Origin of the sequence: Clostridium chromiireducens (assembly GCF_002029255.1) — a bacterium.
In the GTDB taxonomy this organism is placed as follows: Bacteria; Bacillota; Clostridia; order Clostridiales; family Clostridiaceae; genus Clostridium; species Clostridium chromiireducens.
This window is the reverse complement of record NZ_MZGT01000030.1, coordinates 1-57,671: the sequence shown is the minus strand read 5'-3', so window position 1 is coordinate 57,671 and position 57,671 is coordinate 1. Positions and strand designations below refer to the sequence as shown.

Sequence of the window (57,671 nt, the reverse complement as noted above, 5' to 3'; positions counted from 1 at the left end):
TATCAATGCAACTGATTTATGTTGTATTGATAGATTACAAGGGAGTTTTATGTGGCTATAATTATGAGCAAATTTATTTAATATTAAGTTTATTTGGATTTTAAAAATCAAACATTTACTTAGTATAGTTCTTAAAATCATAAATAGCTATTAGTTAATTTCCTTGAAATATTAATAGAATTATAAAGTTTGAGAGTGGGTGAAAAGTAGTGAAAAAATATAACGCCTCTGAATCAAAAGAAGAATGAAATTTATAACAATAGGTCATGTGGAAACTATCAAATGTATGGAATGAAAATCAAAAGCAAATTAACTTAATATATTAAATATTAAGTTGAATAATATTGTTATTTTGAAAAGGAGAGAGTGTTATGACAATTTTTTTCGCAGAGTTAGTGGGGACATTATTACTTATTCTTTTAGGAGATGGTGTTGTCGCAAATGTTGTACTAAAGAATTCAAAGGGGTTTGGTTCAGGATGGATGGTAATAACAACAGGATGGGCATTTGCAGTTGCAGTTCCCGCTCTAATTTTTGGAAGTTATAGTGGAGCTCACTTTAATCCAGCATTAACTATTGCTCTTGCAGCTATAGGTAAAGTTGCTTGGGGACAGGTGCCAATTTATTTGGCGGGACAATTTATAGGTGGCTTTTTAGGAGCAGCATTAGTATTGATTTTTAACTATGATCAATTTAAATCAACAGATAACAAGGGGGACAAGCTAGCAGTATTTTGTACTGGACCAGCTGTAAGAAATAATTCATTAAATTTTATTTGTGAGGTTATAGGAACATTTGTATTAGTATTTGGAATCTTAGGAATTGGAGCGCAAAATTTAACAAATGGAATTGGAACATTATTTGTAGGATTCTTAATTTGGGCAATTGGTTTAAGTTTAGGAGGAACAACTGGGTATGCAATTAATCCAGCTAGAGATTTGGCGCCAAGAATTGCACATGCATTACTACCTGTACCTGACAAAGGGGATTCAGATTGGTCGTATGCATGGATTCCTGTTGTTGCACCAATAGTAGGAGCTGTTCTAGGAGCGGTATTTTACACAGTGTTTATGTAATTAAGCAAAGTGGTTTTTAAACTTATTTATTAGATTACTAAGTGAAAATATAAATATAAATAGTAAATAATTATATAATTTAAGTGTGACAAATTTTGAAAAAAACAAAAAAAATATCCAGAAAGTTTAGAGAATTTGATTTATTATTTTAGTCAATTAGATTTGACACTAAAAGATAAATATGTAATACTTAAAATAAAAAAAGAAAACAATTACATGGGAGTATGCATGAATATTAAAGAATTATTAGAAGAAAATCCGATCATAGCAGCAGTAAAAAATGAAGAACAGTTAGAACTAGCAATAAATTCAGATGCTCAAATTATATTTGTTTTATTTGGAGATATAATGAACATCAAAAATATCAGTGAAATTATATCATCTAAGAATAAAATAGGAATAATCCACATCGATTTAGTTGAAGGCCTTACTAACAAGGAAGTTGTTATAAAATATATAAAGGATGAAACAAAATTTAGTGGCATTATTAGTACAAAACCTCAAGTTGTAAAACTCGCTAAAAAATATAATTTATTAGGAGTTCAACGAGTATTTATTTTCGATACACTTTCATTAAATAATGTAAAAAATCATATGATTTCTGAATGTGATGCAATAGAAGTATTACCAGGAATAATTCCTAAAGTACTTGGAATTATTTCGAAACATTCTAATAAACCAGTTGTTGCTGGCGGATTAATTGAAACCAAAGAAGATGTAATGCAAGCATTGAATTCAGGAGCAACATGTGTATCTACTACTAAAAAAGAAATTTGGGACATGTAGGCTAAAGAGAATTAGAGAATGAAGCCACATAAAACTAAATTTACTTAGATTAATATTATTTACCTAAGTAAATTTTAAATTTATACTATGCAGCAAGATATAATAAGCATTGTAAGTATAAATGAATGTTTTATGTGGCTATAATTATGAGCAAATTACTGCGTAAAGTAACATTTAAATTCTAAAATGATTAATAAATATCAATCAATAAGATTTATTGCAAAATTTAGTATTTAAAATTAAAATTTACAAATATAGAAAGCAGGTGCATTGTATGAAAAAATATATAATAGCGTTAGACCAAGGAACTACAAGCTCAAGGGCGATAGTTTTTGATAAGGAGCAAAATATTTTTGGAGTAAGTCAAAAAGAATTTACACAAATCTATCCAAACCAAGGATGGGTTGAGCATAATCCGTTAGAGATATGGGCAAGCCAATACGGAGTTTTACAAGAAGTAATTGCAAAAACAAATATAACTCAAGAAGAAGTTGCAGCTATTGGAATTACAAATCAAAGGGAAACAACTATAGTTTGGGATAAAAATACTGGCGAACCTGTATATAACGCAATAGTATGGCAATGTAGAAGAACTGCAGCTATAATAGAAGAGCTTAAGGAAGACAATGAATTTGGAGAATACGTAAAAGAAAATACAGGATTATTATTGGATGCTTATTTTTCAGGAACAAAGATTAAATGGATTTTAGATAATGTAGAAGGTGCTAGAGAAAGAGCAGAAAAAGGTGAGTTATTATTTGGTACAGTCGATACTTGGCTTGTATGGAAACTTACTAATGGAAAGGTTCATGTAACTGATTATACAAATGCATCAAGAACAATGCTTTATAATATAAAGGATTTAAAGTGGGATGAAAAGATTTTAGAAAAACTTAACATTCCAAAATCAATGCTTCCAGAAGTTAAGAATTCCTCAGAAGTTTATGGATATACAAACCTTGGAGGTACTGGAGGAGTTAGAGTACCAATAGCTGGTATGGCTGGGGATCAACAATGCGCTTTATTTGGTCAAACTTGCTTTGAAGAAGGCAGTGTTAAAAATACTTACGGAACAGGTTGTTTTTTACTTATGAATACTGGAGAAAAATTAATTCATAGTAAAAATGGATTGGTAAGCACAATTGCAGTGGGTATAGACGGAAAGGTTCAATATGCATTAGAAGGATCAGTATTTGTAGGTGGAGCTGTTATCCAATGGATTAGAGATGAACTTAAATTAGTTAATGATGCAGCTGATACAGAATACTTTGCTAAAAAAGTAGAAGATAACGGTGGTGTATATGTTGTTCCTGCATTTACTGGACTTGGAGCTCCATATTGGGATATGTATGCAAGAGGTGCTATATTTGGGCTTACAAGAGGTGCTAATAGAAATCATATAATTAGAGCTGCTCTTGAATCTATTGCATATCAATCCAAAGATCTTATTGATGCAATGCAGGAAGATGCTGGATGTAAACTTACAAGACTTAAGGTTGATGGAGGAGCTAGTAGAAACAATTTATTAATGCAATTCCAAGCTGATATTACAGGTGCAGAGGTTGTAAGACCTATAATAACAGAAACAACAGCACTTGGAGCAGCATACTTAGCAGGACTTGCTGTAGGTTTCTGGAAATCAAAAGAAGAAATTGCTGAAAAGTGGGCTGTAAGTCAGGCTTATACTCCAAATCTATCTGAGGATAAAAAGGAAAAGTTATATAGAGGATGGAAAAAGGCTGTTAAAAGGGCAGAAGCTTGGGAAGAAGAATAGAATAAAATGTAATGGATAAATAAAGTGAAAAGTTTTAAAAAAGTTTAATATTTATACTGGACAAGTATACCTTTACAGGATATAATATAAATGTAATTGAATATAAATGCTGAGAGAATATAGAGTCAGGCATAAAACTAGGATGATTTTTCATCGTGTTTTTTGCTTGACTTTTTTTATGTCTTATAATAAGGAGGATGTTTTATGTATGATGTGGCGATAATTGGAGCAGGAGTTATAGGGAGCTCTATATTTAGAGAATTAACTAAGTATAATTTAAAAGTAGTTGTTTTAGAAAAAGAGAAAGACGTATCAATGGGTACAAGTAAAGCAAATTCAGCAATTGTCCATGCTGGTTATGATCCTAAAGAAGGCACTTTAATGGCAAAGTACAATGTGACAGGAAATGAAATGTTTGAAGATTTATGCAAAGAATTAAGTGTTCCTTTTAAAAGAAATGGATCACTAATTCTAGCTTTTGATGATGAAGATTTAAATACGTTAAAAGCTCTTTATGAAAATGGAAATAAGATAGGAGTAAAAGATTTAAAAATATTAAATAAGGGTGAGGTTCTGGAAATGGAACCAAACATTAATGAAGAAATAAAAGGGGCATTATATGCACCAACTGGTGGTATAGTAGGACCGTTTGAATATACAATTGCGCTCGCTGAAAATGCAGTTCAAAATGGTGGAGAACTTAAACTACAAAAAGAAGTTGTCTCTATAGATAAAAAGGATTTGTTTAGAATTTCAACTCAAGATGGAGAACTTGTTGAAGCTAAATTTGTAATTAATGCGGCCGGACTTTATGCAGATAAGATTCATAATCTAATCTGTAAAGAGAGCTTTAAAATAATTCCAAGAAGCGGTGAGTATTATATTATGGACAAGAGTCAGGGGAATATAGTGAATAGTACAATATTTCAATGCCCATCAAAATTAGGAAAAGGGGTTTTAGTAACTCCTACTGTTCATGGAAACTTAATGGTGGGGCCAGATGCTAGGGATATAGAGGATAAAGAGGATTTAGGAACAGCTGCAGAAGGGTTAGAAGCTATAAGAGAAGCTTCAATGCGATCTACAAAAAAAGTTAATTTTAGAGAAAGTATAAGGAACTTTGCAGGTCTTAGAGCTAATCCAGATACAGGTGACTTTATAGTTGAAGAAAATGATGAGGTTAAGGGATTTATTGATGTGGCAGGGATGAAGTCGCCTGGATTAACATCAGCTCCTGCTATTGCTTTAGGAGTTGTAGATATATTAGCTGAGGCAGGGTGCAAATTAGAGAAAAAAGAAAACTTTGTAGCTAGCAGAGAGCAAATTCATTTCATGGAGTTGTCACCTAAGGAGAAGGCAGAATTAATTAAGAAAAATCCACAGTATGGAAGAATAGTGTGTAGGTGTGAGAGTATAACAGAAGGTGAGATTGTAGATGCAATAAAGAGAAGTTTTGGAGTTCTTTCCTTAGATGGTGTTAAAAGAAGATGCAGACCGGGAATGGGAAGATGCCAAGGTGGATTCTGTGGACCAAGAGTTCAAGAAATAATTGCAAGGGAATATAGTGTTCCACTTGAAAGTGTTGTTTTAGAAAAGGATAATTCTTATATTCTAGTGGGTAAAAGTAAGTAGAAGGGCGAGGTAGTGTTATGAGTTATGAGTTAATAGTAGTAGGTGGAGGGCCAGCAGGCCTTGCAGCAGCATATGAAGCATATAATAATGGGATAAAAAAGATATTAATCTTAGAAAGAGATAAAGAATTAGGAGGTATATTAAATCAATGTATTCATAATGGTTTTGGGCTTCATACCTTTAAAGAAGAACTTACTGGGCCTGAATATGCCGGAAGATTTATAGAAATGATTGAAGATACAGATGTTGAGATAAAGCTTGATACAATGGTTTTAGAGATAGGAAAAGATAAAACAGTTTATGCAATAAACACAGAAGAAGGATTCATGGAACTTAAGGCAAAAGCTATAATTCTTGCTATGGGATGTAGAGAAAGAACCAGAGGGGCGATTAATATACCAGGTGATAGACCAGCAGGAGTATTTAGTGCTGGAGCAGCTCAAAGATATATTAATGTAGAAGGATATATGCCGGGAAAAGAAGTTCTTATTTTAGGGTCAGGAGATATTGGGCTTATAATGGCAAGAAGAATGACTCTTGAAGGAGCAAAAGTTAAAGCGGTTGTTGAATTATGTCCATATTCAAATGGATTAAATAGAAACATAGTTCAATGCTTAAATGATTATGATATTCCACTATATCTTTCTCACACAGTGGTAGATATTGTAGGAAAAGATAGGCTTGAAAAAGTTATAATAGCTGAAGTTGACGAGAATAAACGACCTATTAAAGGAACTGAAAAAGAATTTGAAGTAGATACTTTGTTATTGTCAGTTGGATTAATTCCTGAAAATGAATTATCATTTAATGCTGGAATTGAGGGAGATAGAAGAACTAATGGTTTAATGGTTAATGAAAGTATGGAGACATCAGTAGATGGTATATTTGCATGTGGGAATGTAGTACATGTTCATGATTTAGTAGACTTTGTAAGTCAAGAATCAAAACATGCTGGTTTTTCAGCTGCAAAATATATTAAAGGAGAGCTTAATAAAAATAAATATATAAATATTATAAATGGGTCAAATGTGAATTATACAGTTCCTCAAAGACTTAATGTAGATGCAGTTGATGATAAATTGACTATATTTATGAGAGTAAATAATATATATCACGATAAAGCATTAGTTGTAAGATGTAATGATGAAGTTATAGCTAAATTTAAAAGAGCTCATTTAGCACCATCAGAAATGGAAAAAGTAGTTTTAGGTAAGGTGCTATTAGATAAGGTTAAAGGTGATATAACAATATCATTAGAGGATGGTGAATAAAATGGAAAAAGAATTAATTTGTATATGTTGTCCTAAGGGATGTCATTTAAAAGTAGATGCAGAAAATAATAGTGTACAAGGAAATGGTTGCAATAGAGGTATTGAATATGGGATAAATGAAGTTACAAACCCAGTAAGAGTAATAACTTCAACTGTTAAAGTAGAAAATGGAGAATTGGCAGTGGTGCCTGTAAAAACAAAAAATCCAATTCCTAAAGATCTTAATTTTAAATGCATGGAGGAGATCAACAAAATTACAGTAAATGCACCTATCAAAATTGGCGATATAATAATTAAAAATATTCTTGGAACTAATGTAGATATAGTAGCAACAAGAAATGTGAAAAAAATCTAAGCAAAAACTTTAAAAAATATAGTATGATGATATATTTTCTTACGTTTCTTAAGAATTTTCTGGAAATGTTGAATATATATAAAATGTTTGTTATCATGTAAATATGTTTTATAGATTAGAGATAATGAGGTCTCACAATTGTAAAGTTTGGCCTTCTTATCTCTTTTTTGACTTTGTAAATAAATAATCATAAAGTAAAAATAAGGAATAAGATAAATATCTTTTACAATTAAGTTGTAAGGAAATTTTAATTAAAGAATATTTTAAAGAAAAAATACTATTATACTTTGCCCCCAAAAGGAATATTTCTTAAATGTGAAGAATGCTTTGCCATTGCATATCTACACATTTTTATAATATAGTTTCCACATATTAATAGCTATATTATTTTAGAAATTTTACCTTTTAATAATATATGAGCTCCTGTATTTATATAGCTTCATAAATACAGGAGTATTTTTATATGCTATAATAATCTATACAAAAAATATAAATATATTGGAGGAGAAACATGAATAATAGAAATTTCATTAGATATCTTAAAATTTTATTTAGTGCGTATTTGATTATTGGATTGATTTTATTATTTTCAAGTAGTTTAATTTTAGATATTAGTCTTAGTGCAGGTACTATAGTTGGAATATTCGTAATTTGTACTTTAGCATATGGGATTTTGCTTAGAAGAAAAGAATATATAATTACAGCATCATCGGTTGCTGCATTATATATTGCCATATTTATCTTTTATAGTCCGCTAATTAGCTATAATGCTCACAGAAATTTGATTGGGAGTATAGATGAAGTAGATTTTTCAAGCCAAATAGAATATATGGATATAAATCAATTACCTACAATAGATAAAGAACTTGCATATAAACTTGCAGATAAAAAACTCGGTGAAATTACAAGCCTTGGGAGTCAAGTTACTATTGGTGAATTAAATCTACAAAGTGTAAATGGTCAACTATGTTATGTGGCTCCACTTGAGCATTCATCTTTTCTTAAATGGTTTACCAATAGAGAAGGGACAATTGGATATATTAAAGTAAGTGCTACAAATCAGAATGATGTGGAATTGGTTACTAAACTTGATGGTAATGATATTAAACTCAAATATTTAAATTCTGCATATTTTTTTAGTGATTTAAGCAGGGCAGCTTACTTTAAGGATATGAAAGCTGGACATACAGATTATACATTTGAGTTGGATGATACTGGAAGACCTTATTGGGTAATAACAAGATATGATACCGGAGTAGGTATTATAGAAGCTAAAGCTATCGGGGCATTAGTAATGGATGCGCAGACTGGAAACTCAGTTATCTATGATATTAATAATTTACCAAGTTGGGTCGATAGAATACAGCCTAAGCAGTATATAAATAGATATATTAATAAATGGGGAGAATTAGTTCATGGGGTTTTAAACTTTACTGACAAAGATAAGCTAAAATCAACAAATGGTATGAATATAATTTATAATAAAGGGACCTGTTACTATTATACAGGCATTACTTCAGTAGGAAGCGATGAATCACTTGTAGGGTTTACACTAACTAATACGAGGAATGGAGAAACAAAACTGTATAAAACTGCTGGTGCTACAGAGGAAGCAGGTATGAGATCAGCGGAGGGGAAGGTTCAACAGTATGGATATAAAGCAACTTTTCCTTACTTAATTAATATTCAGAATGAGCCAACATATTTTATGACTTTAAAAGATTCTAATGGTTTAGTTAAGCAATATTCTATGGTAAATGTTAAGAATTATAATACTGTGGGGGTTGGAGATACACTTCAAGCAACGTTGAACAAATATCTTGAAGGTTTGACTAATACTAATATTTCACTGGAAAGTGGGAATCAGGAAGAAGTAGTAGAAGGAGAAGTTGAAAGAATAGGGCTTGTTATAAAAGAAGGTGAAAGTATTTATGATGTTAAAATAAAGAATAATCCAAATATATTCTCAGTTTCAACAGAAACTTCTAGAGAAGTTGCTTTAACTAAGGTTGGAGATAGTGTCAAAATGAAATTCATTCGAGTTGGAGATAATAAATACATTATCACAAATTCATTTGTAAATATTTCATCTGGAGTAACAGAGAATAATTAAAAAATAGTATTGTATTTTTAAAAATAGTATGGTATACTTAAGAAGTTCGATGAGAACAAAATATATAAAAGATTTAATTATATTATAATTTCTCCTTATGAGAAAATATTGGTTAACTAAGTCTTTAAATTTGGAGGAATTGTAAATGGAAGATAAAACATTAGTATGTAAAGATTGTGGAAAAGAATTTATATTCACAGTTGGAGAACAAGAATTCTACAAAGAAAAAGGTTTCGAAAATGAACCAGTAAGATGTGCTGATTGTAGAAGAGCTAGAAAGCAACAAAACAACAGAAGATAGTTTCTGTTTGAAGCAATAAGCTATAAGAGTTTACTCTTATAGCTTTTTTAGTTAATAAAGTTATATCTATAAATTCTTGATTAAGTTTTTATAGATATAACTTTATTATTTTTATGTAGAGGTTTGTATAATAAATAATCAACAAAATAAAAATTAAATATTATATCATCCCAAATTCAAATCTAAAAAATTTTCAGCCTCCACTTCAGTAATATTTTTAATCAATGAAACTTCTTGAACTAATAATTTGTGGGCAGTATTGAAGAGCTGCTTTTCACTTGTGTTTAGTGATTTTTCTTTCCTTATAATCATCAAATCGTAAACAACTTCAGCACTATCCTTGAGCAAACCAGATTTCACTTTATTTGAATTAATTTGATATCTTTCTTTAGCAGACATAACTTGAGAATTATTCTCTTGATTATTAATATTAAATAATACATTCTCGAGAGTAGAATTGTCGCTAATTTTACGTAAATTTGAATTAGCTAGTTTATCACTTGGAATCATTATTTCTAAGTGATTTGATAGAATTTTTATTATTGTATACTCTTTATTTTTGCCGCTGAAAACTTTATTTTCTATTCTTTCTATGGTACCTATGCCTTGCATGGGGTAAACAACTTTATCTCCTATGGAAAACAAAAAATCCACCTCCTTTTTCTTTATTTTTATAGTATAACATATTTGTGAAAAAAATAAAACTTTTAATATATCACATGAGTGTAATTGTGTCAATAGGTTGATTTTGAGATTGATAAGATAAATGGAAATAAAGTAATTGGTCAATTTGTTATAAATCATGAGAAAGTTAATTTAATGAGAGGTGATTAAAGAATTTTTTGTTAAAAATAGACATGGTAGTGTAAAAAAGGCTAGAGAAATAAAGAAAAATACAAGGAAAAAAGAAAAATAAGAGTAAAACATAGAAATATTTAAATTATGGAAGAGCTTGATAATAAATAATATGTGATGTAAAATTAAGGAAAACATTACAATAAGAGGAGGTAGCTGATATGAGAGGACGTAAAAGAAAAGAATCAAGGAGAATTATTAAAAGTGATAGAAAGATTAATCAAAAAAATAAGAACTTGATGATAGAGAAGATTCTATCCTATAATCCTGCACTTGTGGAAGGAATCGAGATATATAAAGATGCCAATAGGAATTTTATGCTGCTAATTTTTCTTGGAGCTCTACTAATTAACTTCCCATTAATTTCAGTACCTTGTTGTGTGTTGTCTATGTTTTTTATTATAAAAATGCTACAGTTTATACGTTATAAAAGTATAAATAATATAGTAAAAGAGCTAGCAAAAGATATATCTTTCAAAGGAATATATGATAGAGGTAAAGTTGAGGATATGCTTGATGATTTTAGAACTAAGTATGGTGAAGATGTTATTGAGTATAGTGAACTAGTAGAAATGATTGAAAAATACGAAAATTTTGTAATTAAGATAGAGTGCATTTTGAAGAATATAAATATTCATGAAAAACAAAATGTTTATAACAAAGCTGGAATAAATAGTAAGAAAAAAGCTTATTTAAGAAGAGAAGATAGATTTACTTATGGTGAAACGGAAGAAAATCAGAATAAAACATTAGAACAAGATTATTATTTTGATGAAACCTTATCCGTGCTATATAAGAAAGAAAATGGTGAAATTAAAAAAATTAATAAAGCAATTGAACTTTTTGATATAGAAAGTATTGAAAATAATAGTGAAAATGCAATAATATTAAGGAATGTCAATAAAGAGAATAAGAATCTCACTGTATACTTATATAAGAAATCATCAGTGCTCCAAAAAAATGCATTATAGAATTCACTAATTTGATAAGAAAAGCATTACAGCAATGCTCTTGTTAGGCCCTAATAGAGATAATTAAGGTTTGATAAGAGTTGTCTTTTTTTTTATTTTGTAATAAAATCTAAAAGGTATGATAATATAAGTTTAATTTAGAATATATATATAATACTATGGAGGAAGATATGCAAGATGTAATGATAATAGGTATAGCTGGTGGTAGTGGATCAGGTAAAACTACGCTAGCTGAGAAAATAAGGGAAGTCTTCGAGGAGCAAGTTATTATACTTTGTCATGATTATTATTATAAATCTAATGAAGAAATTTCATTAGAAGAAAGAAAGAAGCTAAATTATGACCATCCAAATTCATTTGATACTGATCTTTTAATAGATCATCTTAAGCAGTTAAAGGAAGGAAATACAGTATACCATCCGGTTTATTCATTTGTTGAACACACTAGGCTAAATGATAAGGTTGAAGTTAAGCCAACTAAGGTTATTATATTAGAAGGAATATTGATATTTGAAAATAAGGAACTTTGTGATTTGATGGACATAAAAGTTTTTGTAGATACTGATGGTGATGTAAGGATAATAAGAAGATTGTTAAGAGATGTAAAAGAGCGAGGTAGAGATTTAGACTCTGTAATAAATCAATACTTAGGAACTGTGAAACCTATGCATGAGGAGTTTGTAGATCCAAGCAAAAGAAGGGCAGATATAATAATTCCAGAGGGTGGAGCAAATACTGTAGCGTTAAGTATGTTACTTGAAAGAATACGGAATTTTATATATAAATAATAATTGTACATATTTTAATAATAAACTGCTCTTATCAATTGATTTAGAGCAGTTTATTGTAGTTAGTATTTAATATTATTTGAATGTAGAGCAAGAACAATAATATTAACAGATGCTGGCAAACTTCTTTATAAGAGGGCTAAACATATAATAGAAATTACTAATTCGGCTGCTAGAGAAGTAGGGAATCTGAACCGATGGTGGTTGTGATGAGTCAATATTATAAGTTTATGAATGAATGTGCGGAAATTGATCTAAATGATTTAAAGGATGTACTACTTATTATTAAGAGATACTTTAAAGATTCAAATTACAGCGATTTGGATTAAGGAGAGATATTTATGGGGTGCAGCAAAGAGATTTTTGGAATTGTTTTATTAGTTGGAAAGTTTGAAGTAAAATGTTAAGATATAAAAAGTACGCAATATTTTTAATTGGAGAAGAGGAGAAAACGTATGAAAAAAATAGATGCAATAATTTTTGATATGGATGGAGTATTAATTGATTCAGAAAGAATATCATTTCAATGCTATAAGGAAGTTCTTAAAGAATATAAATATGAAATAGCTGAAGAGTTTTATGTAAAGTTTATTGGGAGAAATGTTGATGGCATAAAGTTAGTTATGTTGGAGGAATATGGAAGTGATTTCCCGTTTGATGAGATATATAAGAAGAAATCTGAATTAGCACATAAAACAACAAATGAAAATGGTGTTAAAATTAAAGCGGGAGTTCATGAATTACTAGATTATTTAAATAAAGAAAAATTTAAAATAGCTGTTGCAACTTCAACAAGGAGACAAAGAGCACTAGAACTATTGGAAGAAGCAAAGATAAAAGAGAAAGTTAATTCTATAGTTTGCGGTGATCAAGTGAAAAATTCCAAACCAGATCCGGAAATTTTCCTAAAGGCAGCAGAAGAATTAGATGTGGACCCTAAAAATTGTTTGGTTATAGAAGATTCAGACGCTGGGATAATGGCGGCTCATTCAGCAGGAATGACTGGTATACATGTTCCGGATATGAAAGTATTAGAGGAAGAGACAAAAAAATTAGCATTTAAAATATGTGAACGGTTAATTGATGTAAAAGAATTGATTAAAAATAATAAATTGAATTAGTATTTTTAATCAATTAATATAACTTTAAAGTACTGGTATGTAGAAGAATATATTATTAAAAGTAGGACAAGTTGTAGTTTTTAAGTGTAATGGCGCTGGTAAGGTGCTAAAATAAAAGACCTAAATATATTATAAATAGAAATGATCTACTAAAAGTTTTTTGTAGATCATTTTTCGTAAGTTTAATTATTGGTAAATCATTTTAGGGTTTATAACTTTTGGATCATAACCATTATTCCTAAGGGCTTTTATAATGGCTTCTTTATGTTCATGCCCAAAGGTTTCCATAGTTATATCAAGTTCAACCGCACTGTTACGATTAATGCTAACAAATTGATTATGATCTAGTTTGATTATATTACCTTGAGCTTCTGCAATTACCTTAGATACATTTGTTAATTCACCAGGTTTATCTGGAAGCAAAACAGAAACTGTACAAATACGTTCTCTTTCAATTAAACCATGTTGTACTAAGGATGCAAAAGTAATCACGTCCATGTTGCCACCACTTATAATAGATACAATTTTTTTATCCTTTACATCTAAGTGTTTTAATGCTGCTACAGTTAATAAACCTGAGTTTTCAGCAAGCATTTTGTGATTTTCAAGCATATCTAGGAATGCTCCTATAAGCTCGTGATCTTCAATAGTTATGATTTCGTCAAGATTTTGTTTTATATATGGAAAAATCTTAGAGCCAGGAGTTTTAACGGCAGTACCATCAGCTATAGTATCCACTGAAGGAAGAGTGATTACTTCTCCGTTTTTTAATGAAACCTGCATGCAGTTTGCACCAGCGGGCTCAACACCAATAACTTTTATGTTAGGGTTAAGAAGTTTAACGAGTGTAGAAACTCCTGTAGCGAGTCCACCGCCGCCTATTGGTACTAAGATTATATCAACGGTTGGTAATTCTTTTATGATCTCCATCGCTATTGAGCCTTGACCGGTTGCTACATCTAAGTCATCAAAAGGATGAATGAAAGTATAGCCTTTTTCTTCGGCAAGTTTTAAAGCGTAATTACAAGCTTCATCATAAACATCTCCATGTAAAATAACTTCTGCTCCATAGGCTTTAGTACGATTAACCTTCATTAGTGGAGTGGTAGTTGGCATTACAATTATTGCTTTTGTATTATAGGATTTTGCAGCGTAAGCTACTCCTTGAGCGTGGTTGCCAGCAGAAGCTGTTACAAGACCTTTGTTTCTATCTTCTTCTGAAAGCGTGCTGATTTTATAGTATGCCCCTCTTATTTTATAAGCACCCGTTTTTTGCATATTTTCAGGCTTGAAGTAGACTTTATTTCCTGTAATATCTGAATAATAATCACTAAACACTAATTTAGTTTTTAAAATTACTCTCTGTACGATTTCGTATGCTTCTTCAAATTTATCTAGTGTCATCATTTTTGTAATATCCCCTTTATATGTATATTGCTTTTAGCTAATAGTTTTATGATAACATGTTAGCATTTTATGTCAAGTAAGAGTTTTTAAGACAGTGAACTTTGTGAGATAAAATAAAAAAGTATATTTAAATTATAAAGAAGAACAAAAAATAACAAGTTAATATAATGCTGCAATATCATAAAAAAATAAATATCATTTATCAAAATGATATTTATTTGTGTTTAAGACATTAGTAGCATTTTTAACTTGTTATTTTCGAGCATTTTAGATAGTTACAAAATGAAGTATAATAGTTAAAAAAGAAGAGATTTATAGAGGACTTTTACTGTTAATGTCCTTTATGCTTTTCTAGCTTTTTCTTTTTTCTTAACTCAAACTTTTTTTGCTCTTCTTGCTCCTTTTGCTCTTTTGATTTTTGTTTGCGTATTATTTTGCTTTGTTCATGCTGTAATTGCATAGCTATTTGAGCTTTAGTTCCTATGCCTTTAGCATTAACCTCTTTTCTAATACTTCTCTGAAGCCTTTTAGGATTGTGTTTCCTTTCTACTGATTTAAATTCATCAGACAATATCGGCGAACTAAAATTTAAATGATAGAATTTTTTTAGTATGAATTCGTAAGTTTCCTCATCTTTTGGTTCTGAGCCGAAGGTAACTTTGCATACATTATATTCGCCATTTTCAATATTTTCAAAGACACCAATCCAAAATGGATCATCAAAAAGAACTGTTAATTTAATTATTGTTACCATAATTAAATCCTCCTGTATGAAATAAATTTACGGAGAATGGACAACCCCAGGAGGGCAGGTTACTGCTATATTATAATATAGGTTCTGACTACCAACAGAAACAGTGTTTTTATCTCTTAAACATTATTATAATAGAAGAAAGTATCAATGAAAAGAGAACTGTTTATTATTATATTTGCATTATGAGATTTTATTGTATTTTATATAGTTAATATATGAATTTATATATAAACACCATGATAAGGTTTTATAGAGAGATTATATAAAGTGATAAAGTTTAAAATGCAAAAAAGAGCCAGTTTTAATAAACTGACTACATTTTTAATAATTGCTATATTATCTTTGTTGTCCAATCTTCACAGTTCCAAGTTTCAGTTATTATGTCTCTATAAAAGTCAGGTTCATGTGAAACTAATAGAATTGTTCCTTTGTATTCTTTAAGTGCCTTTTTTAATTCATCTTTTGCATCAACATCTAAATGATTTGTAGGCTCGTCAAGTATTAATATGTTAGTCTCATTATTTATAATTTTACAAAGCCTAACTTTTGCAGCCTCACCACCAGATAGAACTCTTATTTGAGATTCTAATTGTTTAGTTGTAAGTCCACATTTAGCAAGAGCAGCTCTTATTTGATATTGAGTATATCCAGGGAACTCTTGCCACACTTCCTCTATACAAGTGTTACTATTATCGCCTCTATCTTCCTGTTCAAAATAACCTATGTATTGATAATCTCCTAGATTAACTTCTCCGCTAAGTGGTTTGATTATACCTAGTAAACTTTTTAAAAGAGTTGATTTACCAAGTCCGTTAGCTCCAACTAATGCTATTTTTTGTCCTCTTTCCATATATAAATTTAATGGTTTTGTAAGAGGAGAGTCATAACCTATAACTAAATCTTTAGTTTCAAAAATAACTTTACCAGAAGCTCTAGCTGGTTTGAAGTTGAATTCAGGTTTTGGCTTTTCCTTAGAAAGTTCAATTACATCCATCTTATCTAATTTCTTTTGTCTAGATTTAGCCATATTAGCAGTAGCAACATTAGCTTTATTTCTAGCAACGAAGTCTTCAAGTCTTGCAATTTCCTTTTGTTGCTTTTCAAAGGCAGCTTCTAATTTCTTCTTGTTTTCTGTATATATTCTTTGGAATTCATCATAATCTCCAACGTATCTAGTAAGCTTTCTTTCATCTACGTGATAAATTAAGTTAACTACTGAATTTATGAATGGTATATCGTGTGAAATTAGTATAAATGCATTTTCATACGATTGAAGGTATCTTTTAAGCCATTCTATATGTTCTTCATCAAGATAGTTAGTAGGCTCATCTAAAAGTAAAATATCAGGAGATTGTAGTAATAATTTACCTAAAAGAATTTTAGTTCTTTGTCCACCTGATAAATCATCAACATCTCTATCTAAGCCTAAATCTAAAAGTCCAAGTCCCTTCGCAACTTCCTCGACTTTTGGATCAATTATATAAAATCCATTATGATCAAGCATGTCTTGAATTGTAGCAGTTCTATCTAACATTTTATTTAACTCATCTTCACTGCAATCACCCATTTTTTCATATAAAGAATTCATTTCGGCTTCCAAATCAAAAAGGTATTTAAAAGCATCTCTTAAAGCATCTCTTATACTTTGCCCTTTAGTTAAAGCAGCATGTTGGTCCATATATCCAACTCTAACATTATTTGACCATATAACATTACCTTCATCAGGCATAAGTTTTCCTGTTACTATATTCATAAATGTTGATTTACCTTCTCCATTAGCTCCAATAAGACCAACATGTTCACCTTTTAATAATCTAAATGATACATCTTCGAAAATAGCTCTATCTCCAAAGCCATGATTCATATTTTTAACAGTAAGTACGCTCATTAATTTCCTCCTAAAATATAAAATAATTCGTTATAAATCTATTCTAAAATAGTTTAAATGATAGGAAGCTACTATGTCAAAGTAAATTTCTTATTTTCTTGGGCATTTAATAAATTTGATTTATATATGGAAGGCGAATTTTTAAGTTTAGAAATATAGAAATAATCAAAAAGTAAGAAATTGTGATGGTCATATGAAAAATTTTTACATATGACCATAAATATTTGAAAAATTAAAAATAAGTCAGAGTTTTATTAATAATATTCCTATTTTGGGGCAAACTTATATTACAAAAAAACATTTATAAATATAATTTTTTAGCAATTATAAATAATATAAAGATTTTTTAAGAAAGGAGATATTATCATGCTAGATTTAAACAAAGAAATAAAAGAAAAGGCAGAAAAAATGAGATGTGAAATGAAAGAATTCACTCAAGATATGAGTAGCGAATTTAGAACTATGACAGGAATTGTAAAAGAAAAAGCTGAAAAATTGAGCAGTGAGATAAGAAATAGGATAATAAGATAAAAATGAAAAGGATAGCAGTCAAGAGGAATCTTACACATGCTATCTTTTTTGTTTTTGAGAACATTATAAAGGAGATTTAAGTAATTTTTTGTATTTTATATAATGCTTCAGTTGCCTAATATAAAAGTAACATAAAAAAACAGAAATCATATTATATAGTGGACATGATTATAAGGTAAGTAGACTACCTCGATCTATTAATTTTCCTTTTCTTAGTGGGATGGGTGCGACGTCATATTTTGAAAGAAACTTTTTTACTTCGTCTCCCCATTTGTAACTATCTAGATCACCAAAGAAAGCCATTTTGTTATTAGAGATCATACCACCAACCCCGCCTATAAAGCCATAATTTAGTGAAGGTAGTAATATATCTCCGGGAGGAAGCAGAAGAATATCAAAGTTATAATTTTTTAAAGATTCAAAAATTCCTTTATCGCTTGTAATTAATGCAGTTTCATTAACGGGTAGGATAGAACATTTGGTGTATCCTTGAGGAACATTAATATGTTTTTTTAAATATTGCGATTTTAAAAGGTTATCGTCACTAAATTTTAATGTGTGTATAAAATAATTCTCTAATATTAAGGAATTTAAAATAATATCACCAGGATATTTATTAGTCAACGAGCTCTTAGAAAAAATATAATCTATATTATTTTCTTTGAGAATATTAATGAAAGTTTCAGAAATATTTTTTTGGATAATGATTTTATCACTTAAACTATTTTTTAATATATTTAATTGAATATCAGGATGACCATTTATAGCTTCATAAACATCATTAGATTTTGGGACTAGAATTGGATTGATTCCAAATTTTGAAAGATTAAGTAATTCTTCTTTTGTCGCTCTATAATCAATAAAACAATGCATAAAATGCTCCTTAAAAAATGTGATAAATAATCTGCTTTTGCAATCTAGCAAGGCAGTTGATTTAAATTATATTTTGAACCTTAGATTTAGATATGTCAATTAATTAACGATTATACGTAAAAAAGGAACTTGTGTTTAACCAAAAATAAAATATAAACTCTGCATATCATTAGATTTTTTATACATACTAATATTAAGAAGGGAGTGAAATCCATGCTTATTTTAAAATTAGCTTATAGTGAAGACTTGACTTTTTCTCGGGACCTGCAAGAGCTAAGAGAGCTACTGAAGAAGAAAAATATCTTAATAGGGTTTGTTGAAAGCATCGAAGGAAATACTCATATAATTAAGATAATTTCTGAGGATGAATGTTATAATGAAAAAATAAAAGAAGTTATTAACTTATATGTTAGTAATATTTTATATAGAATAGTAATTGATAATTATAGAAAAAAAGAAATGTTTGAATTCATAACGGATAACTATTTTTTCTTAAAACAAAGTGAGATACTGGAGGTGGAAGATCAAATAGTTAAAGTATTAAAATATGAAGAAACTACTCAAAATGAAGATTCTATATATTGCTTAAATAAAATAAACTTAATGGTAGAAATGATTAGAGATTGTATAAGTGAAAAACAAGAACTTAATATAGATGGGTTTATAACTTTTAGAATGCGAAAACTTAGAGGTGATATTGAGAAAATTATAGATAAAGTTGTGGAAAGATATATGGTCGAAAAGGAATATAAGGAATTTATAAAATTACTAAAGTATTTTGTAGAGTTACAGGAATCTAAGATAGAAGAAGTTAATATAATAATAGAAGAAGGGAATAATTATATTATTCGGGATAAAGAAGGTAAAAATTTATATTACGATTTTTGCAATGAATTAATAACGGAACAAAATAAAGTAGATTTAAATATTGAGGACATACTAATAAGTGGACTTATTACAAATGCACCAAAAGCTATAAATATTTTTGGTAAAGAAAATTGCAACAATAAGGAGTTTTTGGATACAATAGAAAATGTGTTTGAAAATAGAGTGACTTTTTATGAAGCAAACAACGAATATAATTCTGAAAAAATAATTGCGAAAAAATATTGACACGTATTAATAAAGATGATATACTAATATTCGTTAAGAAGAAACAGCCGTTTCTCACCTAACAGTGTTAATTCTACTGGTTGGGTTAATGGATATCTATTTATGCATTATGCATGATGTATTGATAATGTTGAGACGGCTATATGGCCGTCTTTTTATTATGTATGTAATTTTTCGGAGGTGAAAAATATTAATAAAGATTTTTCTATGAATGAAGAAATAAGAGAAAAAGAACTTAGAGTGATTGGAAGCGATGGGGAGCAATTAGGTGTTATCTCATCAGCTGAAGCAAGAAGACTTGCAGAAGAGAAAGAAATGGACTTAGTTATGATTTCTCCTAATGCTACACCACCAGTTTGTAAGATTATGGACTTTGGTAAGTATATATATGAGCAATCAAAAAAGGAAAAAGAAGCTAAGAAAAAGCAAAAAATTGTAAGTATTAAAGAAATAAGATGCAGTCTAACTATTGAGGAACATGATATTGACATAAAAGCAAAAAATGCAAGAAAGTTCCTATTAGATGGAGATAAAGTTAAAATCACTGTCAGATTTAGAGGTAGAGAAATGGAACTTTCCCACATTGGGCAAAGAATTCTTAATAACTTTGCTTCTAAATTAGAAGATGTCTGCCTAATAGAGAAACATCCTAAAAGAGAAGGCAGAAGCATGACAATGGTTTTAGGGCCTAAGAAGGCATAACTTGAGAGGAGGATTTTAATCATGCCAAAAATGAAAAGTCATAGAGGTGCAGCAAAAAGATTCAAAAAGACAGGTACAGGAAAGATCAAGAGAGCTAAAGCGTTTAAGAGTCATATCTTAACTAAGAAGAGCTCAAAGAGAAAGAGAAATCTTAGAAAAGCTGGATACGTTTCAGTAACACAAGAAAAAACTATTAAGAAATTATTACCATACCTATAAAATAGAGGTAGTGCAGGAGGTTTAAGTAATGGCAAGAGTAAAGAGAGCGAAAAATTCTCGTAAAAATCATAAAAAAGTTTTAAAACTTGCAAAAGGATACTATGGTGGAAAGAGCAAGTTATTTAAAACTGCTAATGAATCAGTAATAAGAGCATTAAGAAATTCTTATGTTGGAAGAAAGAATAAGAAGAGAGATTATAGAAGCGTATGGATCGCAAGAATAAACGCTGCTACAAGAATGAATGATTTATCATATTCAAAATTCATGAACGGAATTAAATTAGCTGGAATAGATATCAATAGAAAAATGTTATCAGAGATAGCTATAAATGATCCTAAGGCGTTTTCAGAATTAGTAGAAGTTGCTAAGAAACAATTAAACGCTTAATACATAAAATGCGGCTTAGGCCGCATTTTATTTTATTTATAAAATAATTTATAGTAATGGTATAGCTGTTTCTTGTTTCGAAGATTATATATAAGTATATAGGAATGTTGTGGCGGCTCTTGGTAATGAGCTTGAAAGTATGATTTGTAAGAAAAGCTGAATAGGTTAGAGGTGTAGAACTTTGATATTTATTGAAAGTAAAGAAAATAATTTGTTTAAGTATACCAAGAAACTTAAAGAAAGAAAAAATAGAAATAAAAATAATCAATATATAATAGAAGGGTTTAGATTGATTCAAGAGGCATTCAAAGCGAAAGTTAATATAGATTATTTAATTGTTACAGAAGATGCATTTGAGAGAATTGATCAATTTTTATTACATTACATAACTGAGGATACAAAAATATATAAAATAAGTGAAAGCTTATTTAAAGAATTAATTTCTACAGAAGGGCCACAAGGAATAATTGCTGTAATTAATATGAATTCAATGTCATTAAGTGATAATGGTGATTTCTATTTGCTTTGTGATAAAATACAGGATCCTGGTAACTTAGGAACTATAATAAGAACTTCTCATGCGGCAGGAGTACAAGGGATTATATTAACAAAAGGAACTGTAGATATATACAATGAAAAAACTATTAGATCTACAATGGGTTCTATATTTTATATTCCTATTCATTATGATGATGAGAATTTAACATTAGTTAAGCAATTAAAAGAGAAGGGATTCAACATAGTTGTTACATCACTTGATACTGATAAAAACTTTTTTGACGTAGATCTAAAGGGTAAAGTTCTGCTAGCTGTTGGAAATGAAGGTAATGGAGTGAGTAGTGAAGTATTTGATTTGGCTAATACTAAAGTTAAAATCCCTATGCCTGGTAATGCAGAATCTCTAAATGTAGCTATAGCTGCGTCAGTTATAATGTATGAAAAAGTAAGGCAAAGTAATTTGTAAAGATATCATAAAATTGAGTATTGATATTTTTAGGATTTATTTGTATAATTAGTTGTATTAATGAAATATTTAAAAACTGTGAATGAGAGAGTAGATATTAGAAGAATTTTAAGGGAGAGAAGGTCATAGACTGCAAGCCTTCTTAAATAATATAATATTGAAGTTCACTCAGGAGTTCTAGCTGTGAAATTTTTAGTAGTAGCTAGCGGCAAAAAAAGTCGTTAATTAAATTAAGTTGGGTTGCTTTAGTGATAAAGCTCCAATTAGGGTGGTAACGCGGATTTTTCGTCCCTTTTTATGGGGGCGATTTTTTTTGTGTAAAAATTTGCTCAGTATAATAATTTGTGATTAATTCAAGTCTAGCCGGTAAGGGGTTAAGATTTTTGAAGTGTGTTTTAAGAAATAAATGAAAAATCACTTTATTGGCGACTAAAAGTAAATAATATCACATTGTTTGCTGAATTTATTGAAAGGAGAACAATTATGAAAGAAAAACTTAAAGAATTGCAAGAGCTTGCATTAAATCAAATTGAAGCTGTAAAAAATAGCAGTGAATTAGAAGAGATAAGAGTAAAGTTCTTAGGTAAAAAAGGAGAACTTACTACAATATTAAGAGGTATGGGAGGATTATCTCCAGAAGAAAGACCGATAGTTGGAAAAATGGTGAATGAAGCTAAAGCTGTTGTTGAAGAGAAACTAGAAAGCATATTAAAAACTATTAAAGATAAGGAAAAGTCAGAAAAACTTGCTGGAGAAACTATAGATATTTCACTTCCAGGAAGAAAAAAAGTAATAGGAAAAAGGCATCCTTTAGACCTAACATTACAAAGCATGGAAGAAATCTTTATTTCAATGGGTTTCACTATTGAAGAAGGTCCAGAAGTTGAACTTGACCGTTACAATTTTGAGGCATTAAATATCCCTAAGAATCATCCGGCAAGAAGTGAACAAGATACTTTATATATCAACGATAATATAGTTCTAAGAACTCAAACTTCACCAGTTCAAATTAGAACTATGGAAAATCAAAAACCTCCAATAAAAATGATATCACCTGGTAAAGTATATAGATCAGATTCAGTAGATGCTACTCACTCGCCAATATTCTATCAAATGGAAGGTTTGGTTATTGACAAAGGAGTTACTTTTGCTGATTTAAAAGGAACATTAGAATTATTTGCTAAGAAGATGTTTGGAGATAAGGTTCAAACTAAATTCAGACCGCACCATTTCCCGTTCACAGAGCCATCTGCTGAAATGGATGCAACTTGCTTTGTTTGTGGTGGAGAAGGATGTAGAGTGTGTAAAGGCAGTGGTTGGATTGAATTATTAGGTTGCGGTATGGTTCACCCAAATGTTCTTAGAAATTGTGGGCTTGATCCAGAAGTTTATAGTGGATTTGCTTTTGGATTTGGTGTTGATAGAATGGTAATGTTGAAATATGGAATAGATGATATAAGATTACTTTATGAAAGTGATATGAGATTCTTAAATCAATTTTAAGAACTTATAGCATAACATCTTTCATGAGTTCTAGTAATTAGAAACTTGGAGATTTAAGAATATATATTTTTAACCATATATATTCTAGAGAATATTACCATATATATTCTTCAGAATATGCACCTTAAAAAAAGCAGCTATGCTGCAATTAAGATCTTATCACATATAAAAAAGTGCGAAGCACAATTAAGAACTTTTACACTTATAAAAATGAGGGTAAGAGATATTAGATTTAGAGCGAATTAATTACTTCGTTGTTAAAAGAGGAGGAAGCAAAATGAAAGTACCATATAACTGGCTTAAAGATTATGTTGATATAAATGTTAGTCCTAAAGAATTAGGAGATAAATTAACTTTAACTGGTTCACAATTAGAGGAACTTGTTGTTCAAGGTGATGTAATTCAAAATGTGGTTACATGTAAAATTAATAAAATAGAAAAGCATCCAGATGCAGAAAAATTAAGTATATGTCAGGTTGACATAGGCACTGAAGAAATACAAATAGTTACAGCTGCAACCAATATGAAAGAACAAGACATTGTACCAGTTGCTCTTCATGGTTCTACATTAGCTGATGGATCTAAAATTAAAAAAGGTAAGCTTAGAGGAGAAGTGTCAAATGGTATGTTCTGTTCAGAAGAAGAATTAGGCATAGCGGGAGATGAACCAGTACATGGATTAATGATTTTACCTGCGGATACTAAAATCGGAGCTGATATTAAAGAAGTTTTAGGTTTAAATAAGGCTATCTTGGATTTCGAAATAACTTCAAATAGACCAGATTGTTTAAGCATGGTTGGGATGGCAAGAGAAACAGCGGCAGCGCTTAGAACTACTTATAAAATGCCTAATTTAGATTATGAAGCAAAATGTTCTAAGAATATAAGTGATGAACTAACAGTTGAAGTTAAAGATTCACTTTGTAATAGATATATTGCAAGAGGAATTAAAAATGTTAAAGTGCAGCCATCACCAGGATGGATGCAGGAAAGACTTCTTGAAGTAGGAATTAGACCTATAAATAATATAGTTGATATAACAAATTTTGTAATGCTTGAAATTGGGGAACCAATGCATGCTTTTGATAAGAGAGAAATCACTACTAATAAAATAGTTGTTGAAAGAGCTAAAGATAAAGAAAAATTCACGACTTTAGATGAAGTAGAAAGAGAATTAGATGATTCCATGCTTTGTATTAAAGATGGAGGCAACACTATAGGCCTTGCTGGAATAATGGGTGGCTTAAACTCAGAAATAAAAGAAGATACTACTGAAGTTGTTTTTGAATGTGCAAACTTTGATGGTACTAACATAAGAGTGAATTCTAAGAAGTTAAATTTAAGAACAGAGGCTTCAAGCAGATTTGAAAAAGATATTGATCCTAATTTGGCTGAAATAGCAATAAACAGAGCATGTAGTTTAATATGTGAATTAAATGCTGGAGAAGTTATGGAAGGCACTATAGATGTTTATAACAATAAAAAAGAAGCATCAACTGTAACTGTTGATTCAAATTGGGTTAATAACTTCCTTGGAACAGATCTTTCTAAAGAAGAGATGAAGAGATGTTTAGATAGTGTTGATTTATTCACAGAAATTAATGGTGAAAATTTAGTTGTAACAGCATCAACTTTCAGAGTTGACATTGCAATTAGAGAAGACATAGCTGAAGAAATAGCAAGAATTTATGGATATGAAAAGATTCCTACAACAATTTTCAAGGTGTCTACAGAAAGAGAACCTAGATATAGAAAAGGAATGTTAGATAACAGAGTAGTATTGCTTGCAACAGGAAGTGGATTAAATCAATCTATTAGTTACTCATTTGTATCTCCAAAGGTATTTGATAAAATCAATTTACCTGAAGATAGTGAACTTAGAAAGGTTGTTAAGATAAAGAATCCATTAGGAGAAGACTATAGTGTAATGAGAACATCAACACTTCCTTCAATTATGGAATCTCTCGGAAGAAATTATTCTAGAAATAATTCATATGTTAGATTATTTGAAATGGGTAAAGTTTATATTCCAAATGAAGATGAAACAAAGCTTCCAATAGAAAAAAATACCTTAACTATAGGTATGTATGGAGATTGTGATTATTTAGAACTTAAGGGTGTTGTTGAAAACATAACTGAGGGTCTTGGAATAAAAAATGTTAAATATGAAAGAGAAAGCGAAAATGTAAGCTACCATCCTGGAAAAACAGCTAAGATTGTTGTTGCCAGAAACAATGCTGGAACACTTGGAGAAGTTCACTTAGATGTTTGTGAGAATTATGGTTTAGATGTACCATGCTTTGTTGCTGAGTTAGATTTAGATGTTTTATATGAAAATGCTGATATGGATAAAAAGTATAAAGCATTACCTAAATTCCCAGCAGTGACAAGAGATATAGCATTACTTGTTGATGATAGTCTTCTAGTTCAAGAAATTGATGAAACAATTAAAAAAGCTGGTGGAAACTTAGTTGAAAAAGTGGAATTGTTTGATATATATAAAGGAAAACAAATTCCAGAAGGTAAGAAGAGTATAGCTTATGCTATTTGGTACAGAGATGAAAGTAAAACATTAACAGATAAAGATGTTAATAAAGTTCATGAAAAGATTCTAAAATCTTTGGAATATAAACTTGGAGCCACATTAAGAGACTAAAAAGTATAATATAATAAGAATTTTATTTTAAAAGATGAAAAACTACGTAAAAATATATATTGTTTTTACGTAGTTTTTTTAATTTTTATAAAAAAATATCAGTATGAAGGAGGAAATACCATGTTTTTATAGAATAGATATACTTAAAGTGGTTAAAAGTGGTGTTAAGTGGTATAAAATAGAGGAGAATTTCAAAAAGTATCAAAGTGGGAGCTGAGAATAATGTTTATTGGGGAATATCAACATGCGTTAGATCCTAAGAATAGAATAATTGTTCCAGTGAAGCTTAGAGAAGGTCTGGGAAATAAATTTGTTATTACAAAAGGCCTAGATGGATGTTTATATGCTTATCCGCTTGGAGAATGGAAAATACTAGAAGATAAATTAAAAACTTTGCCTTTAACAAATAAAGATGCACGATCTTTTGTACGATTCTTTTTTTCTGGGGCTTGTGAGGTAGAATTAGATAAACAAGGTAGGGGATTAATTCCACAAAATTTAAAAGAATATGCAAGTATAGAAAAGGACATAGTAAGTATTGGAGTATTATCTAGAGTAGAAATATGGAGCAAAGAAAAGTGGAATGAATATAACGAATCAAGTATAGATTTTGATTCAATTGCAGAAAAAATGAATGATTTAGGAATATAAGGAGTTTTTAGTATGGAATTTAAACACGTTTCAGTATTATTAAATGAGTGCATAGACGCACTAAATATCAAGGAAAATGGAATTTATGTTGATTGTACTTTAGGTGGTGCAGGACATTCTTCCCATATTTTAAAGCATCTATCATCTGATGGAGTGCTAATAGGTATAGATCAAGACAAAGATGCGCTAAGTGCAGCTAAAGAAAGGCTAAGGGATTTTAGTAATGTAAAATATGTTCATAGTAATTTTTATAGTATAGATAACATTTTAAATGATTTAGAGATTGAAAAAGTTGATGGAATTTTAATGGATCTTGGTGTTTCATCATATCAGCTTGACGAAGCATCTAGAGGATTTAGTTATATGAAGGATGCACCATTGGATATGAGGATGAACAGAGATAATGATTTTTCTGCTTATGAAATTATAAATACTTATTCAGAAGAAAATTTATATAAAATCATAAAGGATTATGGTGAAGAAAGATTTGCTAAAAGAATTGCAAATTTTATAGTTAATAGAAGGGTAGAAAAGCCTATAGAAACAACTTTTGAACTAGTAGATATTATTAAAGCTGCTATTCCAGCCAAAATGAGAAGAGAAGGACCTCATCCAGCTAAAAGGACATTTCAGGCGATTAGAATAGAAGTTAACTCAGAATTGAAAATACTAAATAAAACTATAGAAGATGGAGTGAATAGATTAAATAAAGGGGGAAGAATGGCAATAATAACTTTCCACTCTTTAGAGGATAGAATTGTAAAACTTAAATTTAGAGAATTAGAAAACCCATGTAATTGTCCAAAAGAATTTCCGATTTGCGCTTGTGGAAAATTACCACAAGTTAAGAATATATCAAAAAAAGGCATAGCACCAACTGAAGAGGAAATTGAAGAAAATCCAAGGAGTAGAAGCGCTAAATTGAGGATAATTGAAAAAATATAATTATTATTATGTTATAAATATGTTGGGATGTGAATAAAATGGGAAGAAGAGAATATGATTATATAAAAGGGAATACAGCATTAGCACCAGAAAGAAAAACCAGGGTACGTAAACCAGAGAAGAAATATAAGGAAATACAAAGAAGAAAAAATATAACAAACAAGAACAATTTATTGAGAAACAGCAGAAGAAATGATAGAAAATATATGTTAACTGTAGCAGTAGTCATAATTGGTCTTGGATTTATAACTATTTCTGGGGATAATAAAATTTATAGTATGCAAAGTAAAGTAAGTAAATTAAGTGCTGAAATTAAGCTAACACAAGAAGAAAATGAAGCTATAAAAGTTAAATTACTTAAGTTTTCATCTTTAAACAATATAGAACAGAATGCTTCAAATAAATTGGCTATGTTTGTTCCAAAGAAAGAGGAAACTGTAAGGATTGATTTTGCTCAGAATTATTTTGAGGATATAAAACCGACCAATACAGAATCTAACCCTAAAAAAGATACTTTATTCTCTAAACTAACAAGTTTACTTAAGTAGTCGTAGTAATTTGTGTTCCCACATAAATAATAATAAGTTAAATTATCGGTATTTTCAGGGTTATGTAAGGTATAATTAGGAATAATAAGTCAATGTGTACTATTGTACTTAAATCTAAATGGAAGATATATTTTACTGAATTTTAGAAGGTGAAGTCTTCCATTGTTAGATTAACTTTATGATGTGCTATGGTAAGTATATTTACTAATGAGTAACTATAAGGCAAGGATATTGTATATAACATAAAATATACAAAGTATCTTTGACTTATTGTCTTTTCATATACCAAAAGAAAGTACATGGGGGAAGTAGACGTTGAAAAAGAAAAATTATAAAGATAGAGCAAAAATGCGCCAAAGGATGAGTTTTGCTGCTTTTGTCTTGACTTTTGTTTTTGCAATATTAACAATAAGACTTTCATATATAATGATAGTTAAGAGAGCTGACTATGCGGCAAGGGCAGAGGAACAATGGACAAGCGAAGTAAAAATAGATGCTATAAGGGGAAGAATACTAGACAGAAATGGTAAGGAACTTGCTGTATCCGCTAATGTTTATAGAGTTGACTTCGATTTGAATTCTATAAGGTCATATTTGAAAAGAACATTAAAAGATCTGAAAAAGACTGAAATTGATCAAATGAAGAGCGTAGGAATTCCTATTCCTTCTGGAGATGAAGGATTAAAAACAGATGATATAGCGCCTGCTATTGCAAAGGCATTGGACCTTGATGTTACAAAAGTTAAGGATAAACTTGAAACTAAACTTCCAAGTGGTGCAAATGCTGGATCTGCTACTCTTGTGAGAAGAATAGAAAAAGAACAGGCAGATAAAGTTAAGGAACTTAATATAAGCGGAGTTTTGGTTTCGCCAGATACAAAGCGGTATTATCCTAATAATAATTTTCTAGCACATGTACTAGGCAGTACTAATGTCGATGGTAAGGGATTAACTGGAGTGGAGCTTCAATATAACTCATATCTATCAGGAATTCCTGGCATGAAGATTGCAGAGCTTGATAAAAACAACAGGGATTTACCCTATACAATATCTCAATTTACATCACCAGTAAATGGTAAAGATGTATCTCTTACAATTGATGAAAATATTCAAAATTTTGCTGAGAAAGCAGCTCAACAGGCATATGAAGATACTAAGGCAAAAGCAGTTTCAATATTAGTTATGGATCCTAAGACAGGGGAAGTTTTAGGAATGGTTAATAAGCCAGATTTTGATCCTAATAATCCACGAGAGGGTTCAGATAATTTTGATGGAGCAACTAAAGAGGATAAAGTACAAAAGATGTGGAGAAATAGGTTAGTAAATGATACATTTGAGCCAGGGTCCATATTTAAAGTTGTAACAGCTATTACAGGATTAGAAGAAAATATTGTTAATAAGGATACAAAATTCTTTTGTAATGGATCATTAGCAGTTGGTGGCATTCATCCAAAATGCTGGAGAACACAAGGACATGGAGCGCAGGTATTCCCAGATATAATTCAAAATTCATGTAATGTAGGATTCATGGAGCTGGGAGCTATGATTGGCAAAGAAAAATTATGTGAATACATTAATAAGTTTGGATTTGGTAAAGCAAGTGGAATCGACTTACCAGGTGAGGCGAAGGGTATTGTAAAGCCTGTTAATAAAGTATCAGACGCGGACCTCGCAACAATAGCATTTGGTCAAACTAACACTGTAAACTCTGTTCAATATATGGCAGCATTTAATGCTGTTGCTAATGGAGGAACCCTAATTCAACCGCATGTAATGAAGGAAGTAACTCATGAAGATGAAAATAATGTGAAAATTGTAGACGAGACATTTAAACCTAAAACATCAACAGTTGCTAGTACTGAAAAAACAGCCGAACTTAGAAGTTATCTTGAAAGAGTTGTTACTGGTGGGTCGGGTACAGGAACATTCATAGAAGGATATCATATTGGTGGTAAAACAGGTACAGCTCAAAAGGTTATTGATGGTAGATATCAAGATGGTAAATATATATCTTCATTTGTTGGAATGGCTCCGGTTAGTGATCCAAAGGTTACTATTATGGTAACAATTGATGAGCCAAGCAATGGGGTATACTACGCGGCTCAAGTTGCTGTTCCACCAGCTAAAACACTATTTACAGATATTTTTAATTATTTAAATAGTAAATTCTCAGATGAAAATAATGTGCAAATTACTAGAGATATAGTAATTCCTGAAGTTAGAAATATGAAGATTGCTGATGCTAAAAAAGTATTGAAAGATGCAAAATTAGATTTTAATATAGATGGAGATGGTGAATCGGTATTAAACATGACACCATATCCAGGCTACTCAGTAAAAGAAGGTTCAAAAATTAATCTTTACACAGGTAGTGATGCGACTTATAATAATAATGTTGTAATGCCAGATGTTAGAGGATATTCTAAGGAGGATGCTACTACTTTGTTAAAGGGCCTTGGAATAGTGCCTGCTTTTGATGGAAGCGGAGCGGTATCGGATCAAGATATTTCACAAGGAGAAGTAATAGCTAAAGGAACAACAGTTAAACTTACTTTAAGCTCAGATTATAAAGATTAAAAAGGTATAACAGGGTTAATATTAAGGTTTTTAATCTTAAATGTTTATGAGTTTGTGAAGTGTTTGTGGTAGAGTTGAAAATAAAAAAGTATTAGTATGTGAGAGATTGCTCACATACTAATATTTTTTAATAGCAATTTTATTAAGCCTTAAATAGATTTTTTGAAAATTTTACTAATTGTAATTTAACAGTAATTATAAAAAGGTTAGCTGATTTAATTCGTAAGAATAAACGGAGGAACGTCGTTGAAAAAGATAAGATACATAAATAAAGGAAAAATGCGCCAAAGATCGCTGTATATAGCTTTATCATTAACAATAGTTTTTGCGCTATTATTAATTCGATTATCTTATATAATGGTGGTTAATGGTGCGGATTATTCTGGAAGAGCAGAAGAACAGTGGACAAGCGAAGTGAAGATGGATGCCCAAAGGGGAAGAATACTGGATAGAAGTGGAAATGAACTCGTCGTATCTGCTAATGTCTACAGGGTAGATTTTGATTTAAATTCTATGAGATCATACTTAAAAAGACAATTGACATCTATTCCAAACAAGGAACTGGATCATATGAAAAGCGTAGGTATTCCTGTACCTACAGGAAACGCTGGATTAAATTATAATGATATTGCGCCTGTGATTGCAAAGGCATTGAATATGGATGAATCAGAAATAAAAGCTGACTTAGAAAAGAAGCTTCCAAGTGGTGCTGATGCGGGATCTGTTACTGTAGTACGGAAAATAGAAAAAAGTGTGGCTGATAAAGTCAAGGAACTTAATATAAATGGAATTATAGTTTCACAAGATACAAAAAGATATTACCCTAATAATAACTTTCTATCACATGTTTTAGGAATTACTGATCCAGATGGCAAAGGACTAACAGGAGTTGAATTTCAATATAATTCTTATTTGACAGGAATTCCTGGAATGAAGATTGCAGAGTTTGATAAAAATAATACAGACTTGCCTTATACTGTTCCTGATTATACGGCGCCTATAAAGGGCAAAGATGTTACTTTAACTATTGATGAAAATATTCAAAGTTTTGCTGAGAAGATAGCGAAACAGTGCTATGATGAAAATAAAGCTAAAGCAGTTTCAATATTAGTTATGGACCCTAAAACAGGTGAAGTTTTAGGTATGGTTAATAAACCAGATTTTGATCCAAATAATCCATATAGCGGGGCGGATAAATTTGATGGTGCTAATATTAATGACAAAGTGCAGCAAATGTGGAGAAATAGGTTAGTTAATGATACTTTTGAACCTGGATCCATATTTAAAGTAATCACTACTATATCAGGTTTAGAAAATAATGTTGCTAATAAAGATACACAATTTGTAGATAATGGATCAATATCAGTAGGAGGTATTACTGTAAGAAATGCTGAACAACTGAATAGATTTCAAAATTTACCCGAAATTCTTAAAAACTCTTCTAATGTTGGATATGTAAAATTAGGACAAATGATTGGTAAAGAAAAGTTATGTGAATCTATTGATAAATTTGGATTCGGAAAAGTAAGTGGAATTGACTTGCCGGGTGAAGCATCTGGAATTGTAAAAAAAGTTGATCAAGTTTCAGAAGCAGACCTTGCTACAATATCATTTGGTCAAACTAACACAGTAAATTCGGTTCAATATATGGCAGCATTTAATGCAATAGCAAATGGAGGTACGCTAATTCAGCCTCATGTAATGAAAGAAGTAACTCATAATGATGAAAATAATGTTAAAATTGTAGATGATACTTTTAAGCCAAAAAGTTCTACAGTCGCAAGTCCAGAAAAGACAGCAGAACTTAGAACTTACCTTGAAGGTGTTGTGAAAGGAGGATCAGCTACAGCTACTTTTATTGATGGGTATCACATTGGTGGTAAAACTGGTACAGCCCAAAAGGTTATTGGTAGAAAATATGGAGAAGGTAAGTATATCTCTTCATTTGTTGGAATGGCTCCAGTCGATGATCCTAAAATTACTATTATGATAACCGTTGATGAACCTAGTAATGGTGCGTATTATGCAGCACAAGTAGCTGTACCATATGCTAAACTATTATTTACGGATGTTTTTAACTATCTAAATAGTAAAGATTCTGATGATAAAGAAAAAATTAGTAAAGATGTTGTTATTCCAGAAGTTAGAAATATGAAGCCTCAAGATGCTAAAGAAGTATTGAAAAATATAGGACTAGATTGTCTTATAGATGGGGATGGAGAAACAATAGTAAATATGACTCCATATCCAGGGAATTCAGTAAGGGAAGGTTCAAAAATAACACTTTACACAAGTGGTGATGCGACTTATAATAATAATGTTGTAATGCCAAATGTTAGGGGATATTCAAAAGAAGATGCAGATACTTTATTAAAAAAGCTTGGAATTACAGTCACTTTTGATGGAAATGGAACTGTTTCAACACAGGATATTTCTGAAGGAGAAATTATTACTAAAGGAACAACTGTTAAATTAACATTGAGTGTAGATTATAAAGATTAAGGAACAATCAAAAAATAATAAACCAGTATGAGATTAAATGAAATTATGTAGAGAATTTAGAGTGAATCAGACTAAGGATAAAATACTAGCATGTGGGAATGCTCGCATGCTATATTTTTTTAATTCACAAATTCTAAAGAAATTCATAACTGTTTATTGGAACGGATAATTTGGAACTTTTGTGGGGATTTTGACCTTAATTATTAATTCTAATAGACAATATGAATTATGTATTTATTTAAAGATAATAATTATTATAGTTTGTAGCATAAGGCAAATTAGTTAGGAGAGATTTAATATGAATTTGAAAAGTATTTTAGATGGAATAGATTTTAAAGTTGTTAAAGGTGATATTGATGTAGAAATCAATAAAATAAATTATGATAGTAGAAAAGTTAAAAATCTTGATATTTTTGTTTGTATAAAAGGCTATGCAACTGATGGGCACAGATATATTGATAAAGCAATTGAAAATGGAGCTAAGATAGTTGTTATTCAAGATGATATAGAGATAGATGATAATAGCATTACAGTCATTAAATGTGCAGATACAAGAAAAGCTTTGGCTTTAATGGGAGCAAACTACTATGATAATCCAAGCGAGAAGATGAAGATAATTGGTATTACTGGGACAAATGGGAAAACAACTACTGCATTTATGATTAAAGATATTCTTGAAGCGTATAATAAAAAAGTTGGATTAATTGGAACTATAGCAAATTATATTGGTAGTGAAAGGCTCCATACAGAAAGAACTACTCCTGAATCTTTAGAGTTACAAGAATTATTTTCTGAGATGGTTAGTAAAGGTGTGGAGTATTGTGTTATGGAGGTATCATCGCACTCGCTTGAATTGGATAGAGTTTACGGTGTTAATTTTGAAGTGGGGATTTTTACAAATTTGACAAGAGATCATTTAGATTTTCATAAGACTTTTGAAAATTATTACAAAGCAAAGTTTAAGTTATTTGAAAGATCAAGAATAAAAATTATTAATATTGACGATAATTATGGAAGACAAGTAGTGAGTGACTTATATGCTTTAAATAGTGACGATGTTTATTCATTTTCAGTAAAAGGGGATTCTGACTATAAAGCATTTAATGAAGAAATGGGAAGTAGAGAAATTAAATTTAAACTTAATATAAAAGAAGAAGAACAATTTATTTTAAATATACCTGGGGAATATAATATATATAATGCACTAGGAGCAATAATATCATGCTTTAAATCAGGGGTTCCAGTTGAGGCAATTAAAAGAGGCATAGAAAACGTAGTTGTTTTAGGAAGGTGCGAAAGAGTAGCTAGAGAGTATAATTTACCTTATGAAATTATAATTGATTATGCCCATACGCCAGATGGTCTTGAAAATATATTAAACACTTCAAAAGCCTTTACTGAAGGCAAGCTAATATCTGTATTTGGTTGTGGCGGAGATAGAGATAAAGTGAAGAGACCTCAGATGGGTAAGATTTCAACAGATATAGCAGATATATCAATAATAACATCTGATAATCCAAGAAGTGAGGATCCAATGAGCATTATAAAAGATATTGAAGTTGGTCTTGATAAGGAAAAGTATATTATCATTGAAAATAGAAAAGAAGCTATAAAAAGAGCGATTGATATTGCAACTAAAGGTGATGTAATAGTTATAGCAGGTAAAGGTCATGAAACATATCAAATTCTGAAAGATAAAACAATTCATTTTGATGAAAGAGAGGTCGTTAAAGAAATACTTGACAGAGAAAGAAATCATTAATAATGAATTATAGAGTTTTGCTTTAACATATACTGATAAAAAGGGGTGGATGATTTGGATTTGAATTTAAAGGAAATAATTGAAGCAGTCAATGGAGAGATATTAGTTAAAAATAATGAAGGGGTTTTTAAAAAGATTTCTACTGACACAAGAAAGATAGATGAATATGATTTATTTATTGCGCTAAAAGGAGAAAAGTTCAATGGTAACGACTATACAATTCAAGCTATTGAAAAAGGCGCGTCTATAGTAATAGTTGATGAAGTGAAATTTAAGTTGAAAGATTTGAAAAATAAAGGAACTATCATTAAGGTTGACAATACTAAAACAGCATTAGGTGATCTGGCTAGATTCTATAGGAAAAAGCTTGGAATAAAAGTGGTCGGAATAACAGGATCTACAGGAAAAACATCTACAAAAGATTTAGTTGCCGCATTCTTAAGTGGGAAATATAAGGTGTTTAAAACACAAGGTAATTTTAATAATGAAATTGGATTACCGTTAATGATATTTGAACTTTCAAAGGACTATGATATTGCTGTGCTTGAAATGGGAATGAGTAATTTTGGAGAAATTAATAAACTTGCAAGTATTGCTCTTCCCGATATAGCAGCAATAACTAATGTTGGCGTAGCACATATAGAATATTTGAAAACACGTGAAAATATACTTAAAGAGAAGATGTCAATAGCTGATTATTTTGAAGCAAAGAATTCTTTAATTATAAACTGTGAAAATGATATGTTAAAGTTAGTAAATAAAAGTGATAAATATAGTTTAGAGAAGATAGGTTATAATGAAGATTATGATATTCACGCTAAGAATATAAAATTAACTTCTGAGTATACCTCTTTTGATGCAATAACAAAAGAAAACAAAAGCCATAGATTTAAATTAAGTATGATTGGAGAGCATAATGTTTTAAATGCACTCTTGGGAATACAAGTAGCAGCAGATTTCGGGTTGACTTTTGATGAAATGGAAAAGGGATTACAAAATTTTAATGCAACATCGATGAGGCTTGAATTTATTAAAAAAGATAATTTTACAATTATAAATGATTCATATAACGCTAATCCTGATTCGATGAAGGCGGCTCTCGAAGTTCTTAAAAATTATAATGGAAATAAAAAGATTGCAGTATTAGGAACTATGGGAGAACTTGGAGATTATGCAAAAGAGGCACATACTGAAGTTGGAAAATATGCGAGGGGAAAAGCCGATATTTTATTAACTACAGGTGAATTCAAAGATTGTTATAAAGAAGGTTTTAAAGAAAATACAATAATATTTAAGAGCAAACAAGAATTAATGGAAGAATTAGTAAATATAATAAATAAAGATGATATTATTTTGGTTAAGGCATCTAGAAGTGAAAAATTCGAAGAAATAATAAAATATATAGAAAAATAAAATAAAACGAAGGAGGTGACTTGCCTTAATTAGGCATTTATTTTGATGCCTTAGGCAACACTGGATGGGGGAAGTAATAAATTCATTGATAAATTGGAGAATATTGGGGCCGTTAGTAATAGGGTTTATATTTTCAATAATACTTGGGCCTATATTTATACCAATATTACACAAACTAAAATTTGGCCAGAATATAAGAAAAGATGGACCTAAAAGTCATCAGAAAAAATCAGGAACTCCTACAATGGGGGGATTGATATTTTTCATTTCTACTGCCACAGCTATATTAATTATGGGGCAAAAACCAATGAGTAAAGAAATGATTATTTTATACTCATTTCTAGCATTTGGGTTCATCGGATTTTTGGATGATATTTTAAAGATAATACATAAGGATAATTTAGGTCTAAAAGCGGGACAAAAGATGATATTATTATTATTATTTTCATTAGCATTAGCATGGTATGGATATAGATATATTGGTACAGATATAATATGGCCTTTTGCAAGCAAGGACTATAGAATGGATTTAGGTATACTATATATACCATTTATAATTGTCTATTATGCGGCTGTAACCAATGCAGTTAATTTAACAGATGGGATTGATGGACTTGCAACTTCAGTTACTGTTATCGTATTGACATTCTTTGCTATAGTGGGCTTTAGAACACAAAATCATGAAGTGGCAGTTTTTGCACTAGCATTAGCAGGAGCGTTACTTGGATTCCTAAAATATAATGCTTTCCCAGCAAAAATATTTATGGGAGATACAGGATCTTTAGCTCTTGGTGGAGCTATAGGGACAATTGCATTAATGCTAAAAATGGAGTTATTTGTGGTTATAGTTGGGGGTATGTATGTAATCGAAACTTTATCTGTTATAATTCAAGTTACTTCATTTAAGTTAACTGGTAAAAGGGTATTTAAAATGTCTCCTATACATCATCATTTTGAACACTTAGGGTGGAGTGAAGTGAAAATAGTAACAGTATTTTCAAGTATTACAGCAGTTTTGTGTATAATAGGTTTTATAGCACTTTAGTTAATTAGATTTGGAGGATTTATGTATGAAGATCATTAGGTCCAAAAGAAAAAATAAAATGGGTGAAATTGATTATGGTATATTTTACACTGTAGTTTTGCTGCTTTCTATTGGTGTAATTATGGTTTATTCTGCAAGTTCATATTATGCTATGTTTAGATCGGGAGATAGTATGTATTATTTGAAAAAGCAGGGAATCGCAGCACTTGTTGGGGTTGTTGCAATGGCATTTACAATGAGTATGGATTATCATAAGTTAAAGAAATATACTGCGATGATAATGATAGGATGTGTTCCTTTATTATTAGTAGTATTTCTTTTCCCGAGTGTTAATGGAGCGCAAAGATGGATACCTCTTGGACCTTTTGGTAGTCTACAGCCATCAGAATTAGCAAAGTATGTGGTGGTGCTGTTTTTGGCTAGAAGCCTAGAAGTTAAGGGTGAGGGGGTAAAGCAATTTTCGACTGGGATACTACCCTACCTAGGTGTTTCAGGATTTTATGCAGCTTTGGTATTATCGCAAAAGAACTTAAGTATAGCGTCAGTAATAATGATTGTAACATTTATTACTCTTTTTGCTGCTGGCGGCAAGTTAAAGCATCTATTTGGGATAGTTGCTCCTGTAATGTTTGCAGCTGCAGTTGCATTTACAGTATTAGAACCTTATAGAATGAAGAGATTAATGAGTTTTACGAATCCTTGGAATGATCCGATAGGTGATGGATATCAGTTAATACAATCATTTTATGCATTAGGAGCAGGTGGAGTAACTGGATTAGGGCTTGGTCAATCGAGACAAAAGACCTTATATATGCCAGAGCCACATAATGATTTTATTTTCTCTATAATTGGAGAAGAATTGGGATTGATTGGGTGTATATGTATAATAACATTATTTATAATATTTATTTGGAGAGGAATAAGTGTAGCAATGAAGGCTAGAGATACCTATGGTACACTTCTTGCAATAGGTATAACATCTGTTATAGCAGTACAATCTTTAATTAATATTGCAGTTGTAACTGGATCAATGCCAGTAACAGGAGTACCTTTACCATTTATAAGTTATGGAGGAACGGCACTCTTAATAAATATGACGGCTGTCGGAATACTTTTAAATATATCGCGGCAAATTGAAGGAAAAGAAGAGAGTAAAGGAAATTAAAGAAAATGTTCTAATAAAATAAAGCGTAAAGAATTATGATATAGTTCCTTACTCTTTATTTTTTTACTCACATGGATGTATTTAGAATTGAATGTTTGAATAATAAAATATAATTTTCACAATTAATATAATTGTGAAAACATTTAACTGAGAAATATATAAAATCAATAGGAAAATTTAATGAAAATATTTTGTTAAAGTGGTATTATTATATATGTAAACTCATGCTATTATACAAGTAGTACAAAGAATAGGGATGGATATGATAAAACAAAGAAATAATAAATTGATTTTAAAGGCTCAAAAAAAAAGGCGAGTAAAAAAAATAATAATGATCAGTATAATTTTGATGATTGGAGGAATTGTTTTTGCAACAAAATCGGATTTCTTTATCATTAAGAAAGTATCTATCGTAGGTAATCCTATTATGAGCGGAGAGGATGTAAAGAAGAGAACGGAAAATTTAATTGGACAGAATATTTTATTTATTAATAAGCAAAATATTACAAATGAAGCAAAGAAAAATCCATATGTACAAAATATTGAGATTAGTAAAACATACCCGAAACAAGTTAATATTAAAGTTTTAGAAAAGCAAGGATTGTACTATGTGGAGAAGGATGGGTACTATTATATTTTAGATAGTGAGTGTAATCTTCTTGAGAAAACAGATAATATTGAAAATAGAAATTTGGTTAACATAATAGGAATGAATTTAAAGGACGTAGAGCCTGGAAAAAAGACAATTGATGATGATAGAACAATAAAAATTTTAGATATTTTTTTTCAGATAATAAATAAAAATCCTACTAATTATAATATAAATTATATTGACATAAGTGATCTTATGAATATAAAAGTTTGTGTTGGTCAAGTAGAAGGAAGATTAGGCAATGATGAGAACATACCGGATAAGATGAATAAGTTGTTACATATAATTGAAAATCCTAATATAGGTATTAGTAAAGGTTATGTTGACGTAGGATTTAATGGAGCACCTGTATATTATAAAGAAAGGTAAGATAATAATGAAGTTATCTAGATCGCAATTATTTATAGCACTTGTTTGTGGACTTTTAGGTTTTTTATTAGCATATCAATTTAAAGTATTATCTAATAAAAATATGGAATCCAATATTAGTAATTATGAAAAGAATGATATAATTTCTGAAGTAGAAGCACTTAAAAAGGAAAAAGATGAATTGACAAAGACAAATACAAAATTATCTGATGAACTTAAGCAAATGGAAGAAACAGCAGCAAAAGATGGTGACCTAGGTAAAGATATAAAGAATCAGCTTGATAATGCAAGAATGCATTTAGGGGTGGTTGATGTAAAAGGACCAGGTATTGTACTAACAATAACACCGAAAACATCTATATTTGGTTCTAACCCAAGTGATAACGGTAGAAATCTAGGAGAAGATGAATTGGTGCATATAGTAAATTTACTTTGGTATTCAGGAGCAGAAGCTATATCTATAAATGATATTAGAATAACTCCTCAGACAGGAATTAAAACGGCTGGGAACGGAATTGCTATAGGATCGACCGGAAAAGTATATCCTAAAGATAAGATTGTAATTAAGGCAATTGGAGAGAAGGGCAGACTTAATGTGGGAATATCCTTTCCAGGTTCTTTAGAATATCTTGCTCTTCCTAACTATAATAATGAAGTGAAAACAGAAGAGGATATATTTATAGGAAAAACAACACAATCATTAAAAAGTGATTTTATTAAATCAGTAAAAGAATAGGAGAGAGTAGATTTGATAGCAGTAATAGGACTACTAATTGGAGTAATACTTGGATTTGTATTAGATGTTAATATATCTGATAAGTTTTCACCATATATGTCTGTGGCTATTCTTGCATGTTTAGATTCAGTTTTTGGGGCAATTAGAGGTAACCTTTCCAAAAATTTTCAACCTGATATATTTATATCGGGATTTTTTGGAAATGCTTTACTAGCAGCGTGTCTTGCATATTTAGGAGATAAACTAGGGATACCCATATATATGGCGGCGGTAATTGTATTTGGAGGAAGAATCTTTGATAATTTCGCAATCATAAGAAGGTTGTTATTAGAGCAATTTAAGATTTGGAGAAAAAATAAATTGAAAAATAATTCGGTAAATGAACAAGATGAGATTAAATGATGAGGTGATGTGATGAAAAATAATAAAGACTTTCTCTTTGTTTTCATTGCAACAATAATATTAGGATTTTTAATATCTATAAATTTTAATTTCAAAGGAATTCAATCTTACAGTCAACTAAATTCATCCCAGTATCAAAATGCAGTTGAAGAAAGAGCAGCCTTGTATAGAGAAATAGGTAATTTGAAAGAAGATAATATTGAGAAAATAGATAAAATTAGGAATTATGTTAATAATGACAAAAAAGATGATAAGATTCTTGAGGATATGAAAGCTCAGATTAATGATTATGAAATGTTTATTGGATTAAGTAAAATTGAAGGGCCAGGGATAATATTAAGGATAAATGATGGGAAAACTAATGCAATGGAAGAAAATACAGACGAAATTAATAATAAGCTTTTGCATGATAATGATATGGCCTTGGTTCTAAATGAACTTCGAGTTGCAGGTGCAGAAGCTATTAGTGTTAATAACCATAGAATTGTGCCATGGTCAGGAGTTATATGCAATTGGGCTTTTATAGGATTTGATGATGGGGGAATGGAATATGCTCCTTTTAATATCTATGTAATAGGGGATTCTGAAAAGTTAAAAGCGGCTCTATTGGAGGATGGAAGTCATATTAAACAACTTATGTTTAGAAAACTTGATGTGGATATTAAAGAAGTGGATAAAATTATTATGCCTCCAACAAGTGCCAACTCAAATGTTAAATACATGAGTAGAGATGAAAGTAAGAAATAAAATAAATTTATAATTTTGCAGGAATTTTAAATTTAATATAGAATAATTATTATGTAAAGGAAAGGGATAGTTTTATAGGTGTTTATTATGGGAATTAAGCAAAATATTGAAGAACTAAAATCTAAAATTCCATCAGAAGTAACGCTTTTAGCTGTTTCCAAAACGAAGCCATTAGAATATTTAGAAGAAGCATATAAGGCTGGAATGAGAGATTTTGGAGAAAATAAAGTTCAAGAAATGGCAAAAAAAGCAGAAAGTTTTCATGATGATGTCAGGTGGCATTTTATAGGACATCTTCAAAGTAACAAAGTTAAGTATTTGGTTGATAATGTTCACCTAATACACTCGCTATCAAGTATCAGCTTACTAAATGAAATTGAAAAAAGCTTTGGTAAAGCGAATAAGATTGCGAACACACTAATTCAGATTAATATTGGAAGAGAAGAAAGCAAAAGTGGAATTTTAGAAGAAAATTTATATGAACTTATAGAAGCAATTGAAAAATGTAATTTTGTTTCTGTAAAAGGTATAATGGTAATTATTCCAATAGGAGATGAAGAAAGTAACAGAAAGTATTTTAGAAAAACTAGAAAGATTTTTGATGAGCTTAAGGAAAAAGAATATAAGAATATCAATATGAACATATTATCTATGGGAATGACTCATGATTTTATGACAGCAATAGAAGAAGGTTCAAACTTAGTTAGAGTGGGGACAGGAATATTTGGAGAAAGAAATTATAATTTAGGAGGCGAAAGTAATGAGTAATGTTATATCAAAAGTTAAATCTTTATTAGGGTTTGAGGATTATGAGGATTATGAGGACTATATTGAAGATGAATTCGAAGATGATTCTAAAGATGATGATACAATAGAACCAGTTATTACTAATAAGAAAAATAGTAAGGTAGTAAACATACACACATCTTCTACTACAAAAGTAACTATAACTAAGCCAGTTGATTACGAAGAAGCGACAGAGATTTGTGAAGCATTAAAAAATAGAAGAATAGTATTAGTTAACACAACAGTGTTAGAATTAAAGATAGCTCAAAGATTATTAGATTTTATTAGCGGTTCTTGTTATGCATTAGGTGGAGAATTGCAACAAATAGAAAAAGGTGTATATATTCTTTCGCCTTCAAATGTTGAAGTTACAAATGAATTAAAGAATGAACTTAGTTCGAAAGCGTTATTCAATTGGTCAAAATAGGAGGTTAAAATTATGATTAATAGTGTTTATATGGTTCTAGATATGTTCTTTAATATTTTGGAACTAGCTATAATCATAGAGTGCATAGCTTCATGGATTCCTCAACTTCAGGGAAATAAATTTTTAAATTTAATACACAATTTTGTTTATCCTATTTTAGAGCCATTTAGGAGGCTTCAAGATAGACTAATTTCAGGAATACCAATGGATTTTTCGCCTATAATTGCTCTTCTAGTTATAAATTTACTAAGAGGTCTTATACTTTGAATATAAAAGATAAAATAATTAATAACTTCTCGGATGATGAAAAGAACGACGTATTAAATTTATATGAGAAATATATATTGTCTAGAGATAAAGGTATATGTGTATTTGGAAAAAACTTTTATACTCCCAATATATGGACTTGGTTTGAAAAAAACTTAGGCAATGATGTTAAAATTAATAGCTATGGATTATTCGAAGATTCTGAGAGAAGAATGATTTCTTTTAATAATATTTATGAGATTCCATATCCAATGAAATTAATAAAAATTCAGAGCACTTCAAAATTTTCAAATCTTACTCATAGAGATTTTTTAGGTGGAATTTTGTCACTTGGGATAGAGAGAAGCAAAATTGGGGATTTGCAAGTAGATAATAATACGTGCTTTGTACCCATACACGAAGAAATAGAAAATTTTATTTTATATAATTTAGAGAAAATTTCTAAGGTTATCTGTAATATAGAAATAGTCGATGATTTTGGAACTCTACCCCAGACAGTTTTTAAAGAAGAAATTATTTTAGTTTCTTCTTTAAGGATTGATGGGGTAGTTTCTAAAATTATAAATATATCTAGATCTAAGGCTCAGTCAATGATTGAGCAAGGTTTAGTGCTCGTTAATTATGTTAAAATAAAAGACAAAAGTTATGAACTAAAAGGTGAAGAAAGAATTACTATAAGAGGTTTTGGAAAATTTATTTTGGGTAATTCTATTGGGAATAGCAAAAGCGGAAGAAATAAAATTATTATTAAAAAATATACATAGTTGAGGTGAAAGTATGAAATTAACACCAATGGATATAAACAATAAAGAATTTAAGAAAGCTTTGAGAGGTTATAATTCAGATGAGGTTGATGAATTCTTAGATGAAGTTGTTGATAATTATGAAGAATTGTATAAAGAAAATGCAAACTTGAAGGAAAAGTTATCTAATCTTAATGAGAAGGTTGATCACTATTCGAAAATTGAAACAACTATACAAAATACATTGTTACTTGCACAAAATGCTGCAGAACAAGCAAAAAATTCTGCTCAGAAAGAGGCTGAATTATTATTAAAAAATGCAAACGAAACAGCTCAAAAGATTTTGGATAAAGCACATAATGATGTTATACAAATTAATGATGAGTATGAAAAAGTAAAACAAGAGTTTATAAAATTTAGAGCAAAATATAGAAATTTTATGAATACACAGTTAGAAACCTTTGATGATTTAGAAAAGGATTTTATAAAAAATTATAATGTTTCAGATCCAATAGATGATGATGAAATTAAAGAAGATATAATAGAAAAAGAAATTAGTAGTGAGAATAATGAAAATGAAAAGAAATCAGAGGAATCCTCACAATTAAATGAGTATGGTTCATTAAACGATGAGTTAAATGAAATCAAAAGCTTTTTTGTTCAAAGTGAATAAGATGTAAGAAATATAAAAAAGAACCGTTTATTTGCGGTTCTTTTTTTATTTCTTAATTCATTCCTTTATAGTTTCTGAGTTATTAAATTTATTGTTTAATATTAAGTTTTCAATTGTAAAGTGTAGGTTATTATATTATAATGTTGAAAGAATATGCTAAAGAGGAAGGGCTACTGATTTATGGAAAAAAATATTTTTATAGTTGATGAAAAAGATAAAGGTATTAGAATTGATAAATATTTATCTGAAGTATTTGATGATAAATCAAGATCTTTCATTCAGGGACTTATCGAAAAAGAGAGTATTAAAGTTAATAATAAAATTCAAAAAAGCAATTATAAACTAAAGCCTTATGATGAGATTGAAGTATTGCTTAGTGAACCTGAAATTCTAAAAGTTGACCCAGAGGATATACCGCTAACTATATTATATGGAGATAAAGATATAGTAGTTGTTAATAAGGAACAAGGCATGGTTGTACATCCGGCGCCGGGTAATTACAATGGAACTTTAGTAAATGCATTACTTTTTCATTGTAAAGATTTATCAAGTATAAATGGGGTAATAAGACCAGGAATAGTCCATAGAATTGATAAAGATACATCGGGTGTTTTAGTAATTGCTAAAAATGATGAAGCTCATAATAAACTTTCGGAACAATTGAAAGATCATTCAATGAAGAGGGAATATTATGCTTTAGTCGAAGGAAGAATAAAGAATGACAATGGAACGATAAATAAACCTTTGGCAAGAAATAAAAAGGATAGGCTTAAGATAGCTGTTGTAGAAGGCGGTAAAAATGCAATAACACATTATGAAGTCTTAGAGAGATATAATGGTTATACTTTGATAAAGTGCATATTAGAAACAGGAAGGACCCATCAAATAAGGGTGCATATGTCATCAATCGGTTTTCCTTTAGTTGGTGATCCTCTGTATGGATTTAAAAAACAAAAATTTAAATTAAAAGGGCAAATGCTGCATGCCAAGACTTTAGGATTTATTCATCCAAGTAAAAATGAGTATATGGAGTTTACAACAGAATTGCCACAATACTTTGAAGAAATATTAAATAAACTAAGAAATGAATTAAAATAATAAGAGTTGGAGGGCATAATATGAAAGTAAAAGCAGTTTTATTGGATGAAAAAGCTGTAAATAGAACATTAATAAGGATTGCTCATGAGATAATAGAAAGAAATAAAGGTATTGAAGACTTAGTTTTGCTAGGGATTAAGACAAGGGGATATCCTCTTGCTAAGAGAATTGCAAATTACATAAAGGGGATTGAAGGCAAGGAGGTTCCTGTTGGATCTGTAGATATAACATTATATAGAGATGACCTGACTAAAATAAGTGAAGATTTGGAAATTAGAAATCTGGACTTAGGTCTTGAAATAAAGGATAAAAAAATAGTTATAGTGGATGATGTTCTATACACATGCAGAACGGCAAGAGCAGCAATTGATGCTGTAATAGATGTTAATAGGCCTACGGGAATTCAATTAGCAGTATTAATAGATAGAGGACATAAAGAATTACCAATAAGAGCAGATTATGTTGGTAAAAATATTCCTACTTCTAAAAATGAGGTGATAGCAGTTTCGCTGAAAGAAATTGATGGAGAAGATTCAGTTAAAATATATGATAAAGAGTAACAAATAAGGGAGAATACAGAAGTATGTACGACTTAATCGCAACAAGTACGTTTGGAATAGAAAGTATAACTGCAAAAGAGCTCAAAGCATTAGGATATGAAGACTTAAAAATTGAAAATGGAAAAGTGACTTTTGAAGGCGATGAAATGGATATTGCAATTTGCAATATTCATTTAAGAACAGCTGATAGAGTACTAATTAAAATGGCTGAATTTGAGGCAAAATCGTTTGAAGAATTATTTCAAGGAACAAAAAAAGTAGAGTGGAGTAAGATAATTCCAAAGGATGGAATTATGCATGTAGTTGGTAAAAGTGTTAAATCAACACTTTATAGTGTTCCAGATTGCCAATCTATAGTAAAAAAAGCTGTAATAAAAAGTATGAGTGAAAGTTATGGTATAGATACTTTTAGTGAGACTGGTCCTGTATACAAAATAGAGGTAGCAATTTTGAAAGATGTCGTTACCCTTACAATAGATACAACGGGACCTGGCTTACATAAGAGAGGTTATAGAGAGCTTGCTGGGGCGGCACCACTAAAAGAAACTTTGGCAGCATCAATGTTATTAATCTCACGATGGAATGATGAATTTGAACTTATTGACCCGTTTTGTGGTTCTGGAACCATATTAATTGAAGCTGCTATGATAGCTCAGAATATAGCGCCAGGAATAGATAGAAATTTCGTATGTGAAACGTGGCCATCAATGAGTGGAAATACATTTGATATCGTAAGAGATGGCGCTAGAAAATCTGAAAAAAATAAAGACATTAAACTAATAGGATATGATATAGATTATAAGGTCATAAAAGTTGCAATGGAAAATGCGAAAAAAGCTAGAGTTGATAAATATATACAATTTCAAAAAAGAGATTTCATGGAATTTTCAACCTCAAGAAAATATGGATTTATAATTTCAAACCCACCATATGGAGAAAGAATTGGAGAAAAAGAAATATTACCTTCTCTATATAAGCACATGGGAAATATGAAGAAAAAATTAGAGACTTGGGATTTTAATATATTAACTTCATTTGAATTGTTTGAAAAAACATTTGGAATAAAGTCAACTAAAAATAGAAAGTTATATAATGGCAAAATTAAATGTTACTATTATCAATATCTTAATAATGATAAAATTAAAAACATGGGTGATTTGTTGATAAATCAATTAATGGATTAGTATGTTAATAAATTAAATATTAACACATGAAAAGTTAATTAATTAAAGAAAATGAATCAAATAGTTAATTAATGAAAGATTAGTAATAAGAACAGTGAAAATATATTTACAAGGCTCGATGTGCATGATAAAATGAATTAAAGTAAAATATGGTAGCAACGGTGCTAACAATTTGTTATAATTGTTAGCACTTTTTTTGTTCAAAATTTTATGACCAAAGATTTAGGGTAAGCTAATTGTAAAGAACTATTTTCTATATTTAAGAGTGCTATAAATGAGTCATTAAAAAACGATTTAGAATAAAAAATATAGGGTGTAAATTATGAGATTTTAATAATGATAGGGAGGAGTTAGAAAATGGCAGAAGTATATCAAAAGATGGCCGAAAAAATACCTAACATGAGCAAGGCTCAAGAAAAAATAGCAAAATATATATTATCACATCCGAATAGTACACCATTTTTAACTGTTGAAAAACTGGCAAAGCTATCAGGAGTTAGTATTGCAACAGTTACTCGATTTGTTATATTCCTAGGATACAAAGGCTACCCTGAATTCTTGAAAGATACTCAAGAGTCAATGCAGCAACAAGTGTCTAAAGCAGAAAGAATGAAAATGGATTCGGAAAAAGAATTTAGTGAAGAAAGTGAAATTTATAAAATATTTGAAGAGGATTTAAATAATATTAAATCAACTATGGATGACCTCAATGTATATGAACTAAAAAAAGCGGTCGAGCTATTGCTTAAAGCAAAGAGGATTTTTATAGTTTCAAGGAGGAGTTCTTCCGTACTTGGAGCATTTCTGAAATATTATCTTGATTTAATGTTTATTAATGTTAATTTAATTGATAATATTGAACAAATACCAAAGCAAATTAGTGAAATAGATGATGAAGATGTAGTTATCGGAATCGCTTTTGAGAAGTATGCTAGAAGTACAGTAGAAATCTTCACTCATTTAAAGAGAATGGGAGCCACTACTATAGCATTAACTGATAATATGTTATCTCCACTTGTACCATATTCAGATGTAGCATTAACGGCTGTAAGTAAGGGGTCAAAAGATATAGAATCATTCGCAGCACCATTAAGCTTAATCAATGCCTTAATAATATCTATTGAAAAAGAAAAGAAAGATTTCTTTACAAATAATGTTCAGCTATTAGAAGAAGCTTGGAGAAAATTCGATCTATTTATTTAGTTTTTAATAAGTATTCAAATAAAACAAAAGAGGTATCAACATACAGTTGAACCTCAATTTTTAGTTAAAGATTATTAATATAATTTTTTATTTCTAGTGAAAATTCAAACAAGTAAAGAATTTATTAATTAAATTAATTATTAAGAATATTACTAAAATCATTTGGATTAATTATAAGAGTTTTATTGGTATGATAAATGACCATACCTGGCTTTGATCCATTTGGTTTTTTTAATTCCTTTACTTTTGTATAATCTACAGGCAATTTTGATGAATTTTTTCCCTTACTATAATAACCTGCAATTATCGCTGCTTCCTCAAGTGTTTTATCTGGGACATCAAATGCACAAACTATTACATGGGATCCTGGAATATCTTTTGCGTGTAACCAAAGATGGTTTTTATTAGCGAATTTTAAACTTAAGTAATCATTTTGTAAGTTATTTTTCCCAACATATATATCAATTCCATCACTAGAAACAAAATGATGTGGTTTAGAAGCTTTTATTTTGTTAGTGTTTTTAGTATTCTTTCTAAATCGTATGTATCCAGTTTCAGTCAATTCATTTTTTATCTCATCTATTTCATTATAGCTTTCAGCATTAAGTATGTTAGTAAAAACAGAATTTAAATAATTAATTTCATCAGAAGCTTTTTCTAATTGAACCTTTGCGTATTCTTCTGATATCTTAAGTTTATTATATTTTTTATAATAATATTGAATATTCTCAGATGGTGTTTTAGCTGTATCTAAGGAAACTTTTATATATTCCTCTTCACTTTCGTTGTAAAAATTTAATAAGGTACATTCGCTATCACCTTTTTTTATTGTGTAAATATAGGATGTTAAAAGATCACCTTTTATTTTAAAAGATTCCTTTTCAGCACAGTCTTTAAGAGTTTCGTTTAATATTTTTACTTTCTTATTACACCTTTCAATGTTAGTATTAATTAATTTTTGTAAATCAGTTGATTTATTTTGTAACCTATCTTGTTTATCTTTTCTTTCAAAAAAAGCGTCCATTAAAATATTAGGATCTTCATAAGGAATTGAAACATACTCTTTTTCGAGGGTTTGTAATTTTACAGAGTAAAAATCCTTTACGATACCAGTTTGAGTTGTATAGATATTAAATGACATATTGTTGCGTAAGTTACTGTTAAAATCTTTGATGTTTTCATAAATTTCTTCTTGAGTTGGGGAGCTGTTGTCCTTTGTAATGTTATAATATAATTCATTAGACAATAGCATACTTATTCCGGTAAAACAATTAGAATAAAATTTTTGATCGAAAACTACAGAGTTATTACTTATAAAAGAAGATAATTCTTCATAAGAAACAGAAAAAGGATCTAATTTAGTAGATGAAGGAGGATAAACAAAATTAACACCAGGATACAATACTCTATAACTATTTATATCTGGAGTAATGTGTTTTATTGATTCCATAACTTTATTATCTCTATTTCTAAGTAAGGTAATATTGGAATGTCTTCCCATGAGTTCTATTATTAAAGAATACATGCTATCAAAACCAAGTTCATCTCTATTCTCGATTTCAATAATTAAAATCCTATCAGTATCTTTTTGAATTACGTTTGTAATTCGGCCGCCAAGTATATATTTTCTTAAAACCATCAAGTACATTGGAGCCTTTATTGGATTTTCCTTAACACTACTTGTTAAATGTATTCTAGCAAACCGAGGAGATGCAGAAATTAAAAGTTTAATGTTTTTACGTTCTTTTCTTAAAGTTAAAATTATTTCATCTTTTTCTGGTTGATTTATTTTATCTATTTTTGAATTTACAATTGATTCTTGTAAATTACTAACTAAACTGTGTAAGTATATACCATCTAATGCCATGTTATGCCATCCTTTCTTAGTGTAACTAACAATAGTATAACATCATAATTATAGAATTATCAATTGTTAGCCAAATATGAAGAAATAAATTGCTGGAAGTTTCAGTAAAAAAAATTTTTTATAGAAGAAGATACTAAGGTTTTTAATAGGATGGGAAGATATGCATAAAAAATTACTAAAAAATATAAAAAAATATAAAAAATATATATGGAAAATGGATTAAATAAGTTATAATTTAAACTTGGTGATATTATTATTAATGAATAAGAAAATAAAGCCCAAGGTATGCTGTACTTATAAATATACAAAATAAAAGTTTTACTATTAAACTAAGTAGGAGGAATAGAAATGAATTTTTATAAAATGCAAGGGGCAGGAAATGATTTTGTATTTATTGAAGATTTTAATAATGAGATAGAGGATGAGTGTTTACTTGCAAAGAAACTCTGTGATAGACATTTTGGAATTGGGGCTGATGGATTAGTTATTGTAAGGAAATCAGAGATAGCTAATGCAAAAATGGTAATAATAAATGCTGATGGATCAAGAGCAAATATGTGTGGAAATGCAATAAGATGTTTTGGTAAATATGTTTATGAACATAATATAGCCAATGGAGATAGATTTTCCGTAGAAACTGGAGATGGAGTTAAGGATATTGAAATTATCCTTGCTAATGAAAAAGTCAGATATGTTAGAGTATATATGGGTAAACCATCATATGATGGACGTGATATACCTTTGAATAATATGGAAAGCATTATAAAGACTGACATTACAGTTGATGATAAAACGTATAATATGACGACTGTACTATTAGGAGTGCCTCACACTATCATTTTTGAGAATGATAAAGAGTATGACGTAATTTTAGATGGATCAAAAATAGAAAAGATTGACTTATTTCGAGAAGGTAGTAACGTCAATTTTGTTAAAATCATTGATGAAACTCATATAAAAGTAGATACATGGGAACGTGGAGCGGGCGCAACACTTGCATGTGGAACTGGATGTAGTGCCTCAGTTGTGGTAGCAAAAAAACTTGGATTAGTACATAAAGATAAAGAAATTTTTGTTAAGGCACCAGGCGGAGAATTAGTAATAGAAGTATTAGGAGACGATGTGTTTATGAAAGGACCAGCAGAAGTGGTCTTTGAGGGGAAATTATCTTTGTAAATAATCATAGAAGAGGGAAGAATAATGAAACTATCTAAAAGAAAGTCGTGGGGAATTTTAGCTTTCATTGTCTTGCCTCTGTTCATATTAGGGTGTTCATCTGAAAAAGGAAAAGAGCCTAGTATAGCAGAGGAGATAAAATTAAATTCAGGGGCAGTACTTAAAAATGAAGATGGAAATTATAAATTATATAATTATGAAAATGGTAAATATGAAAGTACAAAAGATAATGTTGTGATACTAGATTATGACAAAGATACATCAAGTTACGTATATGTGGAAGAAGGAAATAATTTCGTAGTTCATAATGGATATAAGAATGAAATAAAAGATAAAAATCATAGTGAACTTAAATTATCAAAAGGTGGAGAGTATATATCGTATTTTATTGATGACAATGGACTTAAGTTGAAGATATTCGATACAACAAAAGAAAATAAACAAATAGAGATGAAGTCGAATGTATCTATATCCGGCACGCTTTATGATTGGTATGACTCTGATACTTTAGTGTATTATGGTATTAGTGATGATGGGATAAATGGATTATTTACTTACAATATAAAGGAAAATAAGGAAGAATTATTATACAATATAAAAGAAGGATATTTAGCATTCCTAAAAGGAACAGATAATAATGTAATGTTCATACAATTGACTTTAGAGAACAACAAAAAGTTAATGGCAATAGATAAGAAGAAAAAAGATGTAAAATTTTTAAGTGATAGTATAGAAGAATTATCTGACATAATAGTAAGTGACGAAAAAATATATTTTACTGGAAGAGTTTCAGGTAATGTAAATTCATTATACGAACTTAGAGATAACAAACCCAAAAGGTTAGTGTTTGATTTTCCGGCAATTGTTAAAATTGAAAAGGGCATTGCTATAGATGAAAATAATAATATTTTATTTATAGGAACTAATAGTTTAAATGATAAACAGGAACAAATATATACATATTCAAAAGATGGAAGTATAAGTTTAGTTACAAAAAATTCAACAGATTATGTATTCATAGAATACAATACTTAATTAAAGAAGAGGATAATCATGTAGTTAATGCATGATTATCCTCTTTTGGGTTTATGTTAATAAAGTTAAACGGTTATATATTTTTTTGAATTTTGTATTAAGGGATTTCAAGTACTAAATTACTAAAAAGTGAAAAAGTTTACTGTACATGAATAAATATTAGTTTTTACGTCTAGACTTTTTCTATAAACAAATTTCTATATTAAGAGGTGATCCTAAAATTAAAGAGTACAAGATTGAAGATGTGGATTTAAAGATAGCTAAAAGCTTGAAAAGAGAAATATGTGAAAAGTACAAGATTGTTCCTATTGGGGAAGATGCTAACAGCATAATTGTTTTGTCCATCGAGGATTCTCAAGAAGCAAATGATTATTTAAAATTTATTTACAATAAAAATGTAAGAGTTGTAAAAATTGAAGAAAGTAATTACGAACATTTGAAGAACATAATTTTTGGTGAAGAAAATAGAGATTTACAAGATGTAATAATTTTTAATGCAATTGATAAGAAAGCGAGTGATATTCATTTTGAGCCTCAAGGAAATTGTATTTATGTTAGATATAGGATTAATGGGAGTTTAGTTGTAGTTCATAAAATTGATTTCAATGAATATACAAGCTTAGTATCAAGGATAAAGATTAAAGCCAATATGGACATAACTGAAAAGAGGAGACCTCAAGATGGAAAAATAATAGTTGACTATAATGATTTGAAATATGATTTAAGGATATCATCTATACCAGTAGTATATGGTGAAAAATTAGTAATAAGAATTCTATATTGTGAAAATCTTAGTTATAGATTAGAAGATTTGGGGTTTTCTGAAGGTCAAATTAAGATAATAAGAAAAATAATATCTTTGAAGAATGGATTGATTTTAACTTGTGGGCCGACTGGATCTGGAAAAAGTACAACGCTCTATACAATTTTAAATGAGATAGATTCAAAATCTCTAAATATTACGACTCTTGAAGACCCAGTTGAAATCGTAATGCCAAATATTAACCAAATGAGCTTAAATAAAAAGTTGAATATAGATTTTTCAAATGGGCTTAGGAGTATATTAAGACAAGATCCAGATGTAATTATGATTGGAGAGATTAGAGATGAAGAGACGGCCAATATGGCAGTTCGTGCATCGATTACAGGTCATAAGGTATATAGTACAATTCATTGTAAATCTGCTAGGGAAGCGTATATAAGATTGGAAAACATGGGAATAAAACCATATCTGATAAGTGATGCTTTAGTTGGGATTATCTCACAAAGATTGGTAAAGATATTATGTGACAAATGTAAAACTGTAGATTACGAAAACTCTGCAAATACTAAAATAGTATATAGGAAATGTGGATGTAAAGCATGCAATTATTCTGGGTATTCAAGTAGGGAAATAGTAAGTGCAGTTTACTTTTTGCAAGAGGAAGAAAAAAAGAAGATTGATGAGTTGTATATGGATAGAAATTATTTGTCAAACATTAATATGAAATATGATTTAGAGCGACTATTATGTGAAGGAAAAATATCTCAAATTGATTTTGAAGAATTTATTGAGGGAGAAGGGCTAAATGCATAATAAAAGAAATGGGCAAAGTCAAGATAAAGAATATGAACGTTATACAAATTCTTATGACAGTTTTAAAAATAAAAAGAACAGTGGTTTAAGAATAGGATTTTTAATTAAAAATAAGGTCGATGAGAGACAGTTATCATTAGTGGCAGGAAGTTTAGCTCAGATTTATAAAGATGGAATATCTATAACTTCTGCAATAGAATTAGTTGCTGATGTCTTGTCCAATAAAATATATAAAAGCAGCTTAGTAAACATACTGGATAGTGTAAAAAAAGGAAAATCCCTATCACAGGCATTTGCAGAATACAAGGAATTATATCCTGAGTTTTTTACGGGGATAATTTCTATCGGCGAAAATACGGGGAAATTATATGAGGTATTAATAGGTTTGAAGGTTTATTATGATAAATCTACTTTTATTAAAAGGGAAATTAGGAATGCAAGTGCTTACCCACTATTCATTCTCTTATCAATGATAGTTCTTGGAATATTTCTGATAAGTATAATTGTTCCAAACTTTTGCGAGATATATAAATCGATGAATATTGAATTGCCAGCAAACTGCAAATTTGTATATGGTATTTATAATATAGTAAAAAGCAATTTGATATTTATATCAATATCAGCAATCTCTTGGATAATAGCAATAATTATTTTCTTAAAGTGTTTTTTAAAACAATTAAATGCAGAGAAATTTATTAAAATAAAGATTGTAAAATTAGTTTTTGAATATATCATGATCCTACTTTTCTCTATAATAACAAGTACAGGAATAAATATTTCATATTCACTTGAGTATTGTGAGAAAAGTATAAATATCAATTTTTTAAAAAGTAAAATAAAAGAAATTAATACATGCATTTTGGGAGGGAGTACATTAACAGAATCGTTAGAGAAAACAGGTATTTTTTCTAAATATACTATAGCGATAGTGAGATTAAGGGAGGAGAGCGGAACAATTGAAGAAGGATTTAAGGAATTATCAAATAATTTAGAATATAATTTGAATGAACAAATAAAAAAATACCTAAGACTTATTAGTCCTACCTTTGTAATAATAATGGCTAGTTTTATTGCATTTTTTCTTGCAGATTTTATTTTACCGTTATTTGGTAGCTTGAAAAGTGGAATTAGATAATGAAAAAAAGAGGCTTTACTTTGTTAGAAACAATAATATGTATATTTATTTTAATTATATTATTTGGTATAGGAATATCATTAAGTAAATGGAGTAGTAATTTATATCTTGATATAAATTACACAGAGTATACTTATGAAATACAAAATTTACTGTCATATGGAAAAGCTATTTGTAGAGAAAAAAATAAGTATGGTAAAGTTACTATAAAAGCAAATAAAAATGAAATTCGCTTTATCGAAGGATGGGATGCAATAGAAAAGATTATTAATCTACCTGAAGGTATTCAGATAATTAGTGAGGATATTAGTGTGCTAGTTACTCCTGAAGGTAAGATATCCAAAGGTTGTACAATAAAAATTAAAGATAAGAATGGTGATAGACAAGATATAACAATTGGTGTCGGAGTTGATTTTATTGTTATTAAGAATGGTGCGATTTGATGAAGAAACAAGGCAGTATAATTGTTGAAGCTATAGCTTCAATCATGATTTTATCATTAACTACAACATTTATTGTTAGTGCTTGTATGCAAAACTCCAAGATTTTAAAAGAGAGGATTCTTTGTGAAGAAGCGAATAGAGCCGTAGCTAATTTAATAAATGAATTTAAATATAATATATCATCTGAGGAAATAGAGAAAATGTTAGAGAATGGACAAATAGGATTTAGGTATAATAGAGATTTTTCGACAAAGTTACTTAGTAGTAATGTAGAAAATCTCGAAAATGGAGAGGAGATTTGGATAAGTAAAGTTAGTGATGAGGAAATTGGTCTAAAATTAAAAATAGTTGCTAATATTAGAAACGATGAGATTGAAACAAGCATTGAGAAAGAATTTACTAAAAGTTGGTGGATGGATGAAATACAAAGATAATAATAAAAATAGAAAAACGAAAGCATTCACTATTATAGAATCTTTAGTATATATTTTTTTGACAACTGTAATTTTACTTGAAGGAATTGATATATTTGTATCAATGTATAAGAATTATATAGAAATAACTCAATTGACTATTAAGTACAATAACTATCAAAATTTTTTTATAAACCTTGATAACATTATTTCAGAAGGTGGGCTTCAAAAAATAATTGTAGATAAAAATTATGTTACATTTTCAAATGATAATAAATCTAATAATTTAGATAAAACTATTAAGTCTTATGATGGTAAGATTCTTGTTAAATATACAAGAAATAATGTTACTCAAACAATAAATACCATGCTAGAAGATATTGATAGACTTGAAATAAGGAAAAAGGGAAATTTAATATATTTTAGAATATATGATAAAGATGGGAAGGAATTCATTAGATGCATATAAAAAAGGAAGGCACCGTTTTGATTAGTGCTATAGTAATTTTATCGTTAATGAGCCTTCTAGGAAGTTTTATGTATAATATGATACGAAATAATGTTGAGTTATGTAATTTATACTCATTCGATAAAGATATTTACGATATAAGTAAGAGTGAAGAAGAAATTCTTTTCAATTACATGAAAAATATAAATAGGGAAATAAAAGAAAATGTGAAAGATTCCATTGATGGAGAAAGTAACAGCATAGAATTATTTTCGGAAGATTTTGAAAGAAAAATTGATAACAGTACACTAAAATACTATAAAAGTAATAATAAATTATTTCTAATCACAAAGAATTTAAACAATGTTATTAGAACAAGAGAGATTATATATAATTTTGAGAATGATACAGCAATATTAATTCCAACATATAGCTTTCAAGATAGTAATGAATAAAGTTATCAAATGTGGTGATTATATAAATATATTTCGCTTCGAGGGGAAAGTTTTGAATGAAAAAATCTATAGTTCTTATTAAAAGAAATTCATTTATATTGGAGGGAGAGGAGTATAATTTTGATAAAATTAATGAAATTAAATGTATTATAAAAAATAATATCAAAATAATAGTACTTGAGGAGGAGCTTTGTGTGAAGCAGTTTATTTATAAAATTAGGAAACGTAAAATATACGATTTCATAATTTTAAAAATTGCTAGTGATTTTCCACAGAATGGTGATCTATTATACGACTATATGCTGACTAAGAAGAATAAGGTCATTTCTATATATTCTATACGAGGTGCTAAAAGAATTGGTAAATTAGTGGAAGGTGCAAAAAATATTGAAATAAAACCTATTCAATTTTTAATAAAGGAAATTTTGGTTAGTATTTTAAAAAATAAGAATTTCACTGCTAAGATTTTGATGAAATATAATGAAGTGTATTATTATATTTCATTTAAAGAAGGTTTATTCAATTATGGGTTCGTAGAGATAACGCAAAGCTTGGTTTTAGATAAAATACTGATTTGTAATGAATATGGGGATATGTATGTAGATGAAGAATCAGTAAATATTATAT

The 57,671-nt window shown here is 29.4% G+C and carries 56 protein-coding genes and 1 other annotated feature; of the genes, 50 read left to right on the top strand and 6 right to left on the bottom strand.

Features of this window, described 5'->3' with window-relative positions; all coding sequences use genetic code 11:
* Positions 1–371: 371 nt before the first annotated feature.
* The 8 genes from CLCHR_RS12330 to CLCHR_RS12295 all read left to right on the top strand — a co-directional run bounded on the left by CLCHR_RS12330 (position 372) and on the right by CLCHR_RS12295 (position 9,308).
* Positions 372–1,076, top strand: coding sequence for an MIP/aquaporin family protein (locus CLCHR_RS12330; protein WP_079440105.1), 705 nt, complete (start codon positions 372–374; stop codon positions 1,074–1,076).
* A 228-nt stretch (positions 1,077–1,304) separates the two neighbouring features.
* Positions 1,305–1,862 carry a glycerol-3-phosphate responsive antiterminator gene (locus CLCHR_RS12325; protein WP_079440104.1) on the top strand — a complete coding sequence of 186 codons (558 nt, stop codon included), beginning with the start codon at positions 1,305–1,307 and terminating at the stop codon, positions 1,860–1,862.
* Between the two features lie 274 nt (positions 1,863–2,136).
* Positions 2,137–3,636 carry a glycerol kinase GlpK gene (gene glpK / locus CLCHR_RS12320; RefSeq protein WP_079440103.1) on the top strand — a complete coding sequence of 500 codons (1,500 nt, stop codon included), beginning with the start codon at positions 2,137–2,139 and terminating at the stop codon, positions 3,634–3,636.
* Positions 3,637–3,840: 204 nt separating this feature from the next.
* Positions 3,841–5,268, top strand: coding sequence for an NAD(P)/FAD-dependent oxidoreductase (locus CLCHR_RS12315; RefSeq protein WP_079440102.1), 1,428 nt, complete (start codon positions 3,841–3,843; stop codon positions 5,266–5,268).
* Positions 5,269–5,285: 17 nt separating this feature from the next.
* Positions 5,286–6,539 (top strand): NAD(P)/FAD-dependent oxidoreductase, encoded by a 1,254-nt coding sequence (locus CLCHR_RS12310; RefSeq protein ID WP_079440101.1) that lies wholly within the window; start codon positions 5,286–5,288, stop codon positions 6,537–6,539.
* 1 nt (position 6,540) lies between these two features.
* Positions 6,541–6,894 carry a DUF1667 domain-containing protein gene (locus CLCHR_RS12305; RefSeq protein ID WP_079440100.1) on the top strand — a complete coding sequence of 118 codons (354 nt, stop codon included), beginning with the start codon at positions 6,541–6,543 and terminating at the stop codon, positions 6,892–6,894.
* A 511-nt stretch (positions 6,895–7,405) separates the two neighbouring features.
* Positions 7,406–9,007 carry a cell shape-determining protein gene (locus tag CLCHR_RS12300; protein WP_079440099.1) on the top strand — a complete coding sequence of 534 codons (1,602 nt, stop codon included), beginning with the start codon at positions 7,406–7,408 and terminating at the stop codon, positions 9,005–9,007.
* A 145-nt stretch (positions 9,008–9,152) separates the two neighbouring features.
* The gene (locus tag CLCHR_RS12295; RefSeq protein ID WP_015392682.1) at positions 9,153–9,308 is read left to right on the top strand and encodes a zinc-ribbon domain-containing protein; all 156 of its coding nucleotides are present in this window, start codon (positions 9,153–9,155) and stop codon (positions 9,306–9,308) included.
* Between the two features lie 165 nt (positions 9,309–9,473).
* Here CLCHR_RS12295 and CLCHR_RS12290 read toward each other — a convergent pair whose 3' ends face one another.
* Positions 9,474–9,953: a CarD family transcriptional regulator gene (locus CLCHR_RS12290; RefSeq protein WP_079440098.1), complete on the bottom strand. Its 480-nt coding sequence runs from the start codon at positions 9,951–9,953 to the stop codon at positions 9,474–9,476.
* Positions 9,954–10,324: 371 nt separating this feature from the next.
* On the opposite strand from CLCHR_RS12290, the gene CLCHR_RS12285 reads away from it, so the two are divergent.
* From CLCHR_RS12285 to CLCHR_RS12275, 3 genes are all read left to right on the top strand, one after another.
* On the top strand, positions 10,325–11,134 hold the full coding sequence (locus tag CLCHR_RS12285) for a hypothetical protein (protein ID WP_079440097.1): 810 nt from the start codon (positions 10,325–10,327) through the stop codon (positions 11,132–11,134).
* 170 nt (positions 11,135–11,304) lie between these two features.
* Positions 11,305–11,922, top strand: a complete 618-nt coding sequence (gene udk, locus CLCHR_RS12280) for a uridine kinase (protein ID WP_079440096.1) — start codon at positions 11,305–11,307, stop codon at positions 11,920–11,922.
* A gap of 455 nt (positions 11,923–12,377) precedes the next feature.
* Positions 12,378–13,043: an HAD family hydrolase gene (locus CLCHR_RS12275; RefSeq protein ID WP_079440095.1), complete on the top strand. Its 666-nt coding sequence runs from the start codon at positions 12,378–12,380 to the stop codon at positions 13,041–13,043.
* A 186-nt stretch (positions 13,044–13,229) separates the two neighbouring features.
* On the opposite strand, the gene ilvA is transcribed toward CLCHR_RS12275, so the two are convergent.
* From ilvA to CLCHR_RS12260, 3 genes are all read right to left on the bottom strand, one after another.
* Positions 13,230–14,450: a threonine ammonia-lyase gene (ilvA, locus tag CLCHR_RS12270; RefSeq protein ID WP_079440094.1), complete on the bottom strand. Its 1,221-nt coding sequence runs from the start codon at positions 14,448–14,450 to the stop codon at positions 13,230–13,232.
* A gap of 331 nt (positions 14,451–14,781) precedes the next feature.
* Entirely contained in the window at positions 14,782–15,204 is a 423-nt protein-coding gene (locus CLCHR_RS12265; RefSeq protein ID WP_079440093.1) for a YjdF family protein, read from the bottom strand.
* A 331-nt stretch (positions 15,205–15,535) separates the two neighbouring features.
* Entirely contained in the window at positions 15,536–17,092 is a 1,557-nt protein-coding gene (locus CLCHR_RS12260; protein ID WP_079440092.1) for an ABC-F family ATP-binding cassette domain-containing protein, read from the bottom strand.
* A 366-nt stretch (positions 17,093–17,458) separates the two neighbouring features.
* Between CLCHR_RS12260 and CLCHR_RS24780 the strand changes: the two genes are divergently transcribed.
* Positions 17,459–17,623 (top strand): hypothetical protein, encoded by a 165-nt coding sequence (locus tag CLCHR_RS24780; protein WP_169896788.1) that lies wholly within the window; start codon positions 17,459–17,461, stop codon positions 17,621–17,623.
* Positions 17,624–17,791: 168 nt separating this feature from the next.
* Here CLCHR_RS24780 and CLCHR_RS12255 read toward each other — a convergent pair whose 3' ends face one another.
* Positions 17,792–18,496, bottom strand: coding sequence for a DUF6873 family GME fold protein (locus tag CLCHR_RS12255; RefSeq protein ID WP_079440091.1), 705 nt, complete (start codon positions 18,494–18,496; stop codon positions 17,792–17,794).
* Between the two features lie 213 nt (positions 18,497–18,709).
* On the opposite strand from CLCHR_RS12255, the gene ytxC reads away from it, so the two are divergent.
* From ytxC to CLCHR_RS12110, 29 genes are all read left to right on the top strand, one after another.
* Positions 18,710–19,609: a putative sporulation protein YtxC gene (gene ytxC, locus CLCHR_RS12250; RefSeq protein ID WP_079440090.1), complete on the top strand. Its 900-nt coding sequence runs from the start codon at positions 18,710–18,712 to the stop codon at positions 19,607–19,609.
* Between the two features lie 180 nt (positions 19,610–19,789).
* A complete protein-coding gene (gene infC / locus CLCHR_RS12245; protein WP_079440089.1) occupies positions 19,790–20,311 on the top strand; it encodes a translation initiation factor IF-3 in 522 nt (173 codons plus the stop codon).
* Positions 20,312–20,332: 21 nt separating this feature from the next.
* On the top strand, positions 20,333–20,530 hold the full coding sequence (gene rpmI, locus CLCHR_RS12240) for a 50S ribosomal protein L35 (RefSeq protein ID WP_079440088.1): 198 nt from the start codon (positions 20,333–20,335) through the stop codon (positions 20,528–20,530).
* Positions 20,531–20,558: 28 nt separating this feature from the next.
* Positions 20,559–20,918 (top strand): 50S ribosomal protein L20, encoded by a 360-nt coding sequence (rplT, locus tag CLCHR_RS12235; RefSeq protein WP_079440087.1) that lies wholly within the window; start codon positions 20,559–20,561, stop codon positions 20,916–20,918.
* Positions 20,919–21,099: 181 nt separating this feature from the next.
* Positions 21,100–21,882 carry a TrmH family RNA methyltransferase gene (locus CLCHR_RS12230; RefSeq protein WP_079440086.1) on the top strand — a complete coding sequence of 261 codons (783 nt, stop codon included), beginning with the start codon at positions 21,100–21,102 and terminating at the stop codon, positions 21,880–21,882.
* Between the two features lie 69 nt (positions 21,883–21,951).
* Positions 21,952–22,178, top strand: a binding site (T-box leader).
* Positions 22,179–22,365: 187 nt separating this feature from the next.
* The gene (gene pheS, locus CLCHR_RS12225) at positions 22,366–23,385 is read left to right on the top strand and encodes a phenylalanine--tRNA ligase subunit alpha (RefSeq protein ID WP_079440085.1); all 1,020 of its coding nucleotides are present in this window, start codon (positions 22,366–22,368) and stop codon (positions 23,383–23,385) included.
* Positions 23,386–23,662: 277 nt separating this feature from the next.
* A complete protein-coding gene (pheT, locus tag CLCHR_RS12220; RefSeq protein ID WP_079440084.1) occupies positions 23,663–26,041 on the top strand; it encodes a phenylalanine--tRNA ligase subunit beta in 2,379 nt (792 codons plus the stop codon).
* A 222-nt stretch (positions 26,042–26,263) separates the two neighbouring features.
* Complete coding sequence (gene mraZ / locus CLCHR_RS12215; protein ID WP_079440083.1) at positions 26,264–26,692, top strand: division/cell wall cluster transcriptional repressor MraZ; 429 nt, start codon at positions 26,264–26,266, stop codon at positions 26,690–26,692.
* Between the two features lie 12 nt (positions 26,693–26,704).
* The gene (gene rsmH, locus CLCHR_RS12210) at positions 26,705–27,637 is read left to right on the top strand and encodes a 16S rRNA (cytosine(1402)-N(4))-methyltransferase RsmH (protein ID WP_079440082.1); all 933 of its coding nucleotides are present in this window, start codon (positions 26,705–26,707) and stop codon (positions 27,635–27,637) included.
* A 38-nt stretch (positions 27,638–27,675) separates the two neighbouring features.
* Positions 27,676–28,185, top strand: coding sequence for a cell division protein FtsL (locus CLCHR_RS12205; protein WP_079440081.1), 510 nt, complete (start codon positions 27,676–27,678; stop codon positions 28,183–28,185).
* A 315-nt stretch (positions 28,186–28,500) separates the two neighbouring features.
* On the top strand, positions 28,501–30,762 hold the full coding sequence (locus CLCHR_RS12200; protein ID WP_079440080.1) for a stage V sporulation protein D: 2,262 nt from the start codon (positions 28,501–28,503) through the stop codon (positions 30,760–30,762).
* Positions 30,763–31,008: 246 nt separating this feature from the next.
* Entirely contained in the window at positions 31,009–33,264 is a 2,256-nt protein-coding gene (locus tag CLCHR_RS12195; protein WP_079440079.1) for a stage V sporulation protein D, read from the top strand.
* Between the two features lie 298 nt (positions 33,265–33,562).
* A complete protein-coding gene (locus CLCHR_RS12190; protein ID WP_079440078.1) occupies positions 33,563–35,026 on the top strand; it encodes a UDP-N-acetylmuramoyl-L-alanyl-D-glutamate--2,6-diaminopimelate ligase in 1,464 nt (487 codons plus the stop codon).
* A 54-nt stretch (positions 35,027–35,080) separates the two neighbouring features.
* The gene (locus CLCHR_RS12185; RefSeq protein ID WP_079440077.1) at positions 35,081–36,439 is read left to right on the top strand and encodes a UDP-N-acetylmuramoyl-tripeptide--D-alanyl-D-alanine ligase; all 1,359 of its coding nucleotides are present in this window, start codon (positions 35,081–35,083) and stop codon (positions 36,437–36,439) included.
* Positions 36,440–36,503: 64 nt separating this feature from the next.
* Entirely contained in the window at positions 36,504–37,484 is a 981-nt protein-coding gene (gene mraY / locus CLCHR_RS12180; protein ID WP_079440076.1) for a phospho-N-acetylmuramoyl-pentapeptide-transferase, read from the top strand.
* Between the two features lie 25 nt (positions 37,485–37,509).
* The gene (gene spoVE, locus CLCHR_RS12175; RefSeq protein WP_079440075.1) at positions 37,510–38,649 is read left to right on the top strand and encodes a stage V sporulation protein E; all 1,140 of its coding nucleotides are present in this window, start codon (positions 37,510–37,512) and stop codon (positions 38,647–38,649) included.
* A gap of 262 nt (positions 38,650–38,911) precedes the next feature.
* On the top strand, positions 38,912–39,670 hold the full coding sequence (locus CLCHR_RS12170) for a cell division protein FtsQ/DivIB (RefSeq protein WP_079440074.1): 759 nt from the start codon (positions 38,912–38,914) through the stop codon (positions 39,668–39,670).
* A 7-nt stretch (positions 39,671–39,677) separates the two neighbouring features.
* Positions 39,678–40,406: a DUF881 domain-containing protein gene (locus tag CLCHR_RS12165; protein WP_079440073.1), complete on the top strand. Its 729-nt coding sequence runs from the start codon at positions 39,678–39,680 to the stop codon at positions 40,404–40,406.
* A 12-nt stretch (positions 40,407–40,418) separates the two neighbouring features.
* Complete coding sequence (locus CLCHR_RS12160) at positions 40,419–40,808, top strand: small basic family protein (protein ID WP_079440072.1); 390 nt, start codon at positions 40,419–40,421, stop codon at positions 40,806–40,808.
* A gap of 12 nt (positions 40,809–40,820) precedes the next feature.
* A complete protein-coding gene (locus CLCHR_RS12155) occupies positions 40,821–41,555 on the top strand; it encodes a DUF881 domain-containing protein (protein ID WP_079440071.1) in 735 nt (244 codons plus the stop codon).
* Between the two features lie 87 nt (positions 41,556–41,642).
* A complete protein-coding gene (locus CLCHR_RS12150) occupies positions 41,643–42,323 on the top strand; it encodes a YggS family pyridoxal phosphate-dependent enzyme (protein ID WP_079440070.1) in 681 nt (226 codons plus the stop codon).
* On the top strand, positions 42,316–42,768 hold the full coding sequence (locus tag CLCHR_RS12145; protein WP_079440069.1) for a cell division protein SepF: 453 nt from the start codon (positions 42,316–42,318) through the stop codon (positions 42,766–42,768). Before CLCHR_RS12150 ends, CLCHR_RS12145 begins: the two co-directional genes overlap by 8 nt.
* A 12-nt stretch (positions 42,769–42,780) precedes the next feature.
* Positions 42,781–43,035: a YggT family protein gene (locus tag CLCHR_RS12140; RefSeq protein ID WP_079440068.1), complete on the top strand. Its 255-nt coding sequence runs from the start codon at positions 42,781–42,783 to the stop codon at positions 43,033–43,035.
* A gap of 2 nt (positions 43,036–43,037) precedes the next feature.
* The gene (locus tag CLCHR_RS12135) at positions 43,038–43,799 is read left to right on the top strand and encodes a YlmH family RNA-binding protein (protein ID WP_079440109.1); all 762 of its coding nucleotides are present in this window, start codon (positions 43,038–43,040) and stop codon (positions 43,797–43,799) included.
* A gap of 13 nt (positions 43,800–43,812) precedes the next feature.
* The gene (locus CLCHR_RS12130) at positions 43,813–44,451 is read left to right on the top strand and encodes a DivIVA domain-containing protein (protein WP_079440067.1); all 639 of its coding nucleotides are present in this window, start codon (positions 43,813–43,815) and stop codon (positions 44,449–44,451) included.
* 180 nt (positions 44,452–44,631) lie between these two features.
* Entirely contained in the window at positions 44,632–45,549 is a 918-nt protein-coding gene (locus CLCHR_RS12125; protein ID WP_079440066.1) for an RluA family pseudouridine synthase, read from the top strand.
* A 20-nt stretch (positions 45,550–45,569) separates the two neighbouring features.
* Positions 45,570–46,109, top strand: a complete 540-nt coding sequence (pyrR, locus tag CLCHR_RS12120) for a bifunctional pyr operon transcriptional regulator/uracil phosphoribosyltransferase PyrR (protein WP_079440065.1) — start codon at positions 45,570–45,572, stop codon at positions 46,107–46,109.
* 23 nt (positions 46,110–46,132) lie between these two features.
* On the top strand, positions 46,133–47,293 hold the full coding sequence (locus CLCHR_RS12115) for a THUMP domain-containing class I SAM-dependent RNA methyltransferase (protein ID WP_079440064.1): 1,161 nt from the start codon (positions 46,133–46,135) through the stop codon (positions 47,291–47,293).
* A 357-nt stretch (positions 47,294–47,650) separates the two neighbouring features.
* Positions 47,651–48,496, top strand: coding sequence for a MurR/RpiR family transcriptional regulator (locus tag CLCHR_RS12110; protein ID WP_079440063.1), 846 nt, complete (start codon positions 47,651–47,653; stop codon positions 48,494–48,496).
* Between the two features lie 133 nt (positions 48,497–48,629).
* Here the strand turns inward: CLCHR_RS12110 and CLCHR_RS12105 are convergent, their stop codons facing one another.
* Complete coding sequence (locus tag CLCHR_RS12105) at positions 48,630–50,363, bottom strand: Rqc2 family fibronectin-binding protein (RefSeq protein ID WP_079440062.1); 1,734 nt, start codon at positions 50,361–50,363, stop codon at positions 48,630–48,632.
* Between the two features lie 348 nt (positions 50,364–50,711).
* On the opposite strand from CLCHR_RS12105, the gene dapF reads away from it, so the two are divergent.
* The 9 genes from dapF to CLCHR_RS12060 form a co-directional block, all read left to right on the top strand.
* A complete protein-coding gene (gene dapF, locus CLCHR_RS12100; protein WP_079440061.1) occupies positions 50,712–51,539 on the top strand; it encodes a diaminopimelate epimerase in 828 nt (275 codons plus the stop codon).
* 24 nt (positions 51,540–51,563) lie between these two features.
* Positions 51,564–52,574: a hypothetical protein gene (locus CLCHR_RS12095; RefSeq protein ID WP_079440060.1), complete on the top strand. Its 1,011-nt coding sequence runs from the start codon at positions 51,564–51,566 to the stop codon at positions 52,572–52,574.
* Between the two features lie 244 nt (positions 52,575–52,818).
* A complete protein-coding gene (locus tag CLCHR_RS12090) occupies positions 52,819–54,150 on the top strand; it encodes a GspE/PulE family protein (protein ID WP_139376236.1) in 1,332 nt (443 codons plus the stop codon).
* Positions 54,143–55,285 (top strand): type II secretion system F family protein, encoded by a 1,143-nt coding sequence (locus tag CLCHR_RS12085; RefSeq protein ID WP_079440059.1) that lies wholly within the window; start codon positions 54,143–54,145, stop codon positions 55,283–55,285. The genes CLCHR_RS12090 and CLCHR_RS12085 overlap by 8 nt, the downstream gene beginning before the upstream one ends.
* Positions 55,285–55,728 (top strand): prepilin-type N-terminal cleavage/methylation domain-containing protein, encoded by a 444-nt coding sequence (locus CLCHR_RS12080; protein WP_079440058.1) that lies wholly within the window; start codon positions 55,285–55,287, stop codon positions 55,726–55,728. The genes CLCHR_RS12085 and CLCHR_RS12080 overlap by 1 nt, the downstream gene beginning before the upstream one ends.
* Positions 55,728–56,162: a hypothetical protein gene (locus tag CLCHR_RS12075; RefSeq protein ID WP_079440057.1), complete on the top strand. Its 435-nt coding sequence runs from the start codon at positions 55,728–55,730 to the stop codon at positions 56,160–56,162. The genes CLCHR_RS12080 and CLCHR_RS12075 overlap by 1 nt, the downstream gene beginning before the upstream one ends.
* Positions 56,095–56,610: a ComGF family competence protein gene (locus tag CLCHR_RS12070; RefSeq protein WP_242966022.1), complete on the top strand. Its 516-nt coding sequence runs from the start codon at positions 56,095–56,097 to the stop codon at positions 56,608–56,610. Before CLCHR_RS12075 ends, CLCHR_RS12070 begins: the two co-directional genes overlap by 68 nt.
* Positions 56,601–57,044 (top strand): hypothetical protein, encoded by a 444-nt coding sequence (locus CLCHR_RS12065; protein ID WP_079440055.1) that lies wholly within the window; start codon positions 56,601–56,603, stop codon positions 57,042–57,044. Before CLCHR_RS12070 ends, CLCHR_RS12065 begins: the two co-directional genes overlap by 10 nt.
* A gap of 56 nt (positions 57,045–57,100) precedes the next feature.
* Positions 57,101–57,671: hypothetical protein (locus CLCHR_RS12060; protein WP_079440054.1), on the top strand; the 571-nt coding region annotated here is incomplete at its 3' end.

What these genes read in the sequence shown, in the direction of transcription:
- CLCHR_RS12330 (WP_079440105.1), top strand. Translation starts at nt 372, where the DNA reads ATGACAATTTTTTTCGCAGAGTTAGTGGGGACATTATTACTTATTCTT.
- CLCHR_RS12325 (WP_079440104.1), top strand. Translation starts at nt 1,305, where the DNA reads ATGAATATTAAAGAATTATTAGAAGAAAATCCGATCATAGCAGCAGTA.
- glpK (WP_079440103.1), top strand. Translation starts at nt 2,137, where the DNA reads ATGAAAAAATATATAATAGCGTTAGACCAAGGAACTACAAGCTCAAGG.
- CLCHR_RS12315 (WP_079440102.1), top strand. Translation starts at nt 3,841, where the DNA reads ATGTATGATGTGGCGATAATTGGAGCAGGAGTTATAGGGAGCTCTATA.
- CLCHR_RS12310 (WP_079440101.1), top strand. Translation starts at nt 5,286, where the DNA reads ATGAGTTATGAGTTAATAGTAGTAGGTGGAGGGCCAGCAGGCCTTGCA.
- CLCHR_RS12305 (WP_079440100.1), top strand. Translation starts at nt 6,541, where the DNA reads ATGGAAAAAGAATTAATTTGTATATGTTGTCCTAAGGGATGTCATTTA.
- CLCHR_RS12300 (WP_079440099.1), top strand. Translation starts at nt 7,406, where the DNA reads ATGAATAATAGAAATTTCATTAGATATCTTAAAATTTTATTTAGTGCG.
- CLCHR_RS12295 (WP_015392682.1), top strand. Translation starts at nt 9,153, where the DNA reads ATGGAAGATAAAACATTAGTATGTAAAGATTGTGGAAAAGAATTTATA.
- CLCHR_RS12285 (WP_079440097.1), top strand. Translation starts at nt 10,325, where the DNA reads ATGAGAGGACGTAAAAGAAAAGAATCAAGGAGAATTATTAAAAGTGAT.
- udk (WP_079440096.1), top strand. Translation starts at nt 11,305, where the DNA reads ATGCAAGATGTAATGATAATAGGTATAGCTGGTGGTAGTGGATCAGGT.
- CLCHR_RS12275 (WP_079440095.1), top strand. Translation starts at nt 12,378, where the DNA reads ATGAAAAAAATAGATGCAATAATTTTTGATATGGATGGAGTATTAATT.
- ilvA (WP_079440094.1), bottom strand. Translation starts at nt 14,450, where the DNA reads ATGATGACACTAGATAAATTTGAAGAAGCATACGAAATCGTACAGAGA.
- CLCHR_RS12265 (WP_079440093.1), bottom strand. Translation starts at nt 15,204, where the DNA reads ATGGTAACAATAATTAAATTAACAGTTCTTTTTGATGATCCATTTTGG.
- CLCHR_RS12260 (WP_079440092.1), bottom strand. Translation starts at nt 17,092, where the DNA reads ATGAGCGTACTTACTGTTAAAAATATGAATCATGGCTTTGGAGATAGA.
- CLCHR_RS24780 (WP_169896788.1), top strand. Translation starts at nt 17,459, where the DNA reads ATGCTAGATTTAAACAAAGAAATAAAAGAAAAGGCAGAAAAAATGAGA.
- CLCHR_RS12255 (WP_079440091.1), bottom strand. Translation starts at nt 18,496, where the DNA reads ATGCATTGTTTTATTGATTATAGAGCGACAAAAGAAGAATTACTTAAT.
- ytxC (WP_079440090.1), top strand. Translation starts at nt 18,710, where the DNA reads ATGCTTATTTTAAAATTAGCTTATAGTGAAGACTTGACTTTTTCTCGG.
- rpmI (WP_079440088.1), top strand. Translation starts at nt 20,333, where the DNA reads ATGCCAAAAATGAAAAGTCATAGAGGTGCAGCAAAAAGATTCAAAAAG.
- rplT (WP_079440087.1), top strand. Translation starts at nt 20,559, where the DNA reads ATGGCAAGAGTAAAGAGAGCGAAAAATTCTCGTAAAAATCATAAAAAA.
- pheS (WP_079440085.1), top strand. Translation starts at nt 22,366, where the DNA reads ATGAAAGAAAAACTTAAAGAATTGCAAGAGCTTGCATTAAATCAAATT.
- pheT (WP_079440084.1), top strand. Translation starts at nt 23,663, where the DNA reads ATGAAAGTACCATATAACTGGCTTAAAGATTATGTTGATATAAATGTT.
- mraZ (WP_079440083.1), top strand. Translation starts at nt 26,264, where the DNA reads ATGTTTATTGGGGAATATCAACATGCGTTAGATCCTAAGAATAGAATA.
- rsmH (WP_079440082.1), top strand. Translation starts at nt 26,705, where the DNA reads ATGGAATTTAAACACGTTTCAGTATTATTAAATGAGTGCATAGACGCA.
- CLCHR_RS12205 (WP_079440081.1), top strand. Translation starts at nt 27,676, where the DNA reads ATGGGAAGAAGAGAATATGATTATATAAAAGGGAATACAGCATTAGCA.
- CLCHR_RS12190 (WP_079440078.1), top strand. Translation starts at nt 33,563, where the DNA reads ATGAATTTGAAAAGTATTTTAGATGGAATAGATTTTAAAGTTGTTAAA.
- mraY (WP_079440076.1), top strand. Translation starts at nt 36,504, where the DNA reads ATGGGGGAAGTAATAAATTCATTGATAAATTGGAGAATATTGGGGCCG.
- spoVE (WP_079440075.1), top strand. Translation starts at nt 37,510, where the DNA reads ATGAAGATCATTAGGTCCAAAAGAAAAAATAAAATGGGTGAAATTGAT.
- CLCHR_RS12170 (WP_079440074.1), top strand. Translation starts at nt 38,912, where the DNA reads ATGATAAAACAAAGAAATAATAAATTGATTTTAAAGGCTCAAAAAAAA.
- CLCHR_RS12165 (WP_079440073.1), top strand. Translation starts at nt 39,678, where the DNA reads ATGAAGTTATCTAGATCGCAATTATTTATAGCACTTGTTTGTGGACTT.
- CLCHR_RS12155 (WP_079440071.1), top strand. Translation starts at nt 40,821, where the DNA reads ATGAAAAATAATAAAGACTTTCTCTTTGTTTTCATTGCAACAATAATA.
- CLCHR_RS12150 (WP_079440070.1), top strand. Translation starts at nt 41,643, where the DNA reads ATGGGAATTAAGCAAAATATTGAAGAACTAAAATCTAAAATTCCATCA.
- CLCHR_RS12145 (WP_079440069.1), top strand. Translation starts at nt 42,316, where the DNA reads ATGAGTAATGTTATATCAAAAGTTAAATCTTTATTAGGGTTTGAGGAT.
- CLCHR_RS12140 (WP_079440068.1), top strand. Translation starts at nt 42,781, where the DNA reads ATGATTAATAGTGTTTATATGGTTCTAGATATGTTCTTTAATATTTTG.
- CLCHR_RS12130 (WP_079440067.1), top strand. Translation starts at nt 43,813, where the DNA reads ATGAAATTAACACCAATGGATATAAACAATAAAGAATTTAAGAAAGCT.
- CLCHR_RS12125 (WP_079440066.1), top strand. Translation starts at nt 44,632, where the DNA reads ATGGAAAAAAATATTTTTATAGTTGATGAAAAAGATAAAGGTATTAGA.
- pyrR (WP_079440065.1), top strand. Translation starts at nt 45,570, where the DNA reads ATGAAAGTAAAAGCAGTTTTATTGGATGAAAAAGCTGTAAATAGAACA.
- CLCHR_RS12115 (WP_079440064.1), top strand. Translation starts at nt 46,133, where the DNA reads ATGTACGACTTAATCGCAACAAGTACGTTTGGAATAGAAAGTATAACT.
- CLCHR_RS12110 (WP_079440063.1), top strand. Translation starts at nt 47,651, where the DNA reads ATGGCAGAAGTATATCAAAAGATGGCCGAAAAAATACCTAACATGAGC.
- CLCHR_RS12105 (WP_079440062.1), bottom strand. Translation starts at nt 50,363, where the DNA reads ATGGCATTAGATGGTATATACTTACACAGTTTAGTTAGTAATTTACAA.
- dapF (WP_079440061.1), top strand. Translation starts at nt 50,712, where the DNA reads ATGAATTTTTATAAAATGCAAGGGGCAGGAAATGATTTTGTATTTATT.
- CLCHR_RS12095 (WP_079440060.1), top strand. Translation starts at nt 51,564, where the DNA reads ATGAAACTATCTAAAAGAAAGTCGTGGGGAATTTTAGCTTTCATTGTC.
- CLCHR_RS12085 (WP_079440059.1), top strand. Translation starts at nt 54,143, where the DNA reads ATGCATAATAAAAGAAATGGGCAAAGTCAAGATAAAGAATATGAACGT.
- CLCHR_RS12080 (WP_079440058.1), top strand. Translation starts at nt 55,285, where the DNA reads ATGAAAAAAAGAGGCTTTACTTTGTTAGAAACAATAATATGTATATTT.
- CLCHR_RS12075 (WP_079440057.1), top strand. Translation starts at nt 55,728, where the DNA reads ATGAAGAAACAAGGCAGTATAATTGTTGAAGCTATAGCTTCAATCATG.
- CLCHR_RS12070 (WP_242966022.1), top strand. Translation starts at nt 56,095, where the DNA reads ATGAGATTGAAACAAGCATTGAGAAAGAATTTACTAAAAGTTGGTGGA.
- CLCHR_RS12065 (WP_079440055.1), top strand. Translation starts at nt 56,601, where the DNA reads ATGCATATAAAAAAGGAAGGCACCGTTTTGATTAGTGCTATAGTAATT.